Annotated in this window: 46 protein-coding genes and 1 pseudogene; 26 read left to right on the plus strand and 21 right to left on the minus strand. The window is 73.0% G+C overall.

The window, feature by feature from the left end; genetic code table 11:
- Positions 1-81: 81 nt before the first annotated feature.
- Positions 82-483 carry a (2Fe-2S) ferredoxin domain-containing protein gene (locus tag ACX9I7_RS27545; RefSeq protein ID WP_206279818.1) on the plus strand — a complete coding sequence of 134 codons (402 nt, stop codon included), beginning with the start codon at positions 82-84 and terminating at the stop codon, positions 481-483.
- A 16-nt stretch (positions 484-499) separates the two neighbouring features.
- Here ACX9I7_RS27545 and ACX9I7_RS27550 read toward each other — a convergent pair whose 3' ends face one another.
- Both ACX9I7_RS27550 and ACX9I7_RS27555 read right to left on the minus strand, forming a co-directional pair.
- On the minus strand, positions 500-2,029 hold the full coding sequence (locus ACX9I7_RS27550) for an APC family permease (protein ID WP_459388858.1): 1,530 nt from the start codon (positions 2,027-2,029) through the stop codon (positions 500-502).
- Between the two features lie 83 nt (positions 2,030-2,112).
- Complete coding sequence (locus tag ACX9I7_RS27555; RefSeq protein WP_387577103.1) at positions 2,113-3,102, minus strand: hypothetical protein; 990 nt, start codon at positions 3,100-3,102, stop codon at positions 2,113-2,115.
- Between the two features lie 324 nt (positions 3,103-3,426).
- On the opposite strand from ACX9I7_RS27555, the gene ACX9I7_RS27560 reads away from it, so the two are divergent.
- Together ACX9I7_RS27560 and ACX9I7_RS27565 are read left to right on the plus strand one after the other, a co-directional pair.
- The gene (locus ACX9I7_RS27560; protein ID WP_126917911.1) at positions 3,427-4,311 is read left to right on the plus strand and encodes a DMT family transporter; all 885 of its coding nucleotides are present in this window, start codon (positions 3,427-3,429) and stop codon (positions 4,309-4,311) included.
- A gap of 52 nt (positions 4,312-4,363) precedes the next feature.
- Entirely contained in the window at positions 4,364-4,930 is a 567-nt protein-coding gene (locus ACX9I7_RS27565) for an NUDIX hydrolase (RefSeq protein ID WP_459388859.1), read from the plus strand.
- Here ACX9I7_RS27565 and ACX9I7_RS27570 read toward each other — a convergent pair.
- Together ACX9I7_RS27570 and ACX9I7_RS27575 are read right to left on the minus strand one after the other, a co-directional pair.
- A complete protein-coding gene (locus ACX9I7_RS27570) occupies positions 4,927-5,850 on the minus strand; it encodes an NADP-dependent oxidoreductase (protein ID WP_387577099.1) in 924 nt (307 codons plus the stop codon). The genes ACX9I7_RS27565 and ACX9I7_RS27570 overlap by 4 nt on opposite strands.
- 32 nt (positions 5,851-5,882) lie before the next feature.
- On the minus strand, positions 5,883-7,382 hold the full coding sequence (locus tag ACX9I7_RS27575; protein WP_387577097.1) for an MFS transporter: 1,500 nt from the start codon (positions 7,380-7,382) through the stop codon (positions 5,883-5,885).
- A 150-nt stretch (positions 7,383-7,532) separates the two neighbouring features.
- On the opposite strand from ACX9I7_RS27575, the gene ACX9I7_RS27580 reads away from it, so the two are divergent.
- From ACX9I7_RS27580 to ACX9I7_RS27595, 4 genes are all read left to right on the plus strand, one after another.
- The gene (locus ACX9I7_RS27580) at positions 7,533-7,973 is read left to right on the plus strand and encodes a MarR family winged helix-turn-helix transcriptional regulator (RefSeq protein ID WP_459388860.1); all 441 of its coding nucleotides are present in this window, start codon (positions 7,533-7,535) and stop codon (positions 7,971-7,973) included.
- 68 nt (positions 7,974-8,041) lie between these two features.
- Positions 8,042-8,989: an MBL fold metallo-hydrolase gene (locus ACX9I7_RS27585; protein ID WP_387577093.1), complete on the plus strand. Its 948-nt coding sequence runs from the start codon at positions 8,042-8,044 to the stop codon at positions 8,987-8,989.
- 172 nt (positions 8,990-9,161) lie between these two features.
- Positions 9,162-10,190: a phosphotransferase family protein gene (locus ACX9I7_RS27590; protein ID WP_459388861.1), complete on the plus strand. Its 1,029-nt coding sequence runs from the start codon at positions 9,162-9,164 to the stop codon at positions 10,188-10,190.
- A 5-nt stretch (positions 10,191-10,195) separates the two neighbouring features.
- On the plus strand, positions 10,196-11,410 hold the full coding sequence (locus ACX9I7_RS27595; RefSeq protein ID WP_459388862.1) for an acyl-CoA dehydrogenase family protein: 1,215 nt from the start codon (positions 10,196-10,198) through the stop codon (positions 11,408-11,410).
- A gap of 148 nt (positions 11,411-11,558) precedes the next feature.
- On the opposite strand, the gene ACX9I7_RS27600 is transcribed toward ACX9I7_RS27595, so the two are convergent.
- Positions 11,559-12,170 carry a TetR/AcrR family transcriptional regulator gene (locus tag ACX9I7_RS27600; RefSeq protein ID WP_358622144.1) on the minus strand — a complete coding sequence of 204 codons (612 nt, stop codon included), beginning with the start codon at positions 12,168-12,170 and terminating at the stop codon, positions 11,559-11,561.
- Positions 12,171-12,419: 249 nt separating this feature from the next.
- Here ACX9I7_RS27600 and ACX9I7_RS27605 point away from each other — a divergent pair, with 249 nt between their 5' ends.
- The gene (locus ACX9I7_RS27605; protein ID WP_459388877.1) at positions 12,420-13,763 is read left to right on the plus strand and encodes an alpha/beta fold hydrolase; all 1,344 of its coding nucleotides are present in this window, start codon (positions 12,420-12,422) and stop codon (positions 13,761-13,763) included.
- A 179-nt stretch (positions 13,764-13,942) separates the two neighbouring features.
- Positions 13,943-14,554 (plus strand): hypothetical protein, encoded by a 612-nt coding sequence (locus ACX9I7_RS27610; protein WP_387577087.1) that lies wholly within the window; start codon positions 13,943-13,945, stop codon positions 14,552-14,554.
- Between the two features lie 92 nt (positions 14,555-14,646).
- On the opposite strand, the gene soxR is transcribed toward ACX9I7_RS27610, so the two are convergent.
- On the minus strand, positions 14,647-15,111 hold the full coding sequence (gene soxR, locus ACX9I7_RS27615; RefSeq protein ID WP_126913473.1) for a redox-sensitive transcriptional activator SoxR: 465 nt from the start codon (positions 15,109-15,111) through the stop codon (positions 14,647-14,649).
- Between the two features lie 26 nt (positions 15,112-15,137).
- Positions 15,138-15,770 (minus strand): TetR/AcrR family transcriptional regulator, encoded by a 633-nt coding sequence (locus ACX9I7_RS27620; RefSeq protein WP_189453681.1) that lies wholly within the window; start codon positions 15,768-15,770, stop codon positions 15,138-15,140.
- Positions 15,771-15,944: 174 nt separating this feature from the next.
- Here ACX9I7_RS27620 and ACX9I7_RS27625 point away from each other — a divergent pair, with 174 nt between their 5' ends.
- From ACX9I7_RS27625 to ACX9I7_RS27635, 3 genes are all read left to right on the plus strand, one after another.
- Positions 15,945-16,475, plus strand: coding sequence for a DUF2165 domain-containing protein (locus tag ACX9I7_RS27625; RefSeq protein ID WP_459388863.1), 531 nt, complete (start codon positions 15,945-15,947; stop codon positions 16,473-16,475).
- 200 nt (positions 16,476-16,675) lie between these two features.
- Positions 16,676-18,010 carry a homogentisate 1,2-dioxygenase gene (gene hmgA / locus ACX9I7_RS27630; protein WP_387577081.1) on the plus strand — a complete coding sequence of 445 codons (1,335 nt, stop codon included), beginning with the start codon at positions 16,676-16,678 and terminating at the stop codon, positions 18,008-18,010.
- 28 nt (positions 18,011-18,038) lie between these two features.
- A complete protein-coding gene (locus ACX9I7_RS27635; RefSeq protein WP_387577079.1) occupies positions 18,039-18,785 on the plus strand; it encodes a GntR family transcriptional regulator in 747 nt (248 codons plus the stop codon).
- A 143-nt stretch (positions 18,786-18,928) separates the two neighbouring features.
- Here ACX9I7_RS27635 and ACX9I7_RS27640 read toward each other — a convergent pair whose 3' ends face one another.
- The gene (locus ACX9I7_RS27640) at positions 18,929-19,219 is read right to left on the minus strand and encodes a hypothetical protein (protein WP_189453674.1); all 291 of its coding nucleotides are present in this window, start codon (positions 19,217-19,219) and stop codon (positions 18,929-18,931) included.
- A 239-nt stretch (positions 19,220-19,458) separates the two neighbouring features.
- Here ACX9I7_RS27640 and ACX9I7_RS27645 point away from each other — a divergent pair, with 239 nt between their 5' ends.
- Positions 19,459-21,111, plus strand: a complete 1,653-nt coding sequence (locus ACX9I7_RS27645) for a serine/threonine-protein kinase (protein ID WP_459388864.1) — start codon at positions 19,459-19,461, stop codon at positions 21,109-21,111.
- Positions 21,112-21,179: 68 nt separating this feature from the next.
- Here the strand turns inward: ACX9I7_RS27645 and ACX9I7_RS27650 are convergent, their stop codons facing one another.
- Entirely contained in the window at positions 21,180-21,983 is an 804-nt protein-coding gene (locus tag ACX9I7_RS27650; protein WP_459388865.1) for an SGNH/GDSL hydrolase family protein, read from the minus strand.
- A gap of 301 nt (positions 21,984-22,284) precedes the next feature.
- Between ACX9I7_RS27650 and ACX9I7_RS27655 the strand changes: the two genes are divergently transcribed.
- The 6 genes from ACX9I7_RS27655 to ACX9I7_RS27680 all read left to right on the plus strand — a co-directional run bounded on the left by ACX9I7_RS27655 (position 22,285) and on the right by ACX9I7_RS27680 (position 30,686).
- Positions 22,285-22,758: a hypothetical protein gene (locus tag ACX9I7_RS27655; RefSeq protein WP_387577072.1), complete on the plus strand. Its 474-nt coding sequence runs from the start codon at positions 22,285-22,287 to the stop codon at positions 22,756-22,758.
- A gap of 1 nt (position 22,759) precedes the next feature.
- The gene (locus ACX9I7_RS27660; RefSeq protein ID WP_358622127.1) at positions 22,760-23,890 is read left to right on the plus strand and encodes a GNAT family N-acetyltransferase; all 1,131 of its coding nucleotides are present in this window, start codon (positions 22,760-22,762) and stop codon (positions 23,888-23,890) included.
- 371 nt (positions 23,891-24,261) lie between these two features.
- Positions 24,262-25,086 (plus strand): glycosyltransferase family 2 protein, encoded by an 825-nt coding sequence (locus ACX9I7_RS27665; RefSeq protein ID WP_387577070.1) that lies wholly within the window; start codon positions 24,262-24,264, stop codon positions 25,084-25,086.
- Positions 25,087-25,091: 5 nt separating this feature from the next.
- On the plus strand, positions 25,092-26,183 hold the full coding sequence (locus tag ACX9I7_RS27670; protein WP_459388866.1) for a glycosyltransferase family 2 protein: 1,092 nt from the start codon (positions 25,092-25,094) through the stop codon (positions 26,181-26,183).
- Entirely contained in the window at positions 26,180-27,037 is an 858-nt protein-coding gene (locus ACX9I7_RS27675) for a polysaccharide deacetylase family protein (protein ID WP_459388867.1), read from the plus strand. The genes ACX9I7_RS27670 and ACX9I7_RS27675 overlap by 4 nt, the downstream gene beginning before the upstream one ends.
- Entirely contained in the window at positions 27,030-30,686 is a 3,657-nt protein-coding gene (locus tag ACX9I7_RS27680; RefSeq protein WP_459388868.1) for a lipopolysaccharide biosynthesis protein, read from the plus strand. The genes ACX9I7_RS27675 and ACX9I7_RS27680 overlap by 8 nt, the downstream gene beginning before the upstream one ends.
- Positions 30,687-30,701: 15 nt before the next feature.
- Here ACX9I7_RS27680 and ACX9I7_RS27685 read toward each other — a convergent pair whose 3' ends face one another.
- The 4 genes from ACX9I7_RS27685 to ACX9I7_RS27700 all read right to left on the minus strand — a co-directional run bounded on the left by ACX9I7_RS27685 (position 30,702) and on the right by ACX9I7_RS27700 (position 33,746).
- Positions 30,702-31,340: a hypothetical protein gene (locus ACX9I7_RS27685; protein WP_387577062.1), complete on the minus strand. Its 639-nt coding sequence runs from the start codon at positions 31,338-31,340 to the stop codon at positions 30,702-30,704.
- 48 nt (positions 31,341-31,388) lie between these two features.
- On the minus strand, positions 31,389-32,030 hold the full coding sequence (locus ACX9I7_RS27690; protein WP_387577060.1) for a hypothetical protein: 642 nt from the start codon (positions 32,028-32,030) through the stop codon (positions 31,389-31,391).
- Positions 32,030-32,284, minus strand: coding sequence for a hypothetical protein (locus ACX9I7_RS27695; RefSeq protein WP_459388869.1), 255 nt, complete (start codon positions 32,282-32,284; stop codon positions 32,030-32,032). The genes ACX9I7_RS27690 and ACX9I7_RS27695 overlap by 1 nt, the downstream gene beginning before the upstream one ends.
- Before the next feature lie 67 nt (positions 32,285-32,351).
- Complete coding sequence (locus ACX9I7_RS27700) at positions 32,352-33,746, minus strand: GH39 family glycosyl hydrolase (RefSeq protein ID WP_459388870.1); 1,395 nt, start codon at positions 33,744-33,746, stop codon at positions 32,352-32,354.
- Positions 33,747-33,859: 113 nt separating this feature from the next.
- Here ACX9I7_RS27700 and ACX9I7_RS27705 point away from each other — a divergent pair, with 113 nt between their 5' ends.
- The 4 genes from ACX9I7_RS27705 (at position 33,860) to ACX9I7_RS27720 (ending at position 39,570) form a co-directional block, all read left to right on the plus strand.
- Positions 33,860-34,981, plus strand: coding sequence for a DUF5925 domain-containing protein (locus tag ACX9I7_RS27705; RefSeq protein ID WP_387577054.1), 1,122 nt, complete (start codon positions 33,860-33,862; stop codon positions 34,979-34,981).
- 301 nt (positions 34,982-35,282) lie between these two features.
- Positions 35,283-38,612: an ALF repeat-containing protein gene (locus ACX9I7_RS27710; protein WP_459388871.1), complete on the plus strand. Its 3,330-nt coding sequence runs from the start codon at positions 35,283-35,285 to the stop codon at positions 38,610-38,612.
- Between the two features lie 93 nt (positions 38,613-38,705).
- Positions 38,706-39,101, plus strand: coding sequence for a hypothetical protein (locus tag ACX9I7_RS27715; RefSeq protein WP_387577050.1), 396 nt, complete (start codon positions 38,706-38,708; stop codon positions 39,099-39,101).
- A 103-nt stretch (positions 39,102-39,204) separates the two neighbouring features.
- Positions 39,205-39,570 (plus strand): hypothetical protein, encoded by a 366-nt coding sequence (locus ACX9I7_RS27720; RefSeq protein ID WP_387577048.1) that lies wholly within the window; start codon positions 39,205-39,207, stop codon positions 39,568-39,570.
- 10 nt (positions 39,571-39,580) lie between these two features.
- On the opposite strand, the gene ACX9I7_RS27725 is transcribed toward ACX9I7_RS27720, so the two are convergent.
- The 7 genes from ACX9I7_RS27725 to ACX9I7_RS27755 form a co-directional block, all read right to left on the minus strand.
- Entirely contained in the window at positions 39,581-39,988 is a 408-nt protein-coding gene (locus ACX9I7_RS27725) for a hypothetical protein (protein WP_387577232.1), read from the minus strand.
- Between the two features lie 178 nt (positions 39,989-40,166).
- Positions 40,167-40,541 carry a GntR family transcriptional regulator gene (locus tag ACX9I7_RS27730; protein ID WP_189453641.1) on the minus strand — a complete coding sequence of 125 codons (375 nt, stop codon included), beginning with the start codon at positions 40,539-40,541 and terminating at the stop codon, positions 40,167-40,169.
- Positions 40,542-40,612: 71 nt separating this feature from the next.
- Positions 40,613-42,478 carry an asparagine synthase (glutamine-hydrolyzing) gene (gene asnB / locus ACX9I7_RS27735; protein WP_387577046.1) on the minus strand — a complete coding sequence of 622 codons (1,866 nt, stop codon included), beginning with the start codon at positions 42,476-42,478 and terminating at the stop codon, positions 40,613-40,615.
- A gap of 92 nt (positions 42,479-42,570) precedes the next feature.
- Positions 42,571-44,103 carry a carboxyl transferase domain-containing protein gene (locus ACX9I7_RS27740; protein ID WP_459388872.1) on the minus strand — a complete coding sequence of 511 codons (1,533 nt, stop codon included), beginning with the start codon at positions 44,101-44,103 and terminating at the stop codon, positions 42,571-42,573.
- 4 nt (positions 44,104-44,107) lie between these two features.
- Complete coding sequence (locus tag ACX9I7_RS27745) at positions 44,108-44,596, minus strand: ribonuclease FAU-1 family protein (RefSeq protein WP_387577042.1); 489 nt, start codon at positions 44,594-44,596, stop codon at positions 44,108-44,110.
- A gap of 40 nt (positions 44,597-44,636) precedes the next feature.
- A complete protein-coding gene (locus tag ACX9I7_RS27750) occupies positions 44,637-44,837 on the minus strand; it encodes a DUF397 domain-containing protein (protein WP_459388873.1) in 201 nt (66 codons plus the stop codon).
- Positions 44,834-45,628: a helix-turn-helix domain-containing protein gene (locus ACX9I7_RS27755; RefSeq protein WP_459388874.1), complete on the minus strand. Its 795-nt coding sequence runs from the start codon at positions 45,626-45,628 to the stop codon at positions 44,834-44,836. The genes ACX9I7_RS27750 and ACX9I7_RS27755 overlap by 4 nt, the downstream gene beginning before the upstream one ends.
- A gap of 130 nt (positions 45,629-45,758) precedes the next feature.
- Here ACX9I7_RS27755 and ACX9I7_RS27760 point away from each other — a divergent pair, with 130 nt between their 5' ends.
- Together ACX9I7_RS27760 and ACX9I7_RS27765 are read left to right on the plus strand one after the other, a co-directional pair.
- Entirely contained in the window at positions 45,759-45,926 is a 168-nt protein-coding gene (locus ACX9I7_RS27760) for a hypothetical protein (protein WP_459388875.1), read from the plus strand.
- A pseudogene (locus tag ACX9I7_RS27765) lies at positions 45,923-46,021 on the plus strand (DUF6255 family natural product biosynthesis protein); the annotation flags it as partial. The gene ACX9I7_RS27760 and the pseudogene ACX9I7_RS27765, both read left to right, overlap by 4 nt.
- Here ACX9I7_RS27765 and ACX9I7_RS27770 read toward each other — a convergent pair.
- On the minus strand, positions 46,018-46,896 hold the full coding sequence (locus ACX9I7_RS27770) for a DUF4232 domain-containing protein (RefSeq protein WP_459388876.1): 879 nt from the start codon (positions 46,894-46,896) through the stop codon (positions 46,018-46,020). The pseudogene ACX9I7_RS27765 and the gene ACX9I7_RS27770 overlap by 4 nt on opposite strands.
- Positions 46,897-47,118: 222 nt before the next feature.
- Between ACX9I7_RS27770 and ACX9I7_RS27775 the strand changes: the two genes are divergently transcribed.
- Complete coding sequence (locus ACX9I7_RS27775) at positions 47,119-47,292, plus strand: hypothetical protein (protein WP_387577032.1); 174 nt, start codon at positions 47,119-47,121, stop codon at positions 47,290-47,292.
- Positions 47,293-47,296: the final 4 nt, after the last annotated feature.

The raw sequence follows: 47,296 nt of genomic DNA on the forward strand, positions 1-47,296 counted from the left end.
GGAACACGGGAGACCCCGGCCGGATGGCCGGGGTTTTTCGCTGTCCGGGCGTGTGCGTATCCGCGTGCGTATCATCGCCCGATGATCACCAAGAAGGCCGCTCGGCCCGCCTCCGCCGCCCCCTGCCGGATCACGGTCTGTCGCGGCTGCTGCTGCGGCGACCCGGCGAAGGTCCCCGGAGTCGATCACGCCGGGCAGATACCCCGGCTGCGGGAGGCCCTGGACGGGGCGGCGCAGGTGCGGGCGTCGGAGTGCCTGGACGTGTGCGACCAGGCGAACGTGATCGTGGTGCAGCCGTCGGCGGCTGGCAGGGCGGCCGGGGGGCGGCCCGTGTGGCTGGGACTGGTCAACGACGACGAGGCGCTGGCTGACATCGCCGCGTGGGTGCGCGCCGGCGGGCCGGGGCTGGCGGAGCCGCCGGGGGTGCTCGACCTGTACGAGTTCACGGTCTCCCGGCGGGTGGGCAAGGCACTCGAGGGCTGAGGGGCGCCCCTGCCGCTCATGAGGAACTCCTGGCCGACGCGGCCGCCTTCTCCAGCTGGAACGCCTCGTTGCCGAGCCCTATCCGGGCGTGGACGTCGGGCCGTACCGCCCGGAGCACCAGTCCGTGGATCACACCGAGGACGACGGCCGCGCCGATGATGCCGGGCAGGATCCAGCCGAGGGCCGAGCCCGCGCCGGCGCCGACGAGGACGTGGAAGTCCTTGACCGCGTAGCCGACGATGCCGAGCAGGGCCGCGCAGGCGGCGGCGGAGGCGGCCAGCCGGGGGGCCTGGGTCCGGCCGGCGCCGCGCCGGACGAAGAAGACGATGACGGCGGCGCTGGCGGTGGCCATGAGGAGGATGACGCCTAGCGCCCCGACGTTGCCCATCCAGGTGAAGAGCCGGATGACGGGCGCGGTGGGGTCGCCCTGCGGCCGGTCGTCGGTGACGGCGAAGACGGCCACGGCCAGCAGCGAGACGACGCTCTGGAGCAGCGATCCGTAGGCGGGCGCGCCGCTGCCGCCCGCGGTGCGGCCGAGGGCGGCGGGGAGGAGTCCGTCGCGGCCCATGGCGAAGGCGTAGCGGGCGACGACGTTGTGGAAGCTCAGCATCGCGGCGAACATGCCGGTGACGTAGAAGAGGTGCGTCAGGTCGGTGAAGGTGGTGCCGAGGCGGTCCTCGGTGAGGGCGAAGAGGAGGTCGGTCCCCTTCTCGCGGGAGGCGGCGACGATGTGCGAGGGGCCGGTGGCGACGGTCAGGGCCCAGGAGCCGAGGGCGTAGAAGAGGGCGACGAAGGCGGCGGCGAGGAAGGTCACGCGGGCGACGACGATCTGGGGGCGGTTGGCCTCCTCGGCGTAGACGGCGGCCTGTTCGAAGCCGACGAAGGCGGCGACGGTGAAGCAGAGGGCGGTGCCGAGCCCGGCGCCGGCGAGGGCGGTGGGGTCGAAGGCGCGGAGGGAGACGCCTTCGGGGCCGGGGCGGCCGAGGCAGGTGACGTCGAAGACGACGACCGTGGCGCACTCGACGAGGAGCAGGGTGCCGAGGACCTTGACGTTGAGGTCCAGCTTGAGCCAGCCGAGGGCGCCGACGACGGCCACGGCGGCGAGGGCGGGGACCCACCAGTCGAGGTCGATGCCGAGGTGCCGGCGCAGGAGGCCGGAGAACTCGTGGCCGAAGATGCCGTAGATGGCGAACTGCATGGCGCTGTAGGCGACGAGGGCGACGACGGAGGCGGCGGCGCCGACCGTGCCGCCGAGGCCGCGGGCGATGTAGGCGTAGAAGGCGCCGGCGTTGTGGACGTGGCGGCTCAGCTCGGCGTAGCCGACGCTGAAGAGGGTCAGGACGACGCCGACGAGGACGAAGAGCAGGGGTTGTCCGATGATCCCCATCGTGCCGTAGGTGGTGGGCATCACGCCCGCGGTGACCACCAGGGGGGCGCTGGCGGCGACGACCGACAGCAGCAGGCCCGCGACTCCGATGCGGCCGGCGCGCAGGCGTCTCTCCGGGCCCTTGAAGGTGCTGATCTCGCGCGTGGTGCCGGTCGACATGCGGGAGGGTCCTTCCGGTGGGGAGCGCGGGGGGTGCGAGGAGTAGGGGGGATGCGGGGGTGCCGGGGGTGCGGCACCGGGGCTCATGTCGCGCCGAGCGCGGTGCGGCGGGCGGCCCGGAAGGCCGCGCCGGGGTCCCGGTCCGGGTAGGTCCAGGGGACCCGGGTGGCGTGCGGGCCGATGCGGGTGAGGAGGGCGGCGGCCTCGGCGAGGCGGCCTTCGTGGAGCTTGGCGTGGGCGAGGTAGTTCAGGTCGACCTTGCGCCGGGGGTGGGCGGTGGCGGCGGTCGTGGTGGCCGTGCCGTCCGCGGTGTCCTCGTCGATGTCCCATTCCAGCCACCAGTCGAAGGCGGCCTTCATCACCTGGCGGGCCCGGCGCGTGGTCCAGTGCGTGGACCGGGCGGGGTCGCCCGGCTCCAGCCCGGCGCGGGCGAGGGCGCGGTAGCGCTCGGCGTGGGCGACGACGGGCAGGACGGCCAGGGGCGAGTCGGCGGGTGCTTGTTCGGCGGCCCAGGCGGCGAAGTCGTAGACCTCGTGGAGGGGGTCGTCGCGGTCGCCCTCCTGGCGCTCGGCCAGGCAGGCGGCCATGAGGTGGTGGGCGTGGTGGTGGTCACGGTGGCGGGCGCGGACCTGGTCGAAGGCGCGGACGCGTTCGTCGGCGGTGCCGGTGCGGCGGGCCAGGATGAGGACGGCCAGCCAGGGGGTGGGGTCGCGGGGGGCCAGCCGGGCGGCGGCCAGGCACAGCGCGTGGGCGGTCTCGGGGGTCTCCTTGCCGGCGAGGCAGCGGAGGACGCCGGCGCAGGCGAGGAGGGTGGCGGCGTCGGGGCTGTCGGGCTCGGCGAGCAGCCAGTCGCGAGCCCAGGTGGCGCTGGTGGGGGCCTCGGCGAGGACGACGAGGCGGTGGCCCCGGCGGTCCCAGTCGTCGCCGGTGCGGGCGAGGAGCTGCCGGGCGTCGGCCCAGCGGCCGCGGGCCAGGGCGTCGCGGACGGTGGCGAGCTCGGTGTCGTCGAGGGCGGGGTCGAAGGTCAGCCCGTCCTTGTTCCGGTGGCGGCCCAAGGGGGGTGGGGGCGTCATCAGCGGGCTTCCTCCACGGCGTACGTCCCCTCTTCCTTCGTTCCGATCACGCACAGCAAACCGGTAGTCACTGCTCCGCGTCAAGGGCGGTCACCGATGCTGACATCACGTCAAATAAGGTGCTGTCCGCTCCAGTTGCCCGTGACCCCCTCCCGTCACCCCCTTGTCGCACATCAGTACGAGGAACAGCAGTTCAATGTCTTCGGTCCCCGGCCCGGATGAACGGCCGAAAGGGGGGTACTCGACCGTCGGACCGCCCATAAGGCGGCTATCGTTCTGCTGTCAAGTCTCCTACGACCGCGAGGTCTTGAGGTGCGCGACGTGATGGTCTTCGCAGTCGCCCTGGGTGCGGCGTGCTGTCTGGGCGTGGGGTTCGTCCTCCAGCAGAACGCCGCGCAGCGGGCGCCCATGAGCGACTTCCTCTCCCTCCGGCTGCTGCTGGACCTCGCCCGGATGCCGCGCTGGCTGGCGGGCATCGCGCTGATGGTCTGCGGGATGGCCCTGGGCGCCATCGCGCTGAGCCGGGGCGAGGTGTCGCTGGTCGACCCGCTGATGGCGACGAACCTGCTGTTCGCCATGGCCCTCTCCCGCTGGCAGACCAAGCAGCCGCTCGGCCGCAGCGGCTGGGGCGGGCTGTGGCTGCTGGCGGGCGGGGTGGCGGCCTTCGTGATCGCCGGACGCCCGCACGGCGGACGGACGGTCACCGATCCCCTGCGGCACTGGCTGATCGTCGGGATCATGGTGGGCACCGCGCTGCTGCTGGCGGCGGTCTCCAAGCGGGTGCGGATGAGCACGGAGGCGGCCCTGCTGGCGGTCGCGGCGGGGCTGCTGTACGGCGTGCAGGACGCGCTGACGCGGGTGAGCGGCACCCGGTTCACCCACGGGGGCTGGCGGGAGCTCGTCACCGGCTGGCAGCCCTACGCGGTGCTGGCGCTCGGGGTGACGGCGCTGGTGCTGGTGCAGAGCGCCTTCGAGACGGCCCCGCTGCGGATGTCGCTGCCCGCGCTGACGGCGGCGCAGCCGCTGGCGGGGATCGCGTGCGGGGTGGGGTTCATGGGCGACCAGTTGCGGACGACGCCGGCGGCGCTGGCCGTGCAGGCGGCGGGGCTGGTGGCGATCGTGTGCGGCATCGTGCTGATCGGACGGCATCCGGCGATGCCGTCCGGTATGGCGGAGGCCGGTCGGGTACGGGATCTGCAGCCGCACTGACGCCCCCGACGCCCCGCCCGGCGGCGGTGGCCGGTGCTGGTTGGATGGGGCCATGACCGATCAGCTACCGCCGCTCGGGGCGGATGAGGTGCTGGACATCGTCGACGAACACGACCGGGTCGTGGGGCAGGCGCCGCGCGGCGCGGTGTACGCCGAGGGGCTGCTCCACCGGTGCGTGTTCGTCCAGGCGCGCGACGCGCGGGGGCGGCTGTTCGTCCACCGCCGGACGGACCGGAAGCTGGTCTTCCCCTCGCGGTACGACATGTTCGTCGGCGGGGTGGTCGGGGCGGGCGAGTCGTACGACGAGGCCGCGCTGCGGGAGGCGGAGGAGGAGCTGGGGGTCAGCGGCCTCCCGGCGCCCACGCCGCTGTTCCGCTTCCTCTACCGGGGGGCGGGGGGCGGGTGGTGGTCGGCGGTGTACGAGGTCCGCTGCGACCTTCCGGTCTCGCCGCAGGAGGAGGAAGTCGCCTGGTGGGACTTCCTCCCCGAGGAGGAGGTGGCGGCTCGGCTGGACGAGTGGGAGTGGGTGCCGGACGGGCTGGAGGCGTACGTTCGGCTGCGCGAGCACCGGGGCTCCGCCCCGGACCCCGGTCCCGGGGCGCCGGACGAGAACCGCTAGACCGTCACCACGATCTTCCCCCTCGTGTGCCCCTCGGCGCTGCGCCGGTGCGCGTCCGCCGTCCGCTCCAGCGGGAAGACCTCGGCCACCTCGACCTTGAGGGCGCCCTCCCCCGCCAGCCGGCTCAGTTCCGTCAGGTCGGCCGGGTCGGGGCGGACCCACAGCACCCGGCCGCCGAACTCGGTGGCGGCCGGGTCGGCGATGGAGACCAGGCGGGCGCCGGGCGCGGTGACGTCGGGCGAGGTCGCGACGGCGCCGCCGCCGACGAGGTCGAGCACGGCGTCCACACCGCCGGGCGCCAGGGCCCGGACGCGCTCGGCGAGGCCGTCGCCGTAGGTGACGGGCTCGGCGCCCAGGCCGCGCAGGTAGTCGTGGTTGCGCTCGCTCGCCGTGCCGATGACGCGCGCGCCGAGCCGGCGGGCGAGCTGGACGGCCATGGAGCCCACGCCCCCGGAGGCGCCGTGGATCAGTACGGTGTCGCCCTCGCCGGCCCGTACCGCGCGCAGCGACTGGAGGGCGGTCAGCCCCGCCAGGGGCAGGGCGGCGGCCTCCTCGAAGGTGAGGCCGGCGGGCTTGGGGGCCAGGGTGCGCACGGGGGCGGCGACGTACTCGGCGAAGGTGCCCCGGGAGAGGAAGTCCTCGCGGACGTAGCCGATGACCTCGTCGCCCACCTGGAACTCCGGGGTGTCCGCGCCGAGGCCGACGACGACGCCCGAGACGTCCCAGCCGGGCACGACCGGGAAGACGGGCTGGATCATGCCGTCGAGGTAGCCCTCGCGGGCCTTCCAGTCGACAGGGTTGACGGCCGCCGCCTTGACCTCGACCAGGACGGAGTCCGGGCCGACCTTCGGGCGGGGCAGGTCGTCGCCGTACTCGAGGACCTCGGGGCCGCCATAGGCCCGGTAGCTGACAGCCTTCATGGCGCTCGCTCCTTCTCGGGGTGTCGTAGGGGTCAGCGGGTGACGGGTGCGGTGGTCCCAGCCTCGGCCGCCGGGGCCGGGGCCGCCACCGCGGTGTCGCCCAGGGCGCGGATCTTCCGCAGGCCCAGCGCGGCCACGGCCGCGACCAGGAGGAACGCGGTGCCCGCGATCACGAAGGTGAGGGTGAACTGGCTCTCGGCGGGCAGCTTGGGGGCGCCCGGCGGCAGGTGCTCGACGCTCTTGGAGGCGAGGACCGTGGTGATCATCGCGCTGCCGATGGCGCTGCCGGTGGAGCGGGAGATGGAGTTGATGCCGTTGGCGATGCCGGTCTGGTGGTGGGGGACGCTGGCGACGATCACGGCGGGCATGGCCGCGTAGCCGAAGCTGATGGCCGCGCCGACGCACATGCCGGCGGCGATCACGGCGTAGGCGTGCTCGTGGTCGAGCGCGATCCACACGAATCCGGCGGTGCCGATGACCGAGGCCAGCAGCAGGACCAGACGGGGGCCCTTGTGGCGGACGAGCTGGCCGCCGACGGGCGCGGCGAGCAGGGAGACGACGGTGCTGGGCAGCAGGAACTCGACGGAGGCGCGCAGGACGGTCGCGTCGAAGCCGTATCCGGCGATCTTCGAGGGCATCTGCACCAGGTAGGAGACGCCGATGAAGAGGGCGAAGGAGCCGAAGCCGACGAGCAGGCCGGCGATGTTGGCGAAGAGCACCGGCGGGTGGGCGAACATCCGCATGTCGACGAGCGGCTCGCGCACCTTGCGCTCGACGAGCGTCCATATCGCGGCCGTCGCCGCGGCGCCGGCGAAGCAGCCGATCGTCCGGGCGGAGGCCCAGCCCCACTCGTGGCCCTGGGTGATGGGCAGCAGGAGCAGGACGAGGGTGGCGGCCAGGGTCAGCGCGCCGAGGACGTCGGTGCGGCCGCCGGTGGTCTGCCGGGTGGCGGGGACGAGGGTGGCGACGGCGATGAGGGCGAGCGCGGCGAGGCCGGTGGCCAGCCAGAAGGCGCTGCGGTAGTCGGGGTCGTCGCCGGAGGTCAGCAGGCCGGTGGCGACGAGCGCCAGGCCGCTGCCGAAGGCGAGGGTGCCGCTGACCATGGCCATCGCGCCGGGCAGCCGGGCCGGGCGGACCTCCTCGCGGAGCACGGAGAGCGCCAGCGGGAAGATCGCGGTGGCGGCGCCCTGGAGGACGCGGCCGACGATGAGCCAGAGCAGGGAGTGGGTGACGGCCGCGAGGACGGAGCCCGCGACCATGACGACCAGGACGGCCACCAGGGTCTTCTTCTTGCCGTGCTGGTCGCCGAAGCGGCCGAGCAGCGGGGTGAAGACGGCGGCGGAGAGCAGGGTCGCGGTGGTGACCCAGCTGACGTTCGCGGACGAGGTGTGGAGGTCCTTCTGGATGAGGCCGAGGATCGGCACCACCAGGGTCTGCATCATCGAGACGACCATGGCGGCCAGGCTCAGGGCGAAGACGATCACCGTCTCGTTCCGCTGCGGGGCGGGGGCGGTGGACGCTGGGGAGGTCATGGGCGGGAGGGGTTCCTTACGGGCGCGCTGCCTGTTACTTCACGATGTTGATGCTTGAGATCGTCAAGCAACCAGAGCACGCTAGACCCGATACTTCAGGTAGTCAAGTTAATGATTTAAGCCTTCAAGCTCTTTGAGTACACTTGAGTCATGACCGGCACGACCTCCCAGCCCCCGTCCAAGGCCCAGCTCCTGGAGCTGGTGGCGGCGCTCGGCACCGCGCAGTGGCAGGACTTCGCGGCGGCCGCCGCCCGCCACGGCCTCACCTCCGTCCAGGCCAAGCTGCTCGCCCAGCTCAAGGGCCCGGTCCCGATGCGCGGGCTGGCCACGCTGCTGGTCTGCGACGCCTCCAACGTCACCGGCATCGTCGACCGGCTGGAGGCGCGCGGCCTCGTCCGCCGCGAGCCCGACCCGTCCGACCGCCGGGTGAAGAACGTGGTGGCCACCGACGAGGGCCACGAGACCATCCGCCGGGTACGGGCCGAGATGCAGGCCACCCACAGCGCGCTCGACGCGCTGGACGAGACGGAGCGCACCACGCTCTACGGGCTCCTGGACCGGCTGCGGCCCGGGCTCGAACACCGCGGCTGAGCCGCCCGTATTCTGACGGGCGGTCCGATCCGCCCACCCCCGCGGCGGACGGCGAGGGAGGCCAGCGCATGACCAGCGTGAACACGACACCGACCACCACCGAGGCGGAAGGCACCGAGCCGTACACCGTCCCGCTCGCCCCGGGCGTGACCGCCTACATCCAGCCCGACGGCGGCTGGTGCCTGAACAACGCGGGGTTCGTGACCGACGGCGAGCGGACCCTGCTCATCGACACGGCCGCCACCGAGCGCCGGGCGAAGCTGCTGCGCGAGGCCGTCGTCGCGAGCGGCGCGCCGCTGCCGGCCACCGTCGTCAACACCCACCACCACGGCGACCACACCTACGGCAACTGCGTCTTCACCCCGCAGGCGACGGTCATCGGCCACGCCGAATGCCGCCGCGAGACCCTCGCGGCGGGCCTCCAGCTCCACCTCGCCTGGCCCGAGGTCGACTACGGGCACGTCGAGGTCACCCCGCCCACGCTCACCTACACCGACGAGCTGACCGTCCACGTCGGCGACACCGAGGTGCGCCTCCTCCACCCGGGCCCGGCCCACACCCTCGGCGACACCATCGTCCACCTCCCCGGCCAGGGGATCGTGTTCACCGGCGACCTGATCTTCAACGGCGGGACGCCCTTCATCATGATGGGCTCCCTCAGCGGCTCCCTGCGCGCCCTGGAGATCCTGCGCGGACTGGACGCGAGCATCGTCGTGCCGGGCCACGGCCGGGTCACCGACACCGGCGTCTACGACACCGTCGAGCGCTACCTCCGCTACGTCGAGGACCTCGCCCGCACCTCCCACGCCGCCGGCCGCACCCCTCTGGAGGCCGCCCGCGAGGCCGACCTCGGCGAGTTCGCGACCCTGCGCGAGAGCGAGCGCCTGGTCGCCAACCTCCACCGCGCCTACGCCGAGCTGGACGGGCTCCCGCTGGGGACGCCGCTGGACCTTCTGACGGTCCTGGGCGACATGGCGACGATGAACGGCGGCCGGCCCATCGCCTGCCACGCGTAAGCACTTCCGCTGGGATTCCAGTCTGCGGGTGCGTCGTGGCTGGTCGCGCCCGCGCGGCGGAGCCGCATGGTGTCGCAGCCCCGCGCCCCTTCGGGGCGCACCCTGGACGGCATACCGACCGGTCGGCATCATGATCGGCGTCAGCAGGGAACTCCCCCCGAAGGAGCACGCGATGAGCAAGGCCAGTCCCCCGCCGGGGCTCGATCCACAGCGGTTGCGCGGATATCTGGAGCGGGAACGGCCGGGGCTGACGGCCGGGCCGCTGGAGGCCGAGCTGATTGAAGGGGGGCGGTCCAACCTCACGTACGCGGTGCGGGACGGCTCGGGCGGCGCCTGGGTGGTGCGCAGGCCACCGCTCGGCCATGTCCTCGCCACCGCCCACGACATGGCCCGCGAGCACCGGGTGATCAGCGCGCTGCGCGACACGCCCGTGCCGGTGCCGGAGGCGCTGCTGCTGTGCGAGGACGAGGAGGTGCTCGGGGCGCCGTTCTACGTAATGGAGTTCGTCCCCGGCACGCCCTACCGCACGGTGGAGCAGCTCGCCGCGATCGGCCCGGCCCGGACGCGGCAGGTGGCGCTGGCGCTCGTCGACACGCTCGTGGAGCTCCACGCCGTGGACCCGGCGGCGGTGGGGCTGGGGGACTTCGGGCGCCCGGAGGGCTTCCTGGAGCGGCAGTTGCGCCGGTGGGGCACCCAGCTGGAGGCGTCCCGCAGCCGTGAGCTGCCGGGCATCGACGAGCTGCGCGCCACGCTGACGAAGGCCCTGCCGGACTCCCCCGCGCCCGCCGTGACGCACGGCGACTACCGGCTCGACAACGTCCTGGTCGGCGCCGACGACACCGTACGGGCCGTCCTGGACTGGGAGATGTCCACGCTCGGCGATCCGCTCACCGACCTCGGGCTGCTGGTGATGTACGGCGAGCAGCGGCCCGTGCCCGGTTCGCCCGTCGCCGCCACGGGCAGCGCGCCCGGGCACCCGGACCCGTCCGAGCTCGTGGAGCGCTACGCCGCCCGCTCCGGCCGCGACGTCTCCGCCCTGCCCTGGTACACGGCCTTCGCGTACTTCAAGCTCGCCGTGATCCTGGAGGGCATCCACTACCGTCACACCCTCGGGCGGACGGTCGGCGCGGGCTTCGACCGCATCGGCGAGCTCGTCCCGCTGTTCATCGACAACGGCCTGGCCACCCTCCGGAAGGGCTGAGCGGCATGGACTTCGCATTCGACGCCCGCACCGAGGAACTGCGGGCCCGGCTGCTCGCCTTCATGGACGAGCACGTGTACCCGGCCGAGGCCGTCGCGGAGGAGCAGCGGGCCGCGCTCGCGTCGCCGTGGGAGGTGCCGCCGGTCGTCGAGGAGCTGAAGGCGGAGGCGCGGCGACAGGGGCTGTGGAATCTCTTCATGCCCGGCGAAGAGCATGGCGCCGGGCTCACCAACCTCCAGTACGCCCCGCTCGCCGAGATCACCGGTCGCAGCCCGCAGCTGGCCCCCACCGCCCTCAACTGCGCGGCCCCCGACACCGGGAACATGGAGGTGCTGGCCCAGTTCGGCACCGAGGAGCAGAAGAAGCGCTGGCTGGAGCCGCTGCTCGCCGGGGAGATCCGCTCGGCGTTCGCGATGACCGAGCCGGACGTGGCCTCGTCCGACGCCACCAACATCGAGACGCGCATCGAGCGGGACGGCGACGCGTACGTCATCACCGGCCGCAAGTGGTACATCTCCGGGGCGCTGCACCCCGATTGCCGGGTGTTCATCGTCATGGGCAAGACCGATCCCGAGGGCGCCGACATCCGCCGGCAGCAGTCGATGGTCCTGGTCCCCCGTGATACCCCGGGCGTCGAGGTCCGGCGTGCCATGCGGGTCTACGGCTACGAGGACCATTACCACGGCGGCCACGCGGAGGTCGTCTTCGACGGGGTGCGGGTCCCGGCGGACCATCTGGTCGGCGAGGAGGGCGGCGGTTTCGCCATCGCCCAGGCCCGGCTGGGCCCGGGGCGCATCCACCACTGCATGCGGCTGATCGGCATGGCGGAGCGGGCGATCGAGCTGATGTGCCGGCGGGCGGTGTCCCGTACGGCCTTCGGCAAGCCGCTCGCGGCACAGGGCGTGGTCCAGGAGTGGATCGCGGACTCGCGGGTGGCGGTGGAGCAGTTGCGGCTGCTGGTGCTCAAGACGGCCTGGCTGATGGACATGGTGGGCAACCGGGGTGCCCACACCGAGATCCAGGCCATCAAGATCGCGACGCCGCGGACGGTGACGGAGATCATCGACAAGGCGGTCCAGCTCCACGGCGCGGGCGGCGTGAGCCAGGACTTCCCGCTGGCCGAGCTGTGGGCCGCGGCGCGGACGCTGCGGCTGGCCGACGGGCCGGACGAGGTGCACCGGCGGTCGCTGGCCCGGCGCGAGCTCAAGGGGTACGCCTAGCCCCCTCGGCCGGCTCGTTCCGCCCGGATACCCGGATACCCGGATACCCGGTTGCCCGGTTGCCCGGGGCCCGGATGCCTCCGGGCGGAACGAGCCGGTGTGCGGTGCCGGTGCGCGCACGGTGCCGCTGCGCGCGACGCCGGGTCGGCTACGGGCGCAGGGCCCTCAGCAGCAGGTCGGCGAGGTGGTCGGCGACCGCCCGCGCGCTGAGCGCGCCGTCCGGCCGGTACCAGCTGCCCAGGTGGTGGACGGAGCCGAAGTGGTAGTCCACCACGAGGTCGGCGGGCGTGGCCCGGCTGAAGACGCCCGTGCGCTGTCCCTCCTCCACCAGGGCCCTGAACCGCTCGTGGTAGCGGCGCCGTTCGGCGCGCACCTGCTTGAGCTTGTCGGGCGAGAGGTGGTGCATCGAGCGGAAGAAGATCGTGGTGTCGTCGAGGTTCTCCAGGGTCGTCACCACCACGTCGGCCGCCGCGTCCCGCAGCCGGCGCTCGACGGGCGCGTCGGCGTCGGCGAGGGCGTCCAGCCGCTCCTGCTGGAGCCGCAGGACCCGTCCGTACACCTCGTGCAGCAGGTCGTCCTTCGAGCCGAAGTAGTGGTACAGGGCGCCCTTGGTGACGCCCGCGGCCACGACGATCTCCTGGACGGACGTGCGGTCGTAGCCCCGCTCGGCGAAGAGCCGGGTGGCGGCGGCCAGCAGGCGCTGCGGCACGGGTCTGATGCCGCTCTCCGTCGCTCCCGCCGTCGCCGTCCTGCTGTGCATCGGCCACCACCGCCTTCCGCCGCGTGCGGTGCCGCGCCGCGTGCGCGGCCCCCTGTCGAGGATCTTGCCACCCGGGGGCGGGGGTGCGGGGGGAGTTGCCCGGGTTCGTTCACCTGCACGAGGGACAAGGGCTCGAAGCGTTGCTCACGAACGGGTGAAGAGGCCAAAGGAAGGCTGGACACACCCTCTTGACGGCAGGACGATGCGCGCGAACTGACCTGGCAGGGGGACGCCGTGGCCGTCATAGGTGTGCAGCCGTACTGGGAGCTGATGTTCGACGCCGAGGGGGACATGGCCCCCGGCGAACGGGAGGCCCTGGTGAGGGGGGTGGCGGAGCAGGGGATCACCGATCTGGTGGTCTTCGCCCACGGCTGGAACAACACCCGCTCCATGGCCACCGCCCTCTACGAGCGCTTCTTCGCCCCGTTCCCCGCCGTGCTCGCCGACTCCCCCGCCCCCTCCGCCACCGGTGGCCCCGTGCGTCTCGGCTACGGGGGCGTGATCTGGCCTTCCATGCGCTTCACGGACGAGCCCATACCCGACTTCCCCTCCGACCGGCCCCCGGCAGCGGCGGCCGGCCCCCTGCTGGACCCGGGCACGCTGGCCGGGCTGGCCCCCGTCTTCCCCGGCAGCGAGGCCGTGCTGGACCGGCTGGCCGAACTGCTGGAGCGGCGGCCCGCGGACCCGGCGCGGCTCGCGGAGTTCGCGACGCTCACGCGCGGCCTGGTCGCCCGGGGGCGGAGTGGCCGAGGAACGGGCCCCGCCGACGATCCGTACGTCCACGACCTGGACCCGGGCGCGGGCGAGCCGGACGAGCCCGCGATGTTCACCGGCAGCCCCGAGCGGGTGTGCGCGCGCTTCGCGGACGTCCTGGCCCTCGCCGGGCTCGCGCGCTCCGAACTGTCGGGCGCGCTGGAGCGGCTGTGGGGCGGCGCGCTGGAGATGCTGCGCCAGGCGACCTACTGGGAGATCAAGCGACGCGCGGGAACGGTGGGAGAGGCGGGGCTCGGACGGCTCCTCGGGGAGGTCGCCGGCACCTGCGCCGGCCTGCGCGTACATCTGGTGGGGCACAGCTTCGGGGGACGGCTCGTCGCGTTCGCGCTGCGCGGCCTGCCGGAGCGCGCGCGGTGCGTGTGCTCCGTCACCCTGCTCCAAGGCGCCTTCTCGCACTACGCCTTCGCGCCCGGGCTGCCCTTCGCGCCCGCTCACGCCGGGGCGCTCAAGGAGCTCCAGCGCCGGGTCGACGGCCCGGTGGTCTGCTGCCATTCGCGCCACGACCAGGCGCTCGGCCTGCTCTACCCGCTGGCCTCCCGGGTCTCCGGGGACATGGACTCCCTCCTCGGCCTGGACCCGCTGGGCCTCAACGACCCCCGCTGGGGCGCCATGGGCCACGACGGCGTCCAGGCCGTGCCCGGCACCGCGGCCCTCGTCCTCGACCGGGCCCTGACCGGCCCGTTGCCGGCCGACGGCTGTGTGAACGTCGACGCCTCGGCGGTCGTGCGGCGCGGCGGCCCGCCGACCGGTGCCCACAGCGACATCTGCCACCGGGAGCTGGCCCGGCTCGTCCTGCTGGCCGGGCGCCTGGTGCGCTGAGCACGGCACCGGGATCCGCCACCTTCGTGATGCCCCACATCTGTCCGCCCGATGGGGGTAGCAGAGCGGAGTCGGCGCCGTGACGCGGGCCGGGATCCGAAAATCCGATGGATCCGATCGGCCGTGCGTTACGTCCCTTCCATGTCGATCCGAGTCCGCGCCGCCGGAGGTGGGATGCAGTGGCAGGTTTCAGAGCACTAGCCCGAGAAGTGCGCAATCCACGGAACACCATCGCGCTGCGCAGGACATCCCTGCGCAAATGCCTCGAACGTTTCGCCCCCTACGGGCACCGGGCGACCTGGCGCCATCTGTGCGCCCGCGTCGGCCTCGCCCCCGACGACCGGGCCCCCGACCCCGCACTGCTGATCGCCGCGCTCGTCGAACTGGAGGAGGCCCGCGAGGTCTGGCTGGCGTACGAGGCCCGCTTCGCGGGCCGGCGCCGCCGGGAGAAGCACCACGGCATCCGCCAGCCCAGCGCCATCGACGACTGGTACCGCAACACCTGGGGCGGCTGTGACATCGTGCCCTGCGCGTCCCCCGACCTCACCCCCGACGCCCGGCTCGCGGACGTGCTGCGCCGCGTGATCGCGGCGATGGAGTCCGCGCCCGGCGACGCCTGCCCGGTGTGCGCGCAGGAGCGCGTCGAATGGCGGACGGACCTGGAGCGCTACCCGCTGGAAGGCCCCGTCTGCACCGACTGCGGCATCGTGGTGCCCGTCTCGGTGCTCACCCCGGCGGCGCTGGCCGCGGCGCACCGGAGGGCCTTCGCCGGGCGGTACGCGGGGGTGTGAGCGCGCTCCCCGGACCGCTCCGGGGAGCGTGGACCGCCCTCGGGCGCGCGCTCGTCGCCGTCAGCCCGCGTCGCCGTCAGCCCGCGTAGCTGTCAGCCCGCGTCGCGCTGGCCGTAGAGCATCGATCCGGTGCCCACGCTGCCGAAACGGTCGTCGGGGTTGGACAGCGCGCACCGGTCGAGGGAGAGACAGCCGCAGCCGATGCAGTCCTCCAGGCTGTCGCGCAACTTGCCCAGCTGCGCTATCCGCGCGTCCAGTTCGACCCGCCACGCCTCGGACAGCCGGGCCCAGTCGGCCCGGTTGGGCGTGCGCCCGTCGGGCAGCCCGGCCAGCGCCTCGCGGATCGTGGCGAGCGGGATGCCGACGCGCTGGGCCGCGCGGATGAAGGCGACGCGACGCAGCGCGTCCCGGTCGTAGCGGCGCTGGTTGCCCGAGGTGCGCCTGCTGCTGATCAGGCCCTTGGTCTCGTAGAAGTGGAGCGCGGAGACGGCGGCGCCACTGCGCGCCGAGAGCTGACCGACAGTCAGCTCGCAAATCTTCTTCGTAATCTGCGGCACGGCTCAGACTGTACGTGACGGCGCTGTCAGGCCGGTCGGGGCGAAGGCCCGGGGTGGCCGGCCATGCGCAGCACCAGGTCCGCGTAGAGGTCGCCGACCTCGGCGGGCGTGCGCTCGCCCGCCGCGTTGAACCAGCGGGCGACGTCGACGCACAGGGAGAGCACGGCGAGGGCGGTGCCGCGGACGTCGGGGACGTCGAAGTCGCCCGAGGCGACGCCGTCCTCGATGATCGAACGGACGGCGGCGTCGGTCTCCCGGCGCAGCGCGACGATCTCGGCGCGGTGCTCCTCGCCGAGCGCGCCGAGCTCGTACTGGACGACGCGCGCGGTGGTGTGGTGCTCGGCGTGCCAGCGGACGAAGCGGCGGACGGCCTCGGCGAGGCGCTCGGCCGGGGTGCCGGCGCCGTCGCGGGCCCGGCACAGGATGTCGAGGGCGAGCCGGTGTCCGACCCCGCTGATGCGGTAAAGGAGCTCTTCCTTGGTCCGGTAGTGGATGTAGAGCGCGGCGGGGCTCATCCCCGCGCGGCCCGCGATGTCGCGGGTGGTGGTGGCGTGGTAGCCGCGTTCGGCGAAGGCCGCCACGCCTGCGGCCAGCAGCCGGCGCGCCGCGTCGGGCGTGACGTCGGCCCACTCGTCGGTCCGTGACGTCTGCGCGCCCATCTCGGTGCCCCGCTCTCCGGGCCCGCGCGGGGCCCCTCGCCTCGACTCGCTGTGCGCCTTGCCGTGCCGTGCCGGAAGGACGAACACCATACCCCGGGCCTGAGCGGGCGCTTAGGGCGGACGACCCGGGCCGCCGGCGCGTAGCGGCCCGGCCGGACGGGCATGCATGACCCCATGACCGCCGAGCGCACCCTGCCGGTGGCGGCCACGGCGCTGACCGCCACGATCGCGGTCTACATCACGCTCGTCGCCTTCGGCAATGTCACCGACTTCGGTACCAACCAGGAATTCGTCCGCCACGTCCTGGCCATGGACACGACGTTCCAGGACCGGGATCTGATGTGGCGGGCCGTCACCGACACCACGCTCCAGAACATCGCCTATGTGGCCATCATCGTCTGGGAGACGCTGGCGGCGCTCGTGCTGCTCGCGGCCACGGGCCTGTGGGTGCGGGGGCTGCGGCGCGGCGGGGTGGCCGCCCAGGGCTTCGCGCCCGCCCGGCGGACCACCACGCTGGGGCTCCTGATGCTCATGCTGCTCTTCGGGCTGGGCTTCATCGCCATCGGCGGGGAGTGGTTCGCGATGTGGCAGTCCACGAAGTGGAACGGGCTGCAGGCCGCGACGCGGATCTTCTCGCTGGCCGGGATCGTCCTGCTGCTGATCCACCTGCCGTCGCCGCAGTGGCGGGCCGAGCGGGCCGGCTGATCACGGCCCGCACCGCTCGATCGTTCCCAGCACCGCTCGATCGTTCCCGCGCCGTGTGATCGTCCCGGGTTCCGGCGGGACCCGGGCAGCGGCCCGTCCGGCGGCCGGTTCTTCCGCATGCCCGCGACCGGTCCATTGACGCGCCCGGCCCGGGAATCCTACGGTCTCCCATAGGAATCCATCGGCAGTGGGAGCACGCGATGAGCGGTACGGGCAATGAGCGGGCGCGGAAGACCGCGGAGGCGCTGGTCTACTCCCCCGGCTTCGGCAACGAGCACAGCAGCGAGGCCCTCCCCGGCGCCCTGCCCCTGGGCCGCAACGCACCGCAGCGGGCCCCCCTCGGCCTCTACGCGGAGCAGCTCAGCGGCAGCGCCTTCACCGAGCCCCGCGCCCACAACCGCCGGTCCTGGCTGTACCGGATCCGGCCCTCCGCCGCGCACCCGCGCTTCACCCGCGTCACCAACGGCGCCCTGCGCACGGCCCCCTTCACCGAGACGGTCCCCGACCCCAACCGGCTGCGCTGGAACCCGCTGCCCGAGCCGCCGGAGGGCACGGACTTCCTCGCCGGCCTGTGGACCCTGGGCGGCAACGGGGACGTCACCCAGCGCGCCGGCATGGCCGTCCACCTGTACGCGGCGAACGCCTCCATGACGGACCGCGTCTTCAGCGACTCCGACGGGGAGCTGCTGATCGTGCCCGAGCGGGGCGGGCTGCTGCTGCGCACCGAGCTCGGGCTGCTGCGCGCCGAGCCCGGCCACGTGGCGCTGATCCCGCGCGGGGTGCGCTTCCGGGTGGAGCTCCTCGACGCCGACGCACGCGGCTACGTCTGCGAGAACTACGGGCAGCCCTTCGCCCTCCCCGACCTCGGCCCGATCGGCGCCAACGGGCTGGCGAACGCCCGTGACTTCCTGGCCCCGGTCGCCGCCTACGAAGACGTCGAGGGCCCCGTGGAGGTGATCAACAAGTTCTGCGGCAACCTCTGGTCGGCAACGTACGGCCACTCCCCGCTGGACGTCGTCGCCTGGCACGGCAACCACGTGCCGTACGTCTACGACCTGCGCCGGTTCAATGTGCTGGGCTCCATAAGCTACGACCACCCGGACCCGTCCATCTTCACCGTGCTCACCTCGCCCTCCGACACCCCGGGGCTGGCCGGCGTGGACTTCGTCGTCTTCGCGCCGCGCTGGCTCGTGGGCGAGGACACCTTCCGGCCGCCCTACTTCCACCGGAACGTGATGAGCGAGTACATGGGCCTCATCGAGGGCGCCTACGACGCCAAGACGGCCGGTGAAGGGGGTTTCGTCCCCGGCGGCGGCTCGCTGCACAACATGATGTCCGCGCACGGGCCGGACCGGGAGACCTTCGAGCGGGCCAGCGCGGCCGAGCTGGCCCCCCAGAAGATCGACGACGGTCTGGCGTTCATGTTCGAGACCCGCTGGCCGATCACGCTCTCGGCGCAGGCCGCCGGGGCAGACCACCTGCAGACGGGATACGACCGGGTGTGGCAGGGTCTGGAACGCCACTTCCGTCAGTGACACCCCCGTTGTCAGACCCGGAGCCCCCGTGACCTTCGCCCCCGACTCCCTCGCGCTCAACCGCAAGCTACCGCTCTGGTACCAGGTGTCGCAGTCGTTGCGCGCCTCGATACTGGGCCGGCGACCGGACGACCCGCTGCGCCTGCCCACCGAGGACGCCCTCGCGGCCCACTACGGCGTCAGCGTGCTGACCATGCGGCAGGCGCTCAAGGAGCTGGAGGCGGAGGGTCTCATCACCCGGCACCGCCGGCGGGGCACGTTCATCGAGCCGAGCGCCCGGCGCGCCTCGCCCGTACGGCTGCTGGGCTCGGTGGACACGATCGTCGCCCAGCAGTCCGGCGAGCACACGGCCGTTCTCGGCCACGGCCCGGCGCCGGTCCCGGCCGAATTGGCCGAGCACTTCCCCGGCCTGGACGAGGCGGTCGTCTACCGGCGGCTGCGCCATGACGAGGCGTCGGGCGAGCCGACGAACTGGGCGGAGAACCTGGTCCGCCCGGAGGTGGCCGAGCGCATCGACGTCGCGGACCTCGCCCGCTGGCCCATGACCAAGGTGCTGCGCGACATGGTGGGGGTGCGCATCAGCCGGATCACGGACACCGTCGAGGCGCGGCTGGCCGACCCGGAGACGGCCCGGCTGCTCCAGGTGCCGCTGCTCAGCCCGATCCTCCACTACACGGGGATCACCTACGACGAGGACGGGCGGGCCGTCGACATCGCCCGCATCCACTACCGGGGGGACCGTTTCTCCTTCACCGTCACCCTCGACGCGCACTGAGGAGATTGTGCGAACGTCCGGGGAGGGCGGCGGGCCGAAAGGCGTCGGGGGATGCCGAGGGGTGCTGCTTTCCGACCGACCGGCCCCGGGGAAAGGGCAGGCCTTACAGGACGGGCCTTGCGGGGACGGGCCGGGGCCGGGGGTCAGGCGTGAGAGGTGGTGCCACGGCTGCCGAAGAGCGAACGGCGCAGCCGTCGCAGCGGGGCGAACAGGGACACCCGGGCGGTACGGCTCTGGCTCTTGCTGCGACCGGCGCGGACGTGGTCACGCGAGGTGATCTCGCGCATCAGCACCGTCGCGCCCTCGACCTCGCGCTGCGGCAGGGCGGGCCCGCCGAGCACCGCGAGGTGACGATCCAGGCGCGCGCTCGACGCACCGCTTCCGTAGCTGATGGCAGGCACACGCGGCCTGCTCCGCATCGCTATCTGATCCATTCGACACTCCCCACCCGTACGAGGCACCCGGCCCAGGCAGGGTAACCCTATCGCCCCATCGCGTCACCCGCGCATCGGCGGGGCCGATTCACCACCCCGTCAAGGGCGTTGACAGACCTGACGTGAACCTGCCGTTACCGACAGCGAGTTGAACAGGACAATACGGTACCGAACAGGGGGCAATCACGCTCCGTTGCGGTACATTCACCCCGAATTGCTCTCGGGGGAGGGACGGACGCATGGACACGGGTTCCGGCGCCGGACGGGTGCTGGCGGGCCGTTACCGGCTGCTGGACGAGCTCGGGCAGGGTGGCATGGGCGTGGTATGGCGCGCCCGGGACGAGGTACTGGGCCGGGAAGTGGCGGTCAAGGAGGTCCGGGCGCCCGCCGGACTGCCCGCTCCCGACGTACGGCAGCTCTACGCCCGGCTGGAACGCGAGGGACGCGCGGCGGCCCGGATCTCCCACCGCAACGTCGTCACCGTCCACGACGTGGTCACCGAGGAGGGCCGGCCCTGGATCGTCATGGAGCTGGTGCGCGGCCTCTCCTTCGCGGAGGTCCTCCTGGCCGAGGGTCCCATCGCCCCGGTACGGGCGGCGCAGATCGGAGTGCAGGTGCTCGCCGCGCTCCGAGGGGCGCACGCCGTGGGCGTACTCCACCGCGACGTGAAACCGGGAAACGTACTCATCGCCAACGACGGGCGTGTCGTCCTCTCCGACTTCGGCATCGCGATGATCGAGGGGAGCTCGGCGCTGACGGCGACGGGCCAGCTGGTCGGCTCCCCCGAGTACCTCGCCCCGGAACGCGCTCTGGGGCACCCGCCCGGGCCCGAGTCCGACCTCTGGTCGCTCGGGGTGATGCTCTACGCGGCCGTGGAGGGCTACTCGCCCTTCCGCCAGGACACCCCGCTCAGCACGCTGCGCGCCGTCGTCGACGCCGAGCTCCCGCCACCGCGCCGTGCCGGGCCGCTCGCGCCCGTCCTGGACGGGCTGCTGCGCAAGGACCCGGCGCTGCGGCTCGGCGCGGCGGAGGCGGAGCGGCTGCTGCGGACGGTGGCGGCGGGGAACGTGCCGCGTGTGGAGACGGGTGAGGGTGGGGGTGCGGCGTACGCGCCGACCGTGGCGGCGGGGGCGGCCGGTTCGTCCGGGGCGCCGACCCAGCCGGTGCCGGTGCCGCCGTCCGGGCCGGACGGTGCGTCCGGGGCGCCCGAGCGGCGGGCGGGGAAGCGGGTGGCGCTCGCCGGGGGCGCGCTGGTCGCGCTGCTCGCCGTGGGCGGGCTGGTGTGGGCCCTCACCTCGAACAGCGGCAGCGGCGGCGGGTCGAACAGCGGGGGCGGGAGCACGTCCTCGGGGAGCGACAAGAACGCGGGGGCGGCGCCCTCGCCGCGGGACAGCGGGCGTACGGCGTCGTCGGCCGCCGCGTCGCCGCCTGCCGCGTCCGGGTCCTCGGGCTCGTCCAGCGGCGCGTCCGCCCTGACCATCACCGTCACCCTCGTCGCCCTGCGGGACCGCTATTCCGGGCCCTGCCCGCCGCCGGGCGACGCCGCCCCCGCTTTCCAGGCCGCCATCGCCGTGGACCGCTCCCCCACCGACGTCACCTACCGCTGGGTGACGGGCAGCGGGAACGTCACGGACGGCGGCTGGCGCACGGCGCGCATCGGCGCCGGCGAGCGGAGCAAGGTCCTCTCGCACACGGACACCGCGCACCGGGCGGGGGATCCGGAGAAGGACTGGATCGCGCTGGAGGTGAAGGGGGCGGGGGTGTCCCGGCACGTTCCGTTCACGGTGACGTGTCAGAAGGCGTCGCCCTCACAGTCGGGGTCGCCGTCGGGGTCGGCGTCAGCCAGCTCGTCCGGCTATCCGGGCGGTGGGTACGGGGGTACGAGCGGTTGAGGCTCCGCCCCGGACCCCCGCTCCTCAAACGCCGGAGGGGCTGATTTATCAGCCCCTCCGGCAAATCGTCACGCTCCCGCCGTGAACACCGGCAGGTAGCCGCGTGACTGGCCCGACGCCGTCGGGTGGTACGACTCGTTCACGGGGAACGTCACGCTGTTCAGCCACGCGCTGCCCGAGCACAGCTCGTGTCCGGTGAACGTGGTCGTGACGTCGCCGTAGGCGAAGCCGTGGTCGGCCGCGCGTTTGGCGGTGACGGAGTTGATGAGGTCCGCCGCCCCGTTGATGGCCTTGCGCTTGGTGTCGCTGAGGCCGAGGCACGTGCCGCCGAGGTGGTAGAAGCGCGGGTAGCCGAGGACGACGACCTGGGCGTGGGGCGCGCGGTCGCTGATGGCGGAGTAGACGTCGTCGAGCTTGTCGGGCAGCTCGTCGCGGATGTAGGCGCGGGCCTGGTCGATGCGGCTCAGGCAGGAGGAGTCGGAGCCCAGGACGCAGGTGCTCATGGTGTCCGAGAAGCCCGCGTCGTTGCCGCCGACGGTGATGCTGACGAGCCCGGTGGAGCCGTTCAACGAGCCGAGCTGACCGCTGAGAACATCACCCGTACGGGCGCCGGAGCAGGCGTTGAAGTCGAATCTGGAGGGCTTGTGGGCGGTGGCCCAAAGGGCCGGGTAGGACCTGGTGCTGCGCTTGCAGTCACCGCTGGCGGAGTCGTAGCCGCCGGCGCCGAGACCGGACGAGTACGAGTCACCGAGGGCTGTGTAGGCGGGGGTTGACGCGCGTTCGGCAGAATGCGCGGCGCCGGCCCCGCCGAGGGCGAGGGCGGCGGTGAGGGCCAGCGCGGATAGGGCACCCGCGAACCGGGACAGTTTCATGGAACCTCCCTAGCAGGGGTTTCTGCCACCTCCGTGGTAGCAGCGACCCCATGTCGCTGGAAGTGTCCATGCCAAAAGTGGAATCGGGGTGAAACTGTCAACCCATGCTTGACGACGGTCGGTTGACGCCCGGCCCGGCGGGCGGGCCACGTCGCCCACTGTTCATCTGACGGCCAGCCTCCGGTTGTGGCGGTCAGGACCGTCGGGGGCTGTTTCGCATGGCCTTCACATCTTGACGGGCCTTTGCCGATTGCGCGACATTGAAGCCCGGCATCCGGCGCTTCGGGGGGCAAAGTCGCCAATGCAGAGCTTCACTGATCTCACCGGACTGGACGACCCGGCGGAACGTGACGGCAAGGGGGGCACGGACGGGGAAAGCGGCCGCGACGGGGGTCCGGCCGCCCGGGACTGGCTGCCGGTAACGGCGGGCGTGGCGGCGGCCATCGCGGGGGTGGGCGGCGCGCTGGCGCTCGCCGACGTCACCTCCCCGCTGCGCGCCCCGTTCGCCCTGTTCTTCCTCATCGTGGCGCCCGCCTGCGCCGTGGCCGCCCCGCTGCGGGGGCTCGACCCCCTCAGCCGGGCCGTGGTGGCCGTCGGCGGGGCGGTCGCGGTCGATCTGCTGGTGGCCCAGACCATGCTCGCGCTGCACGCCTGGACGGTCCGGGGCGGCGTGGTCGCGGTGGCGGCCGTCAGCGGGGTCCTCCTGCTCCTCGCGTTCCTGCTGGCACACGCGCGGCGCCATCGGGGCCGCGCCACGAGAAGTCGGGCTTCGTGACGTGGACATCAGCGTGTACCGGCCCGGGGAGCTCACGGCGGCCGACCGGGCGGCGTGGTCGGCGATGCAGGCGCGGGCCGTCGAGGACGGCTCACCCCAGCTCGCGAATCCTTTCCTCGCTCCGGAGTTCGCCCTCGCGGTGGGGCGCTGCCGGCGGGGCATCCGGATCGCGGTGGCACGGGAGGAGGGCGAACCGGTGGCGTTCTTCCCCTTCCAGCGCACCTCGATGGGGGTGGGACGGGCCATCGGGCTGGGGGTCTCGGACGCCCAGGGGCTGGTGCACCGCCCCGGCTTCCAGTGGGACACCCGGGAGCTGCTGCTCGCCTGCGGCCTCTCCCTGTGGGAGTTCGACCACCTGATCGAGGGCCAGAAGCCCTTCGAGGTGGCGGCCTCCGGCTCCTTCGCCTCACCGGTCATCGACGTCGACCAGGGGTACGAGCGGTATCTGGCGGCGCTGCGCAAGCAGTCGCCCAAGTTCACGCGCACCACGCTCGCCAAGGAGCGCCGGCTCGGCCGGGACGTGGGCGAGGTGCGCTACGTCCACGACGAGCGCGACCCGGCGATGCTGCGCGTGCTGACCGGCTGGAAGTCGGCGCAGTACCGAAGAACAGGGCGTGCGGACCGGTTCGCGCGCCCGTGGATAGCCCATCTCGTCGAGCAGCTGTTCCACACCCGCACGGAGTCCTTCGCCGGGCTGCTGTCGGTGCTCTACGCGGCCGGGCGGCCGGTCGCGGCCCACTTCGGGCTGCGCTCGACCACGGTGCTGGCGTGCTGGTTCCCGGCGTACGACCCGGAGTTCTCCCGCTACTCCCCCGGTCTGATACTCCACATGCGGATGGCCGAGGGGGCCGCGGCGCAGGGGCTGGCCTATCTGGACCTGGGGCGGGGCGGCAAGGCGTACAAGGACTCGCTCAAGACCCGGGAGCTCAGCGTCTCCGAGGGCTGGGTGACCCGTCGGCACCCGGTGGCGCTGGGCTACCGGGCCCGGCGGGCGCCGCTGCGGGCGCTGCGCAACTCGGTGCTGGCGCGGCCGGAGCTGTTCGAGCAGGCAGACCGGCTGCTGCGGCGCATGGGACGGATCCGGGCGGCGGGCCAGGGAACCGCCCGCCATGGACACGGCGTCAATAGTTAAGTCCCTGCGAATGGTTGCATAGGCGCAAATAACACCAAAGGAGGAGCCTCCGCCCCACCTCTTGCCATACGGACTCAAGCTTCAATACCGTCGTACATCTACCCGCATCGGCCCATCTTCTCTAAGCGGCTCCGGGGAGGGCTTCACAGCGTCGCGATGGTGACCGGCGCGGGGCGCGGCAGGGGGTGCCGCGCTCGGCCGTTCCGCTGTGCCGAGTCGCGTGCCGCGCGGCACGGCGTATTTGCCAACTCGCCCTCCCTGTTCGGTGTTTCCTGCCGTTCGGGGCCAGGTCGAGTACCCCCTTTTCGAACCGGACACACGATCGGACCGCTGGGGCAGGCGGTCCACCGGACGAGAGGGAAAGAAAACACATGAGTGCGTTCCTTCGGCCGGCGGCCAGTGAAGAGGATCCGGAGACATCCGGCCGCTACCGGCCGGTGACCTCGCACTTCGCGATAGCGCCACCGGTGAGCGTCGTCATTCCCGCCATGAACGAGGCGGAGAACCTTCCTTACGTCTTCAAGACGCTTCCCGACTGGATTCACGAAGTGGTCCTGGTCGACGGCAATTCCACCGATGACACCGTCCGTGTCGCCCGCGATCTCCATCCGGGCGTCAAGGTCGTCGAGCAGCTGGGCAAGGGCAAGGGCGACGCCCTGATCACCGGCTTCGCCGCCTGCACGGGCGAGATCATCGTCATGGTCGACGCGGACGGCTCGGCCGACGGCGGGGAGATCGTCAGCTATGTCTCCGCGCTGGTGGGCGGGGCCGATTTCGCCAAGGGCTCCCGTTTCGCCAACGGCGGCGGCACCGACGACATGACGCTGATCCGCAAGCTGGGCAACCGGGTGCTGACGTCCATGGTCAACCACAAGTTCGGTGCCCGGTACACCGACCTGTGCTACGGGTACAACGCGTTCTGGAAGCGCTGCCTGGACGAGATCGCCCTGGACTGCGCCGGGTTCGAGGTGGAGACCCTGATGAACATCAGAGTGGTCAAGGCCGGCCTGCGGGTCCAGGAGATTCCCAGCCATGAGTTCGTCCGCATACACGGCACGAGCAATCTGCGCGCCGTGCGCGACGGCATCCGTGTGCTGAAGGTGATCCTCCATGAGCGCGGCACCGGCCGGCGGTCCCGGCGGCGCCGCCGCCCGCTGGCGCTGGCGCCCGCGGCGAACCGCGGGGAAGTGTCTTGAGCCCAGTGCCCGACGCACGGACCGGCGCGCCCGAGGTGTCGGTGGTCATCTGTGTCTACACCGAGGACCGCTGGGGCGACATCCTCGCCGCGGTGGCCTCGGTGCGCGACCAGTCCTATCCCGCGCTGGAGACCCTGCTCGTGGTCGACCACAACCCCACGCTGCTGCGCCGGCTGGCCAAGACCTACGGCGACGACGGCGCGGGGGCGGAGCAGGGCGCCCAGCGGGTGCGCGTGCTCGCCAACGCCGGGCCGCGCGGGCTGTCGGCGGGCCGCAACACCGGGGTCGCGGCCGCCGCCGGCGAGGTGATCGCCTTCCTCGACGACGACGCGGTGGCCGAGCGGGACTGGCTGCTGCACTTCGCCGAGGGCTACGCCGATCCCCGGGTGATGGCGGTCGGCGGCCGGACCCAGCCCGTCTGGGCCTCCCGCCGCCGCCCCGCGTGGTTTCCGGAGGAGTTCGACTGGGTGGTCGGCTGCAGCTACCGGGGGCTGCCGCCGGGCCGGGTGGCCGTCCGCAACGTCCTCGGCGGGAACGCCTCGTTCCGGAGGTCCGGCCTGGAGGCCGTCGGCGGCTTCGCCAGCGGTATCGGGCGGGACGGGCAGCGGCTGCCGCTGGGCGGGGAGGAGACGGAGCTGTGCATCCGGCTCACCCGGGCGCTGCCGGACGCGGTGCTGCTCATCGACGACCGCTCGGTGATCCACCACCGGGTGCCGCCGGCCCGCGAGCGCTTCGGCTACTTCCGCACCCGGGCGTACGCCGAGGGCCTCTCCAAGGCCCTGGTGGCCCGCAGCGTGGGCACCCGCGAGGGCCTCGCCAGCGAGCGCCGCTACACCACGCGCGTCCTGCCGGCCGGCGTCGCGCGCGGGCTGCGCGACGCGCTCCTGGGCCGCCCGGGCGGCGCCGGCCGGGCCGGCGCCATCGTCGCCGGCGTCGCCGCGGCGGCCGGCGGCTACGCCCTGGGCACCCTACGGGCACGCGGAGGCGCCACCAGCTTCGCCGTGGCGAAACTGGAGGCGCCGACGGACGGCGAGGCACCGGACGGCCGCGCGCCGGGCGGCGGAGCCGACCCCGCGTGCGAGGGGGCGGGCGGATGAGTGGTGGGCCGGTGCCGATTCTGATGTACCACGCGGTGGCCCACGCGCCGGCCCGGGCCGCGTACGGGCTCTCCGTGTCGCCCGAGGCGTTCGCCGAGCAGATGCGGGTGCTGGCCGACCACGGCTTCACCCCGGTGACCACCGCGCGGCTGGCCGCCGCCTGGCGCGGCGGCGGCCAGCTGCCCCCCAGACCCCTGCTGATCACCTTCGACGACGGCTACGAGGGCGTCCACCGCTACGCCCTCCCCGCCCTGTCCGAACACGGCTTCCCCGCCACCCTGTTCGCCTCGACGGGCTGGCTGCGGGGCGCCCACGAGACCGGCGGCGCCCTGGACCTGATGCTGAGCTGGGACCAGGTCCGTGAACTGGCCGCGGCGGGCGTGGAGATCGGCGGGCACAGCCACACCCACCCCCAGCTCGACCAGCTGCGCGACGAGCCCCTGTGGTACGAGGTCCGGCACTGCCGGGACGTACTCACGGCCGAACTGGGTCACCCACCCGAGTCGTTCGCCTATCCCTACGGCTACTCCAGCCGCCGGGTGCGCGATACCGTGCGCGCGGCCGGGTTCGGGATCTCGCTCGCCGTGGGGAACGCCCTGGCCCGGCGCGCCCAGGGCCCGTACGCCCTGGAGCGGGTGACCGTGCGCCGCTCCACCGGCATCGAGGAGTTCGAACGGCTCGTCGAGGGCCGGGGGATCGGCCGGCTGTACGCCCGGGACCGGGCGCTGACCAAGGGCTACGCCGTGCTCCGCAGGGGCCGCGGCCTCGTCGGCGCCGGCCGCCAGCGCCTCACCGCGGAACGCGTCGTCAGGAACACCGTCAGGAACAGGAAAGCGACCGAAGCCCGTGTCTGACACGTCCGCCCGGATCGAGGATCGAACCGAGGAAAGAGCCGTGGAGCCGACAGCCCGGCGACTGCGGCTGCCCGGGCGGGGCGTGAGCAGTCCGCTGTTCCGCAACGCCTTCGCGCTGATGCTCAACACGGGCATCAGCGCCGTCCTCGGCGTGGGCTTCTGGCTGGTCGCCGCCCACTACTACACCGAGGAGTCGGTCGGCCAGGGCTCGGCGGCCATCGCCGCGATGAAGCTCATCGCCGGCCTGACGGCCGTCACCCTGACCGGGGCCCTGGCCCGGTTCATCCCCGTCGCCGGGCGGCGCACGGGACGGCTCGTCCTCGCCACCTACGCCGGCAGTTCCGTGTTCGTCGCGATCGCGGCGGGCGTCTTCCTGCTCTCGCTGGGCCTGTGGGGGCCGTCCTACCAGTTCCTCCACGGCCCGCTGCGCGGCCTGGGGTTCGTCGCCGCGGTGGTGGCGTGGTCGCTCCTCACCCTCCAGGACGGGGTGCTGACCGGGCTGCGCAGCGCGTTCTGGGTGCCGGTGGGCAACACGGTGTTCTCGGCGGTGAAGCTGGCGCTGCTGGTGGCGCTGGCGGTGGCGCTGCCGGTCGCCGGGGTGTTCGTCTCCTGGGTGGTCTCCATCGCGGTGTCGGTGGTGCCGCTGGGCTGGCTGGTGTTCCGGCGGCTGGTGCCCGCGCACATCAGGGCGACCGCGGAGAGCGCCCGGCCGGTCTCCGCCCGGGAGATCGGCCGTTTCCTCGCCGGGGACTACACGGGCTCGCTGTTCTCGCTGGCCGTGGTCTATCTGGTGCCGGTGATCGTCGCCGCGCAGATCGACTCCGCCGACAACGCGTACTTCTACGTCACCTCCACCATCGGCGGCACGGTCAATCTGCTGGCCATCAACATGGGCGCCTCGCTGACCGTGGAGGGCTCGCACGACCCGGCCCGGCTGGCGGAGAACTGCCGGGCGGCGCTGCGCCGGATGGCCAAGATCATGGCGCCGGTGTGCGTGCTGCTGTTCCTCCTGGCGCCGTACATCCTCCACGTCTTCGGCCGGGGGTACGCGGACGCGGCCACTCCGCTGCTGCGCTGGTTCGCGGTGGGGGCGGCGCTGCGCGTGGTGATGGAGGTGTACTTCGCGGTGCTGCGGGCCCAGAGCCGGACGGCCGGGCTCGCCTATCTGCAGGGCCTGTTGTGCGTGCTGGTCCTGGGGCTGACGTTGCTGCTGCTCCCCCGGATGGGACTGACGGGCGCGGGTGTGGCGGAGATCTGCAGCCTCACGGTGATCGTCTCCATCGCGGCGGTGAAGCTGCGCGCCGTCCTCAAGGCCGCGCCGGCGGCGGAGCGGACGGCGGCCGAGCCCCCGGCGCCCGACGGTGACCTGGCCGACCTGGCGCCGCGCGGCGAGCGGCGCGACGACCGGCAGGGCGACGGGCCCGGCGACCGGCACGGCGAGGAGGCCGCGCCGGCCAAGGGGCGGTTCGGCACGGGCTGGGCACTGCGGTCCGCGCTCGACCCCGACACGCTGCCGCTGGGCGTCCGGCTCGACATAGACCATCTGGAGCGCCGGCCCGACGTCCGCCCGGCGGAGGGCCTCCCGGTCATGGAGAGGCCCGGGAGCGCCCCGCTGCCGCCCCTGGGCTTCGGCGCCGAGTGGCTGAGCGCCCGCTTGCGTACGCCGGAGGCCGGGATCGGGCTGCTGCTCGCCTGTGCGCTGGCGCTGTACTGGGTGCCGCTGACGGCCGTGGGCCGGGTCGACCTGGACGACATGGGCGGCTTCGGGCTGGTGTCCGTGCTGCCGGTGGCCACGCTGCTGGGAGCCGGGCTGCTGGTGGTGGCCTTCGCGGCCGCGCTGTGGCTGCCGGAGCGCCGCCGGTGGCTGCTGCTGACGGTGCTGCTGGCGACGGTGGTGTCCCTCCACGCGGTGCCCGCCCTGCTGGAGGGCCCTCCGCGCTTCGCCACGGCCTGGCAGCACCTGGGCTTCCTGGACTACATCGACCGCACCGGCACGGCCGCGCCCGACCTGGACGCCCGCTGGAGCTGGCCGGGCTTCTTCGCCCTGGCCGCGTTCGCCGCCCACGCGTGCGGGGTGAGCGATCTGACCGAGGTGCTGCGCTGGTGGCCGCTGGCGGTGCAACTGGTGAGCCTGGCGCCGATGCTGCTGCTGATGCGGGTGGTACGGGCGGGCTGGCGGGCGAAGTGGGCGGCGCTGTGGCTGTTCGCCCTGAGCGGCTGGGTGGGGCAGGACTACTTCTCCCCCCAGTCCCTCAACTACCTCTTCTATCTGCTGTTCGTGGCCGTGCTGCTGCTGTGGTTCCGCTGGCCCGGCCAGCTCCGGGGCCGCCTGCTGCCCGGCGAGCGCGAGGTCCTGCCCCTCGGCCGGGGCCCGGCCGCGGTGCTGCTGGGCCTGGTCGTCGCTCTGTTCGCCGCGTCGGTGGCCAGCCACCAGCTCACCCCGTTCGTGATGCTCGGCGTCCTCACCGCGCTCGTACTGGCCCGCCGGCTCACCACCACCGGACTGCCCCTGCTGTGCGGGGTGATGCTGGCGGTGTGGGTGGGGTTCCTGGCGGAGCCGTACTGGTCCGGCCACTTCGACGAGCTCTTCGGCGGGCTCGGCTCCCTGGGCGGCAATCTCTCCTCGTCCGTCTCCGGCCGGATCGAGGGCGGCAGCGCCACCCACAAGATGGTGCTCTACGTACGGGTCGCGATGGCGGCCGCGGTGCTGGGGCTCGCCGCGCTCGGCTGGTGGCGGCGGCGCCGCGCGGGCATCGGCGATCTGTCGCTGCTCCTCCTGACCTGCGTGCCGTTCCTCGCCTTCGGCATGCAGTCCTATGGCGGCGAAGTCGCCCTGCGCGTCTTCCTGTTCGCGCTGCCCGGCGCCTGCGCCCTGGCCGCGCTCGCGCTCTTCCCCCGCCCGGCCGCCGGACCCCGCCGGGCACACCGGGGAGCGCTGGCCGCGCTGCTCGCGGGGCTGGTGCTCGTCCTGGGGTTCCTGGTGGCCCGCTGGGGCAACGAGTCCTTCGAACGGGTGCGGCCCGGCGAGGTCGCCGCCATGGACTACGTCCACGCCCACGACCGGCCGACCGTACGGCTGCTGTGGACCAGCAGCGACCCGGTCGACAACGTCACTCCCGCCCTGCCGTGGGGGGCGCGCGACATGGAGCGCGTCCGGTACGAGCCCACGCTCGCCCCGCGCGACCCCGGCCGGGTCTCCGGCCTGGTGGAGGCGCTGCGCAAGGCCGGGCCGGGCTCCCTGCTCGTGGTGAACAAGGGCCAGTCCGACTACCTCGAGCTCAGCGCGGGCTACGCCTCCGACTGGGACCCCCGGGTGCGCCGGGCCCTGGACGGGCGGCCGGAGCTGCGCCGGGTGTTCGGCAACGACGACGCGGTGCTCTACGAGCTCAGGGACCGCCCGGTGGGCGAGGTCCCCGAGCCGGCGCCCGGCCCGGTGGGGCCCCGGGTGACGTGGACGCCCGTCACCGTGGCCGGGGCGCTCGCGGCGGCGGGGCTGCTGGTGCTGCTGACGGTCCGCGAGCTGGTGCGGGTGGCGGCGGGGCCCGGGGTGCGGCAGCTGCGGTGGCTTCAGGGCTCCTTCTGGTTCGCGCTGCCGCTGTTGTTGGTGGTGCTGGGGTCCTTGGTGTGGCGGATGGCGACGTTGTCGTAGCAGGTCCCTCCCGAATCAGAACAGCGAGCGGTAGCACAGGGCTGCCACCGCGTGCAGTCCCGGGCGGGGGCGGCCCGGGCGGTGGTGGGGCAGGACGTGCCCGTTCAGCGCGGTCACGCCCGTGTCGGGGTAGCCGACGCGGATGCCGCCGGCGCGGTCCCAGCGGGGGTCGCTCTCCAGCTCGCCGAGCCGCTCCATGGTGCTGCCGATCAGGCCGGGGTGGACGTGGAGGGGGCCGACGTCCCCGAAGGCCGTGGTCAGCAGGGTCAGGTCGCACTGTTCGGTGTCGATGTGGAGGAACACCTCGTCGTCGTCCTCGTAGTAGCCGTAGGCGGCGAAGGTCGGGACGAGGAGCCGGCCGGTGAGCGCCCGGGCCGTCCCCGTCAGCGCCAGGTGCGTCCGGGCCAGCAGCGGGCCGCCGGCGGCGGGGGTGCCCCGGCGGGTGATCCGGCGCGCGGTGACGGGGGTGCGGGGACCGTGCCGGGGGATCTCGGCGTGCGGCCACCGCTCCCGGCCCTCCCGGGCGATCCCGTCGGCCAGCGCGCGGTCCCACAGTCCGGGGAGGCGGACGAAGCCGTGGTCGGCGTAGGACCGTCGCGCGGCGGGGGTGACGGGGGCGGGGTGCGGGAGGACGGGGGCCGGGGCGTGCGTCACGAGTGCCTCTTCCGTGCGGAGCCGCTGTCTGTGCCGTGGGGCAGGGGGCTAGAACGGTGAGCGGTAGTGGAGGGCCGCCACCGCTGCCGGCCGGGCCAGGGGCCGCCCGGGCCGGTGGTGCGGCACGGCCCGGCCCAGCTGGGCCAGTACCCCGCGGCGGGGGTAGCGGACGGCGGTACCGCTGTGGCGGTCCCAGTCCGGGTCGCGTTGGAGGGCGTCGAGCTGGTCCTGGGTGCGTCCGCGCAGCGCGGGGTGGAGGTGCAGCGGGCCGACTTCACCCAGCACCGTGGTGAGCAGGGCGAGTTCGGAGGCGTCGATGTCGATGTGGAGCCAGATGCCGTCGTGCTGTTCGTAGTAGTTGTACCAGGCGCACGTGGGCACGAGGAGGCGCCCGGCGAGGGCCCGCGCCAGGGGGACGAGGGCGCGGTGGAGCCGGGCCAGCAGCGGGGCGTCGGCGGCGACCGCCTGCCGGCTGGGCCGCTCCGGCCCGTCGGGGCCCGCACGGCGGCCGCGGGGCAGCAGCCGCCCTGCCTCGTGTGCCAGCGCGGCGGCGCACCGGTCGTCCCAGAGTCCTTCGACGGCCAGGCAGCCGCGCGCGGTGAAGGCCCGCCGGTCGGCGGGGCCCGGTAATCGGGCGGCGACACAGATGTCGTCGCCCCGGATGTCGTCGCTCCGGGGGGCGGTGGCCATCACGAGGTGGTGGCCACCGGCCAGGAGGCCTCGGGGGTGTAGTGGGCCATCTCGTGCTCGGGGGGCAGGCGAAGCACCCCGGCGAAGGAGTAGCCGTCGGCGAGGGGGACGTGAGCGGTGTCGCGCAGGTGCTCGCGGATGGTCTCCGTGGCCTCGGGGGCTGCCCTGGCGGTCTCGACGACCTCCCGGGGCAGGACGTAGTAGTTGTTCTCCGCGTCGACGATGACCAGCGCCTGAGCCGGGTTTTCAGGCATGAGGTCTCCCTTTCGTTCGGTTGACGCCGCTTCAGTGTTGCCGTTGGGGGTGGTGCCGGGCAACGGGTCAGAGCCAGCGGACTTCGTAGGGGCCGAAGTCGACGTTCTGGCCGTCGACCCGGGCCGTGATCTTCCGGTCGAGGCTATTGACGGCGAGCACGGTCCTGCCCGCGCCGATCACCTGCACCGCGGCCGCGTCCGCCCCGCCGACGTCTATGCGGCGCAGTCCCGTGCCGGGCGGGAACTCCTTGGCGAAGCGGGTCAGCAGGTCCAGCATGGGCATCGGCCCGCCTCCGTCGGCGAGTTGGGTGCCGCGCCAGAGGCAGCCGGGGCAGTCGGCGCCCTCCTCCTCGGGGTTCCAGTAGAACGCCGCGGCGGCGTTCGCCTCGGCGATCCGCATCATCGCGGTGGCCTGGACGGCGACGCGGTGGGGCTCGGTCCAGGTCTTGCGGGCGTCGCTCTCGTCGGCGGGCTCGACGTACCACTCGGCCCACCACACCGGCAGCCCGGTGATCTTGCGCACCCACTCCGTGACGTCGGTGAACTTCCGCGTGGCCCGGAACTCGTCGGGTACGGGCCTGCTGCCCGTGCGGGTGTAGCTGGCGCCGTCGACGACGGCGAAGTCCGCCCCCTCCTTGTGCTCGGTCCAGTACTCCAGGGCGTCGACGGCCCGCTGGTCCACCGACCCCCAGTCGCCGCTCACTCTCGAGTCGTAGGAACCGGTGCCGGGGGCCTCGCTGTCCATCACCACGTACGGACCGCCCACGAGGGCCTTGCTGTTCTGTTTCTTCACCGCCTTGTAGACGAGGTTGTAGAGCTCGGTGTACCCCTCGTAGTCCCAGCGGTTCCTGGAATCGTCGTAGAAGCCCTTGAACTCGTTCCAGACGATGAAGTGCCGTACGTCCGGGTACCGTTTGGCGATCCTTCCGGCGAGCGCGGCGAAGTCCTTGTAGTGGGCGCGGTCGGGGGCCTTCTCCAGGGACTTCTGCGACCAGTCGGTGCGGTTCCCGCCGCCCTTCATCCAGTCGGGGGCGCAGCACAGGGTGAGCACGGGCGCGGTGCCCGTCTTCCGCATCAGCTCCACGCGCCGGTCGAGGTCGCCGAAGTTGTATGTGCCGGGTCTGGGTTCGGGGTTGTCGACGCCCCAGCCCATGATGTGCTGGTTCTGCGGCAGGGGGACGCGGGCGATGGTCTTCTCGGCCGTCGCCTTCGCGTCGTCCTGGCCGAGGTCCGCGCTGTACTGAGTGTGGGTGAAGCCCCAGCCCAGCCAGGCCGCCGAGCCGGCGGGCGCGGCCGGTGGCCCGTCCCCGGACCGCCAGGCCTCCACGCTCGCGGTGACCAGGGCGGCCAGGGCGAGGAGCGCGCCCGCGAGCAGCGCGGCGATCCGCCGCCGTCGCGACGGCCCGCCGGGCCGCCACCCCCTCGCCCGCTGCAACGCCCGACCTCCACCATGACGTCCCATCACGGAAAGGGTAACGGGGGCGGAATCGGTCTGCGGCGCGTTCGGCGCAGGCGGGGGCGGAACAGGAGAAAACCCGGGTGCGCCGGGGTGATCCGTGCCGGATCATGGGGCGCATGTGTGCCGACCGCAGTGCCGAGCGCCCCCTTTCCCCGGCCGCCGATTCACCGCCCATCGGTATCCAAGTGGACAGCGACTCCCCGGCCGACGTCATGGACGCCCTCTTCCTCGGCCCGTTCGGCCGGGGTGAACAGCCTTACGCGCGCGGCCACTCGGTGGAACGGGTCCGGTCCGGGGCGACGCTGCTGCCGCCCGGGGCCCGGGTGGTGCGCTCCGCGCGGGACGCCGACCGCGGCGCGGTCCTCGCCGAGGGCGACGGCTGGTCGCTGCTGGCCTCGCGCTGGCAGCGCAGCGCCGACGTGACGGTCACGGCCGTCAGCGACGAACTGGCCCAGGAAGTACTGAAGCAGGCGGTCGCGGACGCCGAGGACGAACCCGAGCCCACGCCCGAGCACGTCTCCATGGGCTTCTGGTACCTCTCCCCCCGCCGTGGCCCGCACCGCACGACCCGTGCCATCTCGGCCGGTACATGGGAGGAGGTCCGCGCCAACTACACCGCCCCGGTGGCCGACGCGATGGACCGCCTCATGAAGGTGACCCCCGACGACATCGCGGGCCGCCTCCTCCTGCTCCACGGCCCGCCCGGCACGGGCAAGACGTCCGCGCTGCGCACGCTGGCCCGTTCCTGGCGGGACTGGTGCCAGGTGGACTGCGTCCTGGACCCCGAGCGCCTCCTCAACGACGTCGGCTACCTGATGGATATCGCCATCGGCGAGGACGACGGCACGGAGGGCGGCGGCCGCTGGCGGCTGCTGCTCCTGGAGGACTGCGACGAGCTGATCCGCGGCGAGGCCCGCCACGCGGCGGGCCAGGCGCTGTCACGGCTGCTGAATCTGACGGACGGTCTGCTGGGCCAGGGCCGCAACGTCCTCGTGGGCGTCACCACCAACGAGGACCTGGAGCGGCTCCACCCGGCGGTGGTCCGACCGGGCCGCTGCCTGGCCCGGATCGAGGTGGGCCCACTGACCCGGACGGAGTCCGTCCGCTGGCTGGGCCGCGAGGAGGGCGTGGGCCGCAACGGCGCCACGCTCGCGGAGCTCTTCGCCCTGCGGCGCGGGACGGTTCCGGCGTCGGTTCCGGGACAGCAGCAGGACGCGGACGCGGGGCTGTACCTGTAGGGCGGATGAGAACCGGATACTCCCCTTCCGGAACCAGCTATCGAAATCCCCGAACTCCCGTAAACAAACCATAAAAGATCGCACACGTGCGCAGGGCGCGCGGCCCGGAAGAACAGGGCCGCGCGCCCTGCGCACGACTGGTCAGACGCCCCCTGGGACACCCCGGGGACCCCTCCCCCACAAGATCCGGAATCTGCATTCCGCCCCTACGATCTCGCCGATGTGGCGGCATCTGTCGCTTCATGACGGGTTGTCAATCAAACCCGGCGGAATTTGAGGGGATATGACCAGCAAGAGACCGATGAGACTTCTCGCCCTCACCTCCCTGACGCTGGCCGCGACGGTGTTCGGCACCACCGTGGCCCAGGCCGTCCCGGCGGAGCCGGACGGCCCCCCGCTGCCGGCGGACGCGCGGGCGCAGGCGGTCGACGCCTATCGGCTGGGGGGACTGGCCACCAAGGACGCGGCGTCGAAGGCCCTGCTCGGCACGGAGACGGACCTTCGCTCCTTCCTCCAGAAGGGGCTGGACCGGGCGACGGCCGAGGACGAGCGGTTCGCCGTCCTGAAGATGCTCAGCGTGTCCGGCAAGGGCGTGCGCGATGCCGCCTCCAAGGCGCTGAGCGGGAGCGACGCGGACATCCACGCGTTCGTGAAGAACGGCTACAAGAACCCGCTGGACGACGACCGCCGCGTCGCCGTGCTGACGGCGATGAACAACGGCGAGAAGGCCGTCCGCGACGCGGGCCAGAAGGCCCTCGACAACGGTTCCTCCGACGCGCTGGACACGTTCCTCACCAAGGGCCGTTTCACGGCCCAGGAGGAGGACGACCGGGTCCAGGTCCTGAAGATCATGCAGGCCGGCGGGCCCGAGGTGAAGAAGCTCGGCGACCGGGCCATGCAGGGCACGGCCGACGACCGCCGGGAGTTCCTGGAGCGCGGGCAGTACCTGGCCCGCAGCCGGGACCAGGAGAGCGCGACGGTCGGCGCGCTGGCGCAGGTCGCCGAGCAGGCCGGCAAGCGGGCCAAGGCCGAGACGGACGCGGCCAAGGAGGCCGGCGCGCGGGCCGAGGAGGCCGCGGCGAAGGCCAAGGAGGCCGCGCTCAAGGCCGCCAAGGAGGCCGCCGCCGCCAAGGACAGCCTTGAGGACGCCGGGAACGCCGCCAACCGCGCCGCCCAGGCCGCCGAGGGCGCCGCCGCCGCGGCACGGACCGCCATCCAGGCGTCCAACACCGCCGTTTCCGCCGCCCGCACCGCGGCCAGCGCCGCTCAGGCCGCCGCCTCCGCCGCTGCCGCCGCCGGCCAGGCCGCCTCGCGCGCCTACAACGCCGCAGCCGCTGCCGCAGGGAACGCCGCCGAGGCCGGTAACGCGCGCCGGGCCGCCGAGGCCGCCCGCGACGCGGCCAAGGGCGCCCGTACCGCCGCGTCGGCCGCCGAGTACGCGGCCAACGCCAGCGCCGAGGCCGGGGCCTCCGGCGCCGCCGCCGCCCGGGCCGCGCAGAACGCCGCCGACGCGGCCGCCGCGTCCGCCGACGCCAGCGCCTCCGCCGGTGTGGCCCAGGCGCAGGCCGCCCGGGCCCGTGAGGCCGCCAACGTGGCCCGCAACGCGGCCAACACCGCGACCGCCGCCGCCGGCCGCGCCCAGTCGCTCGCCGGACAGGCCGCCTCCGCCGCCCACGACGCGCACGACGCGGCCAACCGTGCCGCCGACCACGCGGAGAAGGCCGCCGCCGCCGCCGACAAGGCGGCGGACGAGGCCGGCAAGGCCCAGGACTGGGCCAACAAGGCGACCGAGCACGCCAACAACGCCATCGACGCCGCCAAGGACGCGTCCGACGCGGTCGCGCAGGCGCAGAAGACCGAGAAGCTCGCCCGCGAGAGCGAGAAGGCGGAGCTCGACTCGGCCACCCAGACCGGCATCGAAGAGGCCAAGGCGGCCGCGAAGGCCGACCAGGACGGCCGTGACTTCATCACGAAGCTGCAGACCCAGTCGGCCCAGATGGACGACGACACCAAGCAGCTCGTGACGAAGGCCGCCGCCTCCGGCATCGACACCAAGTCGGCCGCCGAGCTCGGCCGCAAGGCCGCCGTCAACCTGCTGGACAACACCGGGTCGTGGACCCGCGCGGCCGCCGAGACGGCGCTGTCCGGTCCCGACGAGGCCGTCGTCGCCTGGGCGAAGACGGACTTCAAGCAGGCGCAGCGGCAGGACGACCGGGAGAAGGTGCTCGCCCTCGCCGAGGTCGGCGGCCCGGCCCTCGCCGACGCGGCCGCCAAGTCGCTGCAGAGCGGCGACCCGGACGCGGCGGAGAACTTCCTCACCAAGAGCGCCTACGACGTCCAGATCGAGGACTACCGGGTCCAGACCCTCAAGCTCATGAACGGCGCCGGCAAGGCCGTCAAGGACGCCGGCAGCGCCGCGCTGAGCGACGGCGGCGTCAAGGCCCTGTACACCTTCCTGAGCACCGGCTACCGCCAGGCGCAGATGGAGGACGACCGGGTCGAGACGCTCCGCGTCATGGGCGGCGGCGGCGCCAATGTGCAGTCCGCCGCGCAGGTCGCGATGGCCGGTCCCGCCTGGATGCAGCACGACTTCGTGGCCCGCGTCCAGTACCGGGCCGCGCAGAAGGACCAGGACACGGCCACCCACGTCGCGTCCGTCCAGGCGCTGATAGCCAAGGCCGCGAGCGCGGCGGCGGACGCCAACGACAACGCCTACACGGCGTCCAAGGTGGCCGCCAACGCCCGGAACAAGGCCACGGAGGCCGCCGACTGGGCCGACAAGGCGAAGAAGTCGGCCGCCGAGGCCAACGACTACGCCCAGCAGGCGCGTGACAAGGCCAAGGAGGCCGACAACTCGGCAGCCGCCGCTGCCGCGTCCGCCGAGAAGGCCAAGAACGCCGCCGCGACGGCCCGCCAGGCCAGCCGCCAGGCCAACTACTCGGCCACCCAGGCGGAGAACTCCGCGGCCGCCGCGGTGGACTCCGCGGCCAGCGCCAAGGCGTCCGCCGCGAGCGCCGGCCAGTCGGCCACCCAGGCCGGCCAGGACGCCGCCGCCGCTTCCAAGGCCGCGACCGAGGCGAACAGCATCGCCATCGAGAAGCGCCGTCAGGAGCAGGCCGCCGAGGCCGCCCGTGCGGCGGAGCAGGCCCGGGAGAACGCCAAGAAGGGCACCGACCCCTCCAACGACCCCAAGTACGACCAGCACGGCTCGTCCCCCGCGCCGACCAGCGACGGCAAGAACGCCGGCGACAAGGGCGACGACGGCAAGGGCTGGGCGCGCAGCGGGGCGAAGTGGCTGAACCGCGCGAGCACGGTCCTGGGGACGGCGGCCGCGATCTCGGCCTTCATCCCGGGTGCCGACGTCGTCGTCACGCCCGTGCTCGGGGCGGCGTCGATGATCGCCGGTGGCATCAGCGCCGGGCTGTCCTGGTACGCGGACGGCTTCGGCAACTCGAACATGATCAGCGCGGTGACCGGTATGGCACTGGGCGGGGTGGGCAACCTCGCCAGCGCCGGTCTCAAGCTGGGCGTCCCGGTCATCAAGGGCATCACCCAGTTCACCAAGGTGGAGCGCGCGGTGAACGCCGTACAGCAAGCGATCTCCCCGGTCGTCGGCTGGTTCACTTGGTAGCCTGACCGGCCTCCTGGCGGAACGATCCGACTGAAGTGAACCGACTGTGGGGGCCCGGCTCGCGCCGGGCCCCCACAGAGTCAAGGAAGAGTCATGCCCCAGCCTCCCGTCATACCCCTGACCGCCTGGTGGGCCATCGCCGTCGCGGCGACGTTCGCGTTCCTGGCCTTCTTCGTCCCGCTCATGCCGAACCGGCGGTACCGGATCCGGATCGCCGTCGCCCCGTTCGCCGCGGTGGTGCTCGTGGCGGTGAGCTCGCTGGTGAAGCACCACAGCGCGGAGGTCTCCCTGCCGCTGTACACGGCGGCCGTCGTCGGCTTCCCACTCGGCTTCCTGGGGCGCCGCACGGAGCTCCGGGAGAAGGCCCGGTACGCGGCGGAGCACGGCAGCGACCCGGACAACGCCCTGTCCAAGGGCGCCCAGCTCCAGGCGGTCACCGTGATCATCGTGGTGGCCCTGATCGGCTCCTGGCTCTCGATGGTGGACTAGTTCGACGGCGGACTAGGCAGTCATGGTGAATACGGTGGTCGGAGAGGGTGACCGCCCGCTGTGCGGGCTTGGTCCCCACCGGCGTCGCAGGTAGCAAGGCGGAATGAAGAGCATCAGTCCTCTGAGAATGGCGACCGCCGGCCTGACCGGCCTGTTCCTGGCCGGGGGCGTGGCCTCGCCCGCCATGGCCTGGGGCGACGGCCCGTTCAGCGCCGACGGCGACACGTTCGTCCGCTTCCACGCCGGATTCACCTGCGAGGGCCACGCCCGGGCCTGTGTCAACGGGCCCGTCAACAGTGGCAACAGCAGCAACTCGCAGAACGTCCGGATCACCGGGAATCCCAGCGACAGCGGCAGCCCCGCGGACAACAGCGGCTCCGTGACCTCCGGCTCCTCCGGCACGGGCGCGGCGGCGGGCAGCTCCAACCACCAGCGGCAGCTCGTCGGGGGCAGCCGCCACCACCACTGAGGGCCTGTCTCTAGGGGAACGCCTGCTGGACCCGGGAGATGTCGTTGCCGCTGTTGCTCTGCGCACCCTTGACGTCGTTGAGGCTGTTCGTGGAGCCGGCGGCGGTCTCGATGTTCCCGCTGTCCACGGGGTTGCCGTGGTTGATGAAGTTGTTGCTGTTCTCGCTGTTCCCGCTCTGGACGGGACCGTTGACGCACGGGTGCGGCGACCGGGACACCGGCGACTGGTAGTGGAAGTCGGCCAGCCGGTTGTTGCAGACCACGCCGGAGACCGTCTCGGCGACGGTGCCGAGATCGGCGCCCACCACGGCGGACAGCAGCGAGCCCGGATTGGTCTGTGTCTGCGCCTCCGCGCTGCCGGCCCCGGTGCCGGACAGCACCAGGCCGCACGCCCCGGCGACGGTAGCCGCCCGCACGATTCCTCTCACGACGCTCCTTGCCCGGTCCGCCCGTTGTTCCCGGACGTATCGTGCTGCGGTTGGCCTCCGGCGTCCCGGCGAACCACAGAATGCCGGGGGCTCGCGGGCCATATTCAGCCGGATGGCCCACAGCCGCCCACGGCCCACGGCCTGCCGGGGCGGCCCCGGCCGCCCGGGCTCAGTCCCCGTACACCGCGCGGAGCGCGTCGCCCGCCGCCGCCAGTGCCGCGTCGTGGTCCAGCCCCAGCCGGTGGGCGCGCTGGGCGAAGGCGACCGCCGCCGCGGCGGCCTCGCGGGCGGCCGTGTCACCGGGGGCGGCGATGAACGTGCCGTTCCGCCCCCGGGTCTCGATGACCCCGTCCGCCTCCAGCGCCCGGTACGCCTTGGCGACCGTGTTCGCGGCCAGGCCCAGCTCCTCGGCGAAGCCGCGGACGGTCGGCAGCTTGTAGCCGACCGGGAGCTCCCCCGCGCGGGCGCGCTCGGCGATGCCGGCCCGGATCTGCTCGTACGGGGGCTCGGCGGCGTCCTGGTCGACGGTCATCTGCAAGGCCACGGTGGGTCTCCTGGTGAGAACTACGGTGGGTCCATTGTGCGCCAGGCGGACCCGCCGTGGCCGCAGGCCCGTTACAGGCGCAGTTCCGTGCCGTACTCGGTCAGCCACGTGTTGAGGTTGAGGACCACTTCGGTCGCCGTCCGGAACGATTCACCGGCGCGCTCGTCCAGCGCCTCGGCGACGGCCGGGGTGTCGAGCAACGGGCGTACGGGCGCGTTCTCGTCGGCCAGGAGGCCGCCGAGCGCGGTGCGCAGGGCGTCGGCGTAGCGGGGGTCCTGCGTGCTGGGGTAGGGGCTCTTGACGCGGTCGGCGACGGCGTCCGGGAGGAGGTCGCGGGTGGCGGCGCGCAGCAGGGACTTCTCGCGGCCGTCGAAGGTCTTCATGGCCCAGGGGGTGTTGAAGACGTACTCGACGAGCCGGTGGTCGCAGAAGGGGACGCGCACTTCGAGGCCGACGGCCATGCTGGCGCGGTCCTTGCGGTCGAGCAGGAGCTGGACGAAGCGCGTGAGGTGGAGGTAGCTGATCTCGCGCATCCGGCGCTCCAGGCCGCTCTCCCCGGGCAGCCGGGGCACTTCGGCGAGAGCCTCCTGGTAGCGCTGCCGCTCGTGACCGGGCAGGTCGAGCTTGGCGAGGAGGCTCTTGTCGAGGAGCGCGGTCCGGCCGCCGCTGGCCGGTCCGGAGAAGGTGTCGGCGACGCCCGCCGTGAGCCAGGGGAAGGTGTCGGCCTGGACGCACTCGGGGTCGTGGAACCAGCGGTAGCCGCCGAAGACCTCGTCCGCCGACTCACCCGACAGCGCGACCGTGGATTGTTCGCGGATGGCCTTGAAGAGAAGGTAGAGCGAGACGTCCCCGTCGCCGAAGCCCGCCGTGGGCAGGTCGCGGGCCCGCACGATGGCGTCGCGGTTGGCGCGGTCCATCAGGGCGGCCGTGTCGAGGACGATGTCGCTGTGGTGGGAGCGGACGTGCTCGGCGAGGGCGTGGGCGTAGGGGCCGTCGGGGGTGGGGCGCAGCAGGTCGGCCTTGAAGTTCTCGGTGTGGCCGGTGAAGTCCACGGAGAAGGAGCGCACCGGTCCGTGGCCGCCCTCGGCGAGGCCCTTGGCGGCGAGGGCGGTGATGGCGGAGGAGTCGAGTCCGCCGGAGAGCAGGGTGCACAGCGGAACGTCGGCGATGAGCTGGCGGGTGACGATGTCGTCGAGCAGCTCGCGGACGTGGCGGACGGTGGTGTCCGTGTCGTCGGTGTGCTCCCTGGCTTCCAGCTGCCAGTAGGGGCGGACGGTCAGGCCCTGGCGGCGGACGCGCGCGGTGTGGCCGGGGCGCAGTTCGTACATGCCGTGATAGCCGGCGTGGCCGGGGGTCTTGGTGAAGGCCAGCATCTCGGCGAGGCCGTCGGCGTCGACGACGGGCCGGACGGCGGGGTGGGCGAGGATGGCCTTGGGCTCGGAGCCGAAGAGCACCCCGTCGGGGGTGGGGTGGTAGTAGAGCGGCTTGATGCCCATGCGGTCGCGGACCAGGAGGAGTTCCTCGACGCGCGGGTCCCACAGGGCGAAGGCGTACATGCCGTTGAGGCGCTCGGTGAAGCCCTCGCCCCATTCGAGGTAGGCGTGGAGGACGACCTCGGTGTCGCTGCTGGTGCGGAATATGTGACCGTGGCTTTCCAACTGTGCGCGTAATTCGCGGTAGTTGTAGACCTCGCCACTGTAGGTGAGGGCGAGCAGGGTGCGACCGTCACCCTGCTTGACGAGCATGGGCTGCTTGCCGCCCTCGATGTCGATGACCGCGAGGCGGCGGTGGCCCAGGGCGGCGTGGGTGTCCAGCCAGACGCCGCCGGCGTCCGGGCCGCGGCAGGCCATGGTCCGGGTCATGGCGTCGAGGGTGGCGGAGGCTCGGGGAGTGGTGAGGTCCTGGTCGTAGGAGATCCATCCGGTGATGCCGCACATGTACGGGTACCCCTTTCGCTGGATGCGAGGGTAGTTGTATCCGGCAACTATGACGGTCAAACCCCGTACACGCGCGGCGCGGCAGGGCGTCCTTACGAGGCGGCGCCGCCCGGCGCGCCGAGGCGCCGGTAGCGCGCACGTCGCGCCGTACGCCGCTCCTCCTCGTCGCGCGCCGTGAGAGCGGCCATCTCCGCTCCGATGACCCGGCCGAGCGTCACCAGGAAGTCCGCACCCTCGCTGTCTTCCTCCTCCACGATGCGGTCCACGATCCCGTTCGCCAAGAGGTCGGCGGAGCGCACGCCCTGTCGTCCGGCGATCTCGTACGCCCGGTCCGTGGTGCGGTAGAGGATCGCCGAGGCGCCCTCGGGCGGCAGCGGGGAGAGCCAGGCGTGCCGGGCCGCCACCACCCGGTCCGCCGGCAGCAGGGCGAGGGCCGCGCCGCCGGCCCCCTGGCCCAGCAGCAGGCACAGCGTCGGCGCGGGCAGGTTCACCAGGTCGGCGAGACAGCGGGCGATCTCCCCGGCGAGCCCGCCCTCCTCCGCCTCGCGGGAGAGCGCGGCCCCGGCGGTGTCCACCACCGTGAGCAGCGGAAGGCCCAGTTCCGCCGCGATCCGCATCCCGCGCCGGGCCGCCCGCAGCCCGGCGGGCCCGAGCGCCTGGCCGGCGTTGAGGTCGGGTCGGCTGCCCCGGTCGTGCCCGAGCACGACGCACGGGGTACCGCCGACGCGGGCCAGCGCCAGCAGCAGCCCCGGGTCGCGCTCCCCCGCGCCCGTGCCGCTGAGCAGGGTGACGTCGGTGGCGGCCGCCTTCAGGAACTCCCGTACGCCGGGCCGCCCGGAGCGGCGTGAGGCGCGGATGGACTCCTCGGCGGAGGGCGCGACGGCCGGGGCGGGCGCCTCCGGGACACCGGCTTCCGCCGTGGCGTCCGTGGCCCCGTCCGCGCACAGCACGGACAGCGCCCGCGCGGCGACCTCCGCCAGGCTCCCGGCCGGGAGCACCGCGTCCACCAGCCCGTTCGCCAGCAGGTTCTCCGCGACCTGGACACCCGGCGGGAACTCCTCGCCGTACAGCGCCTCGTGGACGCGCGGGCCCAGGAAACCGATGAGGGCACCCGGTTCGGCGGCGGTGAGATGGCCGAGCGAGCCCCAGGAGGCCAGCACCCCGCCGGTCGTGGGGTGCCGCAGATGGACGAGGTAGGGCAGCCCGGCGGCCTTGTGGTCGGTGATCGCGGCGGCGACCTTCACCATCTGGAGGAAGGCGATCGTGCCCTCCTGCATCCGGGTGCCGCCCGAGGCCGGCGCCGCCAGCAACGGCAGCCCCTCCTCCGTCGCCCGCTCCACGGCCCGGACCAGCCGCTCCCCCGCGTCCACCCCGATCGACCCGCCCAGGAAGCGGAACTCACAGGCCACCAGCGCCACCCGGCGACCCTTTACCGTCCCCTCGCCGGTGACGACGGACTCGTCGAGCCCGGTCCGCTCCCGCGCGGCGAGCAGATCGGCGCGGTAGTCGGCGTCATCCGTCGCCAACGGCACGGGCCGGTCCCAACTGCGCCAGCTGCCGGGGTCGACGACGGCCAGGATCAGGTCGAGAGCGGGAACGGGGGCGGGTCTGCTGTGCTCGGTCATGGCCTCACCCTGCCACGGCACCCCCGGGCAGGTCTGTGAGCAAACCCGCCTTGGCCAGGCCCTCCAACTCGTCCAGCGCCCGGAGGGCGGCGTCGGCCGCACCGGGATCCCGTTCCGCCAGCCCACTGGCGGCGAACTCGTCCTCGTCGAGGCGGAGGATGGTGGCCTCGTCGGCCGAGACCCACAGGTCGAGGTCCAGGTCCTCCACGACGATCCCGTCCGGCCCGACGACGGCCGGCCGGGTGACGTCGCAGTACCACCCCTTGAGCGTGCCGCCGCCGTCCCGCACCTCCTTGACGGCGTACCAGCGGTCACGCCAGTAGTGCTCGGTGAAGACGTCGCCCTCTTCGAACCGGACGAACCCGAAGTCCCGGGCGGACGTTCCGGCCCAGGCCGCCCGTACGGCGATGTGCGTGCCGTCGTCGGTCAGGACCTCCGCCGGGTAGCGCACCTTGATGCGGCCTGCCTTGAGGAGGGAAACGGTCGTATTCATGATCGCAGCGTCTCCCGGCCCGCGCCCGGATGCCAGCGATTTACCGGAGGGCCCTGGTGAACGCCGCCCAGGCGGCGGGGACGAATATGAGCGTCGACCCCTGCGGGTTCTTGCTGTCCCGGACGGGAACGATGCCGCTGCCCGCGAGGTTGCGGGCGAACTCGACGCACTGGCCCTCATCGCCAGCGCTGTGACTGGACTTGGTCCATTCCGCCCACGAGAGATCGCGTATGTGCGTCATGCGTTCCATTCCTCCATCGCTTTGCGGATCAGCGTCAACGACGCGTCCGGGGAGAGCGCGTCGGCACGCAGCCGATCGAAGATCACCTTGGCACGGGCCACTGTCGCAGGCGACTCGAAGACCTGGCCACCGGCGAGGTGGCCCTGGTAAAGCACGTCGGGTTCGTCGACGTCGAATTGCAGGAGCGTGAAAGGGATGTGCCACGCCGGCGTGCCCGACACATACGGGAGCACCTGAAGCGTTACATCCTGCTGCCCGAGGAGATGGAGCAGCTGCTCCGTCATGACCTGCGGGCTGCCGATCATGTGCCGTAGGCACGACTCGTCGAGGACGACCCATAGCAACGGTGGATTGTCCCCCTCCATGGCCTGCCGCCGCTTGAGCCGTCGGGCGACCCTCTCGGCAGTCGTGTCCAGGTCGTCTCGTGGGTGCGCCTTGCGGAAGATCGCGTGTGCGTAGTCTTCCGTCTGCAGCAAGCCCATGATGAAGGTCGAGCTGTAGTCGAGGATCGTGGTAGCCCTCTGCTCCAGCTTTACGTACGGCACGAACCAGTCGGGATACCCCCGCTGTGCGGCCCGTTTCCGCAAGCGCGCGAACATACCCGGGGTACCGAACACCACGTCGCACGCATCGGCGAACTCCGGGCTGGCGAGCCGCTCCCCCGCCTCCACTTTCGCCACGTACTGCTGCCCGTACTGTGCCGCCTCCCCCAGCTCCCGCTGACTCATCCCTCTCTCCACGCGCCAGGCCCGCACCTCGGTCCCGAAGTAGGCCGCACCGCTCTCCGCCATCTCCCCTTCACCCCAAACGCGTTGGCGTGGCTCCAGACCTGTTGAGCGTAGGCACGAAGCGCAACGCTGGGAGCGCAAGCAGTGAACATCGCTCGCGTGAGTGAGCGACCGTCTGACAAGGGTTCGCTTCATGCCCCATACCCCCGAACAGGTCAGCGAAGCGCACACGCGCAAGCGGTGCGAGGAGTGCCAGCGCATCAAGGGCGAGTACTACGCCGCGTCCCACACGGGCGACCGTGAGCGGGCCGCGTACTGGACGACCACGATGGGCCTGCACCAGAGGCAGGCCCACTCGTGAGCCTGCGTTTCTGCGCGCACCCGGCGGAGAGCCGGAGCGAGACGCGCGGCGTCACGACGTGCGGCAACTGCGGGGTGCGCCGCTTCAGCGACTACGCCGCTCTGCTCTGGGACGAGGCGCCGCCTCCGTTAGCCGCGCCCACGACCAGGGCGAGGGGTCTGACGCCCTCCCGCTGGGGGGTGTCCTTCTTCCACGGGCCGACGCCGAGCTTTCCCGTGGTGCCGAGGTCGAGTTCCGGCGCCACCGTCATCGGCTGAGCCCCGGGCTTGGCCTCCACCCTCACGTAAGGGACGTTCACAGCGTCGCCGGCGCCGGTGGTGTTGCGCCACATCAGGCCGGCGGACGCGGACTCGCCCGGCTTCAGGACCACCGGCCTAGGCGGCTCGTCGAAAGCCTTCATGGTGGCGATATCACCGCTGCCGTGCAGGATCCCGACGCCGGAGACCGGTTTCCTGTCCTCGTCCAGCAGCCCGAGGAGCGGGTAACCCTCGACGGTGTAGGGGCGGGTTCCGCAGTTCTCCAGGTGAAGTCCCACGACGCGGAGGCCCATGGCGGCGTCGCCCTCGTCGGCCGTGACGCGGACCCCGGAAGGAGGGCACGCGCCGGTCCCGTCCGGTGCTTCGGCCGAGGGGACGCGCCGGACCTTGCCGACCCGTACCCGCCCCGGGGTGTTCGTGCGGACGGTGTCCTTCACGGTCCGGCCGGGGCCGACCGAGAACACCGTCTGTCGCTCGTTCGCCATCACCCCGCCGGAGTCGGAGAGGACCTCGAAGGTGATGGTGTACGTGAACGGTTCGGTGTCGCGGTTGGTGACCTCGAAGTCGGTCGAGGCCACCTGTCCACTGCTGCCGACGATCCTGACGCCGTCCTTCTCGGGGCCGCCGGGCACGGCGGTCCGCCCCTCGCCGCCGCCGTCCGGACGGGCGCCTCCCGGATGCGCGCTCTCCGATCCGCACGCTGTCAGGAGCACGGCGCTCGTGAAAACGGCGGATACGACACAAGGCGTGGTGATACGTATACGCATCCGGCCACCCCATCAAGCACCGGACCATTTGGGCAAGCGGCCCGAGGACGTGTAGCCACGGCCTACGCCGAGCACAGACGGCCCGGAGCCCCTGCGCGGTAGACTTGAAGAGTTCTTCAATTCACCAGTTGCCGTAAAGGTCAAGACGTATCGGGCGTGGAGGTCTGAGTGGGCGGGTTCGTCGAGGCGGCGCGGATTCGGGTGCGCGAGGCGCGGTCGGCTCTCGATGCCGCGAGGGAGGCCGGGGACGTGTACGCGGCGGCCGTGGCGGAGGAGGAGCTGGAGGACGCGCTGCGTATCGCCGAAGCGCATGGCGTGGGCACGGAGGACGAGCGGTCATGAGGGC

Source organism: Streptomyces sp. L500 (assembly GCF_054551825.1).

Bases quoted from the DNA above. Each gene is read 5' to 3' on its own strand.
- ACX9I7_RS27545 (WP_206279818.1), top strand. From the start codon at position 82: ATGATCACCAAGAAGGCCGCTCGGCCCGCCTCCGCCGCCCCCTGCCGG.
- ACX9I7_RS27550 (WP_459388858.1), bottom strand. From the start codon at position 2,029: ATGTCGACCGGCACCACGCGCGAGATCAGCACCTTCAAGGGCCCGGAG.
- ACX9I7_RS27555 (WP_387577103.1), bottom strand. From the start codon at position 3,102: ATGACGCCCCCACCCCCCTTGGGCCGCCACCGGAACAAGGACGGGCTG.
- ACX9I7_RS27560 (WP_126917911.1), top strand. From the start codon at position 3,427: ATGGTCTTCGCAGTCGCCCTGGGTGCGGCGTGCTGTCTGGGCGTGGGG.
- ACX9I7_RS27565 (WP_459388859.1), top strand. From the start codon at position 4,364: ATGACCGATCAGCTACCGCCGCTCGGGGCGGATGAGGTGCTGGACATC.
- ACX9I7_RS27570 (WP_387577099.1), bottom strand. From the start codon at position 5,850: ATGAAGGCTGTCAGCTACCGGGCCTATGGCGGCCCCGAGGTCCTCGAG.
- ACX9I7_RS27575 (WP_387577097.1), bottom strand. From the start codon at position 7,382: ATGACCTCCCCAGCGTCCACCGCCCCCGCCCCGCAGCGGAACGAGACG.
- ACX9I7_RS27580 (WP_459388860.1), top strand. From the start codon at position 7,533: ATGACCGGCACGACCTCCCAGCCCCCGTCCAAGGCCCAGCTCCTGGAG.
- ACX9I7_RS27585 (WP_387577093.1), top strand. From the start codon at position 8,042: ATGACCAGCGTGAACACGACACCGACCACCACCGAGGCGGAAGGCACC.
- ACX9I7_RS27590 (WP_459388861.1), top strand. From the start codon at position 9,162: ATGAGCAAGGCCAGTCCCCCGCCGGGGCTCGATCCACAGCGGTTGCGC.
- ACX9I7_RS27595 (WP_459388862.1), top strand. From the start codon at position 10,196: ATGGACTTCGCATTCGACGCCCGCACCGAGGAACTGCGGGCCCGGCTG.
- ACX9I7_RS27600 (WP_358622144.1), bottom strand. From the start codon at position 12,170: ATGCACAGCAGGACGGCGACGGCGGGAGCGACGGAGAGCGGCATCAGA.
- ACX9I7_RS27620 (WP_189453681.1), bottom strand. From the start codon at position 15,770: ATGGGCGCGCAGACGTCACGGACCGACGAGTGGGCCGACGTCACGCCC.
- ACX9I7_RS27625 (WP_459388863.1), top strand. From the start codon at position 15,945: ATGACCGCCGAGCGCACCCTGCCGGTGGCGGCCACGGCGCTGACCGCC.
- hmgA (WP_387577081.1), top strand. From the start codon at position 16,676: ATGAGCGGTACGGGCAATGAGCGGGCGCGGAAGACCGCGGAGGCGCTG.
- ACX9I7_RS27640 (WP_189453674.1), bottom strand. From the start codon at position 19,219: ATGGATCAGATAGCGATGCGGAGCAGGCCGCGTGTGCCTGCCATCAGC.
- ACX9I7_RS27645 (WP_459388864.1), top strand. From the start codon at position 19,459: ATGGACACGGGTTCCGGCGCCGGACGGGTGCTGGCGGGCCGTTACCGG.
- ACX9I7_RS27650 (WP_459388865.1), bottom strand. From the start codon at position 21,983: ATGAAACTGTCCCGGTTCGCGGGTGCCCTATCCGCGCTGGCCCTCACC.
- ACX9I7_RS27655 (WP_387577072.1), top strand. From the start codon at position 22,285: ATGCAGAGCTTCACTGATCTCACCGGACTGGACGACCCGGCGGAACGT.
- ACX9I7_RS27665 (WP_387577070.1), top strand. From the start codon at position 24,262: ATGAGTGCGTTCCTTCGGCCGGCGGCCAGTGAAGAGGATCCGGAGACA.
- ACX9I7_RS27675 (WP_459388867.1), top strand. From the start codon at position 26,180: ATGAGTGGTGGGCCGGTGCCGATTCTGATGTACCACGCGGTGGCCCAC.
- ACX9I7_RS27690 (WP_387577060.1), bottom strand. From the start codon at position 32,030: ATGGCCACCGCCCCCCGGAGCGACGACATCCGGGGCGACGACATCTGT.
- ACX9I7_RS27695 (WP_459388869.1), bottom strand. From the start codon at position 32,284: ATGCCTGAAAACCCGGCTCAGGCGCTGGTCATCGTCGACGCGGAGAAC.
- ACX9I7_RS27700 (WP_459388870.1), bottom strand. From the start codon at position 33,746: ATGGGACGTCATGGTGGAGGTCGGGCGTTGCAGCGGGCGAGGGGGTGG.
- ACX9I7_RS27705 (WP_387577054.1), top strand. From the start codon at position 33,860: ATGTGTGCCGACCGCAGTGCCGAGCGCCCCCTTTCCCCGGCCGCCGAT.
- ACX9I7_RS27710 (WP_459388871.1), top strand. From the start codon at position 35,283: ATGAGACTTCTCGCCCTCACCTCCCTGACGCTGGCCGCGACGGTGTTC.
- ACX9I7_RS27715 (WP_387577050.1), top strand. From the start codon at position 38,706: ATGCCCCAGCCTCCCGTCATACCCCTGACCGCCTGGTGGGCCATCGCC.
- ACX9I7_RS27720 (WP_387577048.1), top strand. From the start codon at position 39,205: ATGAAGAGCATCAGTCCTCTGAGAATGGCGACCGCCGGCCTGACCGGC.
- asnB (WP_387577046.1), bottom strand. From the start codon at position 42,478: ATGTGCGGCATCACCGGATGGATCTCCTACGACCAGGACCTCACCACT.
- ACX9I7_RS27740 (WP_459388872.1), bottom strand. From the start codon at position 44,103: ATGACCGAGCACAGCAGACCCGCCCCCGTTCCCGCTCTCGACCTGATC.
- ACX9I7_RS27745 (WP_387577042.1), bottom strand. From the start codon at position 44,596: ATGAATACGACCGTTTCCCTCCTCAAGGCAGGCCGCATCAAGGTGCGC.
- ACX9I7_RS27750 (WP_459388873.1), bottom strand. From the start codon at position 44,837: ATGACGCACATACGCGATCTCTCGTGGGCGGAATGGACCAAGTCCAGT.
- ACX9I7_RS27755 (WP_459388874.1), bottom strand. From the start codon at position 45,628: ATGGCGGAGAGCGGTGCGGCCTACTTCGGGACCGAGGTGCGGGCCTGG.
- ACX9I7_RS27760 (WP_459388875.1), top strand. From the start codon at position 45,759: ATGCCCCATACCCCCGAACAGGTCAGCGAAGCGCACACGCGCAAGCGG.